The sequence below is a fragment of the Legionella moravica DSM 19234 genome (assembly GCF_000423305.1).
GTDB classification, from domain to species: domain Bacteria; phylum Pseudomonadota; class Gammaproteobacteria; order Legionellales; family Legionellaceae; genus Legionella; species Legionella moravica.
This window is the reverse complement of sequence record NZ_AUHS01000026.1, coordinates 1-51,383: the sequence shown is the minus strand read 5'-3', so window position 1 is coordinate 51,383 and position 51,383 is coordinate 1. Positions and strand designations below refer to the sequence as shown.

Sequence of the window (51,383 nt, the reverse complement as noted above, 5' to 3'; positions counted from 1 at the left end):
ATCCATCTTCGTCCCTTGATCCATCTTCATGTTGGGATCCATCTTCGTCCCTTGATCCATCTTCATGTTGGGATCCATCTTCGTCCCTTGATCCAGGTTTATGTCCTGCTTCATTTTTGACGTAACAGTGTTTAATTTAGAATGTATCGGTTGTTTTTGATGAGAAGAACTTGGTAAATTCCCATTCTGGATTTGTGAGGTTATCCTCATTTGTTTCATTGCCTGGGAGGATCTGACATTATTCATCATCGTTGATGCTTTTGTATTCATGACACCTTGATTCATGCCTGACTTCATCATGTTTTCCATCATGTCTCTCGTGACTGGAAGCGGCTCAGGAAAGGGCATGACTTGCTGATAATTGACGACTTGATTAGGGGAAGTCACTAAGGATCCATAAGCTTTGCCCAGGGTATCAATCGACTCGGCATAAATAATGTAAGGCTTGTCTTTTTGAATGCTCACCAAGATATCATAGGTTTCACCCGGTGCGATCCAAAAATCCTCAATGGGGTAAGGTGTCACATCATTTCCCTGGATGTGCACCATGTCCACTTTGGCATCAGGAATTTTGACACGATAGATGGTGCTTGCTCCCGCGCCAATGAAGCGTAGCCGCACGGTATCCCCTACCTTCACAGGAGCATTCCAAGGATGAGATTTAGAGTGACCATTTAATAAATACGCATCATAAGCCACGTCACTTAAATCATAGATACTCATGCGCGTTTGTTGCATCATTTTATAATCGGCGATTAATTTTTTACGCTCTTCGGGAGGGGCTTTACGATAATCATGAAGAAATTTCATGAGTGAGGGTTGGAGGGGAAATCGAGGACCGTAATAATCGCCGTCTTTTTTTAAATTCGCAAGCACTTGTTCAGCAGGAGTATTGCTCCAATCGGATAACACCACCACATAATCTTTGGTGTAGTGATAGCTAGGAGGATATGGTGGGTCAATAATAAAAGTACCATACAAACCTTCTTGTTCTTGAACCTTGGCGTGGGCGTGATACCAATAGGTTCCCCGTTGATAAAGCTTAAAGCGATAATGAAACACGCCTCCCGGAGGAATTGGTTTTTGACTCACCTCATCTACCCCATCCATTTGCCAAGGGACTAAAAGACCATGCCAATGAATGGACGTTCCCTCATCCAAATGGTTGTATACATTGATGGTGACATCATCCCCCTCTTTAAAATGCAAGGTCGGTGCCGGAATTTGCCCATTGACGGCAATGGCACGCCTGGTTTTTCCTGCAAAATTCACCGTTTTATAAGCAACCACCAAATTAACCGTATGCTTTGCTCCGCCTGTCATGGTGAGAGGCGTCACCGTTTTAACAGGTTGCTTTTTAGCAATAGGTTGTTCCGTTTTGTTTTTCGCAGGTTTAGGCTGAAGCTTTGTTGTCTTGGGAGAAGTCTGCTTTTGCGTTGAAGCACTATGTTGCTCATGCTGGGCAAACAAAGCAGAAGAACTGAACAATAAAAAGGAAAAAATAAAGAAATAGTTCCTTATTGAACAACGCAAGTCCTTTTGTAACATGTTTCCATCCCTCTATAAAAATCGTATTAATGTGGCGATACCGCTTTTTCTGCTTTTGCAGGCAAAAGAACACCGTACCCATAGCGATAGACTAATTCCCCTCCATACCAAGCCGTCGTGAGCAACAGCACTTGGACAAGGAACAACGCCATTAAGAAGGTCACAGTCGGTTTTTGGGATTTAATATAACGCCAAACCGCCCAGAAAGCCATAAGTAAAATGGCACTCGCGGTAGCGAGAGCCCAGTTGCGGTGAATCACTTTTGCGGCATGCGCCATAGCACCATGTTCCACCGTATAAAAGGCATAAAACCCAGCTGACACAGTGGTAATTGTGCTCAATGCGGCCAGCCATAAACACCAACGAGCCACTATGTCACATTCGACAACAAACAAGCTCGTGTTCCATCGGCTGTAGGAGGCCCAAAAGATGACGGTATAAAGAATCACTGAAACAGTGAATAAAGCCACGGTAAAATGAACAAAAATGGGGTGCCAATTGGGGATAATTTCTATCATGGTTGATGTGTTCCTTATTCCAGTTTGGGGAACCAGCATCCCCCTCATCCTTGATTTCCTATAAAAAACAGCCATGCTATGGGCATGCTATGGGCATGCTATGGATGGCTCTTTTATTCCTTACTTTTGTCAATTGATATAGTAATCCGTTATGCTAAATGTCGGCTATGGAAATAGCAACAACAAAGCGGGTTGTTTCTCGTCGTTGGCAAGGACAAGAAAAAATAATCTTGAATGATTTAATGCACATTCATTAATAAGGAATGTATGAACACGAAAGATTGTTTTGTTACGACGGAATACACAGAAAAAACAAGCAAAACTGTTCCCCTCCTTGATGAGAAAGAGCGTCATGAACTCAGTGACTTAGAGCATGAGAAGGACCTTGATGAGGAGTTTTATGCCATACGCTCCATGAATTAACACCCTAAATATTAATCGGGGTCCTTATAGAGCGCGTCAAACCAATTCGTCATGACATCATTACGCATTATTCGAACGAATTCCAATGAATATCTCATCATCTGCGCAAAGTCATGCTCTATTTTTTTAAAACTATTGTTCTCTGTGGCCATGCGGCGATTGGCTTGAATGGGTGGGCCTAATAGTTCGATTGCTTTCATGAGTGGATTTACTTTTTCAGAAAAAACATAGCGACTTAGGCGCATGGGATGGGTTTTCTCAAGCCACCAGGATAAGAAAGGATTGCTTAGGCTTCGCACTAAAGGTTGCGTTGTTTTTTGGTAAATCGAATCATTGGCTTCTGATGTTTGACGGACTTTTTCAAAAGGCTCTGTGGAACTACTTGTGCAAAGTTCAGTGAGCTCGCGCTCTTCAAAACGCACCTGGTATTGCTCTTTGCTGCAATCAGGATCACCAGTTGGATTAATGATCACCATTTCATAGAGTCCTGGCTTTAATTTCTCAATAGCGGCAGTATGTTCTAAAATAGCGCGATGGTGCAAACGAACAACGTTGGCTGAGACAAAGATCCCTAAATGCCCTATGGAGGGATGAAGAAGATAGACAATCCGCTGTTTTGCCTTTTTCAAAGCCTGAGTAGTAGGATAAATAGTCCTTATCCAATGCAAGGCCTGTCTAGGTGGGGTAATTTGATCGCCTTGGGAAGCAAAGACAACGATTGGATTTTGAATGCGTTTTAAATCATAAGTACATCCTTGATGAATCAACATTTCACCGCGTTCCAATTGATTACCAATAAAAAGAGTGTTCACTGTTGCTGTAATCTCTTCCTCGCTAAATTGGTAAAAACCATTCCACCATCGTTCAAACTCTAAAAATCGCTCACTCTTCACATCGATTTCATCAAATAAACCATAATACTTATCCCAAATCGCTGTGGTTGGATTGAGCAACTCAAAATTAGAGACCAACCAGGCTCCATCAAATGTGCCCTCCTTTAAATCAGATAGAAAACGAGCACTCCATACACCACCCAAGAGTCCACCCAATAATTGCATGGGATTGGCTTCTTCTTCACTGTTTGACCAATAAGAAACCGGTGAGCCATTCATGACAGTCAAGCCAACGGATCCCACACAATCAGAAGCCAATAAGGCAAGCATCCAACCCGCCTGGCAATTACCATAAAGAATAGGCGATTTGCCTGCATGCCATGCTTGAACTTTTTCAACAAAATGTCGCATGGTTGCCAAGACATCGGCTAATGTTTGGTGAGGAATGGGATCGGGATAAAAAATGACAAAATACACGGCATGGCCACTATGTAGTGCAATGCCCACTTCAGAATCCCGTTTAAACCCACCGATACCTGGTCCATGACCTGCCCTGGGATCAACGACAATCACAGGAGAGGTAGTGGGATCAAAGCATTTATTAAAGCAAATATCGCCTACTTCAAGAATTTTAACTAAGGCATAATTCGCTTTGGGCTCTAACGTTCTCCCATCCAGGACTAATTCATATTTAAAATTAAGTAATGGTGGCAACCCTTGTTGTTCATGCTCCATCATGTTATTAGCACGCTCACGCAAGGTATCAAAAAACAAAATAGAACGTTGCCAACAATCCAGTTGATACGAAAAAAAATCATGCCCAATTTGATAAGGTAAGTCGATATCTTGCTTATCCATGCTTCACCACTACATTAAATGATTTAGTACTTTCTATTGTGGACCACCGAGGATATTTTTACAAAAATCTTCGATATATTTAATGCCTGTTATTCACAGGATAAATTGGAGATAACAACTTCTCAATGAAGTGGTTAAAATGAAACAATAATAAAAAGAGTCATGCGCAAATAAAAACCAATTCTTCTGATATAATTTAAGGTAAGCAGCCGGTCCGGTTAAAAATCATGGTAATTTCTATTGTTATGATCCTTTTTGGCATTGTCTTTCTTTCACGTGGGGCTTATTTAATCAAAGCTGTATTGCAACAAACCAGTTATTACCGCCCTCAATGGCATGCTTACCTTGCTTTTATTGCATTTTTTATTGCTAGTTATTTAGCTACCATTATTTATGGGGTATTGGTTGATCCCCATTGTCTTAATTATTTTTATGCCACCATTTTTTTAGTGGGCGGGCTCTATGTCTACTTATCCTGTCATCTCACGACAAAAACTATTCGAAAAATTGAGCTAATGGACACTTTAAAAATGAGCTACGAAAAACTGCACTATCATGCCAACCACGACTCACTCACTGGATGTAATAATCGGGAATCTCTTTTTGAAATTCTCAAAAACCGTTTTCAACAAATCAAACTTGATGGCGGACAACTTATTGTTATGTTTATTGATATGGATGGTTTTAAGGCAGTGAACGACCATTATGGTCATGACGTAGGAGATACCACCCTGCAATATTTTGGGCAGCTGTTACGACAGCGATTACGAAAAGACGATATTGTAGCGCGTTATGGCGGCGATGAGTTTGTCATTGTGATGGAACAAATATCCAGCGAGGACGCTCAAAAAATTGCTGAAGACATTGTTCGTACAACACAACAGTCCATCAATGAAGAAACTTTACCCCCACTTAAACTGGGCTGCTCCATTGGCATCACTCAAATGAACAATCAATCCACTTCATTTAATGCCGTTATCAAAGAAGCTGACCGCGCCTGCTATGCTGCCAAACAAAGAAAAATCAATGGCTCAGTATGTATGTACAGTCAGGTTTTATCAAGTGAAAAGGAACACAATGAGTAATCACTGGTTCGATAGCTCGACTTTTTTATCAATACATTTTCTTATTTGTGAGTAATAAGCCCTCCAAAGAGAGCTCAGTCACATAAAATGACACTATTTACAGCGATAAGCCTTGCCTACTAAACCATGTTGATCAACCAGGTGATTTTTTGGATTACCTGTAAATGTTGACTGATGCTGGGTAATCATGAGGGTATTTGCTTCTAAAAGAGCCGCTTTATTTTTTAAAATGTTGAGTTCATCTTGATACAAATGCTCATGGGATTGATACGACTGTGAGACTCCATTCACATCGTAAGCAGAAATCGTGTCTAAATACTGACAACTCCGACTCATCTGACCTGCTTTGACTACCTTGATTTGAGCACCTTCTGAAGTGAGTTCTACATTTTTACTGCAACTTGAAAGCCCGACTAAGAGCGTAATTAATAGATAATGACTCGTCTTTTTGCTCATTTAATGCTCCTTATTATTCTTTGTTCTCTTTTAATTTAAAATGACTCAATGCCCTCATCCGCTGATCATAAATCAGGAATGCATCTCATGCGTCATAGTTAAAGGCGGCATAGCAACTCCTTTATAATGAACCAGGGTCATCATCCCACCCTCTTGATGATACAGCATATGACAATGCATCATCCAATTACCTGGATTATTGGTATCAAATTGCACCTTCACCGTCGAATTAGGCAAAACCAATACGGTATCATGTAAGGCTCCGTCTTTAATGGCTTTACCATCAATTTCAGTCACTTCAAACACGTGGCCGTGTAAATGCATGGGATGCGCCATTGACGTTTGATTGTGAAACACCATTTCCACCCGTTTATTGGAAGTAACCTGTAGGGGTTTTATGTGTGGCCAAACCTGTTTATTAATGGTCCACACATAACTCATCATATCACCCTCTAGATTAACCAATAACGTGTGTCCGGGGCTTTGTGTCTTTAAGGGATTTACTGCCTTGAGCTTGAGTTCTTGACTGTAATTAAGTGCACCTGCTGTTGAATCGGCCTGCTCTTTAATCGAAGGAACAGTTGCTTTTGGTGTAGCGAGAATAAGGCCAGTTTGCATGGACGTGCCCTCACCTTGTGCAAGGATAGGGTATGCCTGTTCACCCGCAGGGATTTTAACCAGTACATCAAGGCGTTGCCCTACTGACAATTGAAATTGATTGGATTTCAAAGGGTTGATCGACTGGCCATCAATGGCAATGGCCTCACCCTGTAATTGTCCGATGTTGATAAAGAAATTGGTCATTGCAGAGCCTGCTATAAAGCGCAAGCGTACGGTATCGCCAGGACGAACAGAGACGATTTCAGGATTTTTAAGGGTGCGATAATTAGTAAGAAAGGCATCATAGGCCACATCATTTAAATCAGGAGTTGCATGCTTGCCATCCACGGAAGCCATTCCTCCGCCATGGTGCATGTGAGCCATTTGGCCGTGTTTTAATTCAGCAAAAATCAGTTCCGGTTTTTTAAAACTAAAATCACCAAGCAATAAAATCACCTCCTTAGTGCTTTTGACTTCATCAGGATCGGATATAATGAGTGGAGCCGACAAGAACTGTTGGACTTGCAAGTCATGATGCGAATGCATCCAATAAGTGCCCGATTGTTTTAGGGGGAAATAGTAGTGGTATTCGCCTCCTGGAGGAATAGGAGCCTGAGTGATATAAGGCACACCATCTTGATCATTAGGGACAACCAAGCCATGCCAGTGAACTGCTGTAGGTTTATCCGTCTGATTTTTTACAATAGCGTCAAACATCTGTCCCTTGACCCCATGAAACCCCCAGGTTCCATCGGGCTGTTCTATTTTAAACAGTTCGCTTGATTTGCCATTGATTGTAGTCGTGTATTTTTTGATAAGGAGAACGGTGGGTTTCGCCGGTTGCGACACAGGCGCATTCGCGCCTGCAATTAGGTTATTTAAAACTAAAACGGTAAACAATAAACCGCGAACAACAGAATACATCATAACAGCTTCCTGGATTAATTAGAGGTTGGGGTATACAACGCGCGTAGCTGCGCTAATATTTTTTGTAATTTTTGCCAATTGGTTTGTGTACCCTCTTTATCCTTACTATCTCCTGTTTTGTCAAGACGAGTGGCCAATTGGTCAACATAGCTTAAATTATTTTGCAGTGTTTTTTTCTGCTCATCCGATAAATCAGTGCTTAAAGGCGGTAACGCGTTGACTAAATCACGAATGGCAAACGCATGTTCGTGGATGGAGGTCAACTGATTGTCGGTTATCGCCTTCTCAATAGACACAGCATGCTTATCTACAGCCTGCCAAATGGCTGGAATAGTTTTGGGAATAGATTGCGTTGGCTCTTTAGTCGGGTTAGCCAATACCTGGGAACATCCCAAAACCATCAAGACACTGGTGATAAGCCCCAGCCAGAACTGTTTTTTTTTCAAAGTACTGTGCATCATGTTTTTTCTCCTTGAGTTGTTTCATTGAATTGCATCCGCTTTTCACGCCACACTTCAATGGCGTTATATACGGTAGGTACCACAAACATATTTAAGACCGTCGATGTCAATAATCCACCTAAAAGCACTTGCGCCAAAGGACGCTCCAACTCCTTACCCGCCGGTGAGCCCCATAATAGAGGGAATAACCCCAGTGCGGCCGTTGCGGCAGTCATTAATACGGGTACTAATCTGTCCATAGTACCATCAATGACCACTTGTTCTCGAGTTTTGCCCTGCAATCGTAATTGATTGTAGTGGCTCACCAAAATGATTCCGTTTCTCGCAGCAATACCAAACAAGGTAATAAAGCCAATCATAGCCGCCACACTCATCTCTCCACTGGCTATAAACAGTGAAATGACCCCGCCAATGAGTGCTAAAGGTAAATTAAACATCACCAATAAAGCCTCTCTAAAGGTGCCAAAGGCTTTATGCAGCAAAATCAACATGATAAAAATCACCAAACCACCAAAGAACAAAATAACTCTGGAGGCTTGTTGCTGGCTTTCAAACTGGCCACCGTATTGAATAAAATAACCGGTGGGGAGTTTGATTTTTTGTTGCACTTCTTGTTGCACCTCAGTAATCACGCTGCCTAAATCACGACCCTGCACATTAAAGGAAATCACTAGCAAACGCTGCACATTCTCTCGATTAATCGCAAAAGGCTGCGGTTCCAATGCCATCTCAGCCACGGCTCGCAGGGGTATTTGCGTTGTGTTGTGTTCACCCACACCATGAGCATCAATTAACATGTTTTGAATGGCTTTGACGTTAGCACGTCCTGGCTTATCCATACGAAGATACAAATCAAACGTTCGTTGCCCTTCTAAAACGCTGGATACACTAATTCCATTCAATAGCACCTGCACGTCTTCAGAAATCTGCCCAACATTAACCCCATAGCGTGCTGCTTTTTCGCGATCAAGTTCAATGACCAGCTGCGGTACTTTAATCTGTTGTTCCTTATTCACATCCACCACTCCTGGTACTGTTTTTAACAGTTCCTCCATCGACTGCCCTAGCTCATTGAGTGTGGCCAAATTATCACCAAAAATCTTAACGGCCACCTGAGCTCGCACACCAGAAAGTACTTCATCCATGCGATGGGCAATGAATTGCCCCACATTAAATACTGCTCCTGGAATATTCGCTAAATCGGCACGAATGCGACGCAGCAATTCATCAGGCGGCATGGATTGGTCTTTATCAAAATTAAGACGCACATCGAACTCACTGATGTTAGGTGGTAAAGCATCTTCATCCAGCTCACTGCGCCCTGCCCTCTGCGCAATAGAAATCACTTGCGGGTAGCGAAGTAACGCTTTTTGTACCTGTTGGCCTAAACGCATGGATTCATCCAGCGAGGTTCCCGGCAATGTACTCATCACGACAATAAAGTTGCCCTCATGAAACTCCGGTAAAAAAGAAGTCCCAAAAAAAGGAAGTAAGGCCAGGGCAAAGACAAAAGCAGATAGGGCCATAATAAGCACCGTTTTACAGTGTGCTACAGACCATTGGAGTGCGGTTAAAAAATAATGTTTAAGCCACAAGACAAAACGAGTTTCGGGCTCGGTCTCATGGTTACTTTCCTTCTCTACTGCATAATGCCGTTCCTTTTGCGATAAAACGTGTAAGCTCACTTCAGCATCGTGCTGTTTTTCTTGGTGACGAACCAGTAACAAGTAACACAAAGCAGGGACCATGGTGATGGAGACCACCAGAGAACCTAATACTGAGGCAATATAAGCAATAGCTAAAGGGCTAAAAATGCGCTCCGCAATGCCTGACAAAAAGAAGATGGGTAAAAATACGAGACTGATGATGATCGTGGCATAAACTACTGAGCTTCGAATTTCAAGTACTGCATCAAAAACCACTTCAATAGTGGGCAAAGGATGGGCTTCCTGACGATTAATCCGTAAGCGATGCACGACGTTTTCAACCGTAATGATGCCATCATCGACCACCTCTCCAATGGCAATCGCCATACCGCCTAAGGTCATGGAATTAATACCAATACCAAAATAATGAAGGACTAAAATACCGATAACAAACGAAACCGGCATGGATAAAAAAGTAATAAAAGAAGCCCGCCAATTCATCAAAAAGACAAAAAGAATCGCAATGACAATCACCGCTCCTTCAAGCAAGGCCCGTGTTAAATTGTGAATCGCAGATTCAATAAAATTGGCCTGGCGAAATACATCGTTAATTAAGGTCACATCAGCAGGCAGTGCCCTTTTAATATCAGCAAGTGCCTTTTCTACTTTAGCCGTGGTCGTGACCGTATCAGCTCCATACGCTTTAGAGACGGTACCAATCACTGCATTTTGTGCATTATAGCTCCCATCACCACGTTTAATTTCACCGCCAAAAGCAACGTGCGCAATATTATTAATGGTAATGGGCACGCCATTACGAACAACAATTAATGTTTTTTTAATATCCTCAAGCGTTTTGATGCGCCCAAGGGTGCTCACCACAAACTCAGTTCCTGCCTGATGAACAAAAGCACCTGGTACATTTTGATTGGCGGAAGTTAGCGCTTGCCGCACTTCTTCGACCGTGATTCGGTACGCCAACATGCGCTCGGGAATAAGGCGTACTTGGTATTGCTTGACCTCACCACCAAGGGATACCACAGAGGCCACGCCACCTAGAGCCAGAATCCGTGGACGAATGGTCCAGTCCGAGATGGTACGCAAGGTTTCAGGGCTTGCAGTATCGCTCACTAACGCGTATTTAACCAGCCATCCCACAGCAGACGTGACCGGTAACATGATGGGTGAATCAACACCAGGTGGCAACCGGTTGGTTACTTGCTGAATGCGTTCATTGACTAATTGACGATTACGGTAAATGTCGGTTTGGTCATCAAACACGACCGTGATGGTGGAAAGACCCACAGACGTTTTAGAACGCACACTAACCACCCCTGGCGTGCCGTTAATCGCACTTTCCAAAGGATAGGTAATTAAGGTTTCCACATCTTGGGTTGCCATGCCGGGCGCTTGAGTTTGCACGACCACTTGAGGCGGGGCAAATTCAGGAAACACATCCACGGGCATTTGTTTTAAAGTATACCCACCCAGCAAGCAAAGAATAAGGGTTAAGGCTAAAATCAAGAGGCGATTATGCAAAGACCAGGCAATTAAGTGCGTAAACATTTAATGATGCTCCTCGTTGCCTTTTTGTGGCTTACTGCCACCACTCAGCCACAACGTATAAAGCTCTCGATGTCCTTGAGTCACAACGAGATCACCTGGGACTAGACCGTCTGTAATTTCTGAGTACTCATCGTCTACCGCTCCTATTTTAACAACGACGCGATCATAAGCATCCCCATTTTGCACAAAAACAAATTGCTGATTATCCGCCTGCAACAAGGCTGCATTGGGTACCGTTAGCGCTGCTTCATTATGACTTAAAATGACATTGGCACGCACAAACATGCCCGGTTTAAGAAGACCGTCTTCATTATCCAGAGTAATTCGCACATTTACAGTGCGAGTTAACGGGTCAAGATTAGGTTCTATTAAAGTGACTTGGCCTGGAAAAGTTCGCTTAGGGTAGCTTAAAGCATGAATAGTAACCTCTTGCCCCACGTTCACCTTACCTAAATCTTCTTCATAAACCTGAGCAATAACTAACAGTTTATCGCGATTGCTGATGTGAAAAAGGACTGTGTTTGGCTCAACGGCTTGACCCAAGTTGATGTTCCTGGCATCAATGATGCCCGCAATAGGTGCTGTGACCGCAACACTTGGTGGAGGATTGCCCACTAATCTTGATTGCACCGTAGCGAGGCGTTGTCCTGCCTTGACCCTGTCCCCTAAATTCACATCAATGGCTGTCACACTCCCACTAATCCGGATACTGACATCGGCTTGTGCATTAGGGAGCAATTGAATTTGACCATTCAAACCCAGAATTTGTGCCATAGGACGATTGGTTGCTTCCACCACCTTGATGCCAAGCATTTTAGTTTGTGCCGGTGTTAAATGAACTGGGCCTTTGGCTCCTCCCTCACTCACTTCAATTTCTTCCCCATGAGCAAAACTCACTTGAATAGGAATGACTAGACTAAGAAAAAAACTAATTAATGCTACCCTTCTAATTTGCTGTCGCACTCTCATTTGCCATCCCCATTCCGTTGATACCCTAGATAAGGGCAAAGTCCTTGCGTTTTACCAGGACCAATCGCCGTACATAAAGCCACATACACTTGCAAATACTTTTCTAAAGTATTGAGATAAGTCATTTGCAAATCATTTTGTTGTTTTTGCACTTGTAACACATTCAAAAGCGAAATTTGTCCGTTTTCATAAGACTCACGCGCTAGTTTTACATTATCAACCCCTAACTTCAGTGAAACCTGTTGCGTTGCCTTAAGGCTCATTCGCAAAGCGTTTAATTGGTCATAGTTACTGGCCACTTCCGTAGCAATACTTAAATTCAAGGCACGCAATGCCATTATTGCCTGTGTTCCAGTGTGACTTGCCTCTAAGATTCGCCCCTGATTACGATTTAAAAGAGGCAGAGGAACGGAAAGTGTAATACCCAAGGTGCGATCGGCTGGTTGACGCGGCCCCTCTTCCACCACAATTTTATCTTGTTGAACCCCAAGCCCTAATGTCCAATCAGCGAAGCGCTCCGCTCTTGCCAAACGGCGATCGGCATTGGCGCGATGAATCGACAACACGATGGCTTGGCGATCGGGACGATTTTTAAGTGCTAGCGCTTTTAAGCATGCTAATTCAGGAAGCTTGTTCCCTGTGATGATATCCGACTTAAGAGATAAGGGAGAATTGGCGGCCCGCCCCATCAATTGATTAAGCGTCGCGTATTGGCTGATGCGAAGACTATGCAACAGGTGCTTTTCTTGCACAATACGCAGATACTCAATACGCGCTGAATTGTCATCGAGTTTTGAAATTTCCGCCGCATGATAACGATTATGGATGACATCGACCAGTTCGTGGTTAATTTGTAATAAATAATTCAATTGGTGCAAGCGACGCTCAGTAATCACTGCCGCATAAAACGCGTTCGCTACTTTGCTACTGAGTTGACGTTCTGCTTCCCTGATTTCTGCAATGGCTTTCAACACATCTAAGCGAGCAACTGTCTTTTGTTTTGCAATACGTCCAGAAATAGGGAATGCTTGGCTAAAACCAGCACTTCGTGAATATTCTCCTTCATCATTAAATAAGCGATCGTCATTGTTTGAAAGATTGAGACTTGGATTAGGCCAAAGCCCTGCTTGTACTAAACGAGCGGTTGCAATAGCAACCGTGTAACGAGCTGCTCTTAAGTCTTTGTTCTGCTCTATGGCACGTTGTGTCAGTTCATTAAGACTTAAAGCGGCTTGGGAACATACAACGACTGGCCATAACCCCAAAAGGAAGATTAAGGTCAGTGAATGAGTTCTATTAAGCCTTGATGGCTGCCCAAAAAAAATTCTTTTTATGAGTACGTAACAGGCCATTGTTAATGGATAAACCCAAGAGTTCTTCATACGTGTAACCACCGTAGGCGAAGCGCGTTCCCAATGACGGATACCGAACTCAATGACATGGCAGCAGCAGCGATAATTGGGCTTAAAAGCATCCCGGTCATCGGATACAAGACCCCTGCTGCAATGGGCACACCCAGTGCATTATAAATAAACGCAAAAAACAGATTTTGGCGGATATTGCGCATGGTCGCCTCCGATAAACGCCGAGCCTTTAAAATGCCATTTAAATCACCACGCAATAAGGTAATCCCAGCACTTTCAATGGCCACATCCGTACCTGTTCCCATGGCAATACCAATGTCAGCTTTGGCAAGTGCTGGCGCATCATTGACCCCGTCTCCTGCCATAGCAACAATACGACCTTCAGCCTTCAATTCACCCACAATACGACTTTTATCTTCAGGCATGACTTCAGCCATCACTTGTTTTATGCCCAATTTAGCGGCAACCGCTTCACCTGTTTTTTTACTGTCCCCAGTTAGCATAAAAATTTCAATTCCATCCTCCTGAAGTTCGCGAATGGCATCGGGTGTTGTGGCTTTAATCGGATCTTCGACAGCCAAAATTGCAGCCGCTTTACCGTCCACTGCCATGAACATCACAGTAGCCCCTTCGGCCCGTAGTTTATCGGCTTTTGCCACTAACAGATTACTGTGAACACCAAGCTCTTGCATCAACTTGGCATTACCGATGCCAATGGAACGCCCCTCGATTATTCCGATCACCCCTTTGCCCGTCGGCGCATTAAACTCTGAAACATGAGATAAGGTCAGCTTTTTCTCTTTTGCTACCGCCACAATGGCATTGGCCAGCGGATGCTCACTGTTGTTTTCTAGTGCCGCAGCCCAAGCCAACACATCATCTTCTTCAAACTCATCGGCTGTGATAATTTGTGTCAGCTTTGGATGTCCTTCAGTTAATGTACCCGTTTTATCAACCACTAAAGTATTCACTTTCTCCATGTGCTCCAGCGCTTCTGCATTTTTTATCAGTACTCCATTTCTCGCACCAAGTCCAACTCCGACCATAATCGACATCGGTGTGGCAAGGCCCAAGGCACAAGGACAAGCAATAATGAGCACCGAAACTGCCGCAATGAGACCGTAGCTGAATGCGGGTTGCGGACCATAGAGTACCCATATACTAAAGGACGCCACAGCGATCAAAATAACAATAGGCACAAACCAGGAAGACACGGTATCTGCCAAACGCTGGATTGGGGCACGACTTCGTTGTGCCTCACTCACCATCTGTACAATGCGTGCCAGCATCGTGTCACTGCCAATATGCAAGGCTTTCATGACAAAACTACCGGTCTGATTTATAGTCGCACCAATGACTTTGCTACCCACTTCCTTGGCTACAGGCATAGGTTCACCAGTAACCATCGATTCATCTACATGACTATGACCTTCGTGTACTTCGCCATCAACAGGTATTTTCTCACCAGGCCGTACGCGCAGCAAATCCCCCTCATGGACTGCCTCAAGTGATATTTCTTCCTCACTACCGTCTTCTTTCAAGCGACGCGCACTCTCAGGGGCTAATTTCAGTAAGGCACGAATCGCGCTTCCCGTCTGTTCACGCGCTTTGAGTTCCAGCACTTGGCCTAACAAAACCAAAGTGGTAATCACCGCTGCTGCTTCAAAATAAATGGCTACCACGCCCTCTTTCCGAAAAGCCGCCGGGAATAATTGTGGGAATAAGGCAGCCACTAAGCTGTAAGCCCAAGCCACACCGATACCCATGGCAATCAAGGTAAACATGTTCAGACGTGTGTTTAGTGAAAGGACAGCACGGACAAAGAAAGGCCAACCACCCCACAGCACAACAGGTGTTGCCAATATCATCTGTATCCAGACGGACTGAGTTGCAGAAATGAGGTGCGTTTTACCATGCCCGCTCATTTCAAGAACCAGAACTGGCAAGGTCAGAATGAGAGAAACCCAAAAGCGACGGCGCATATCCCGATATTCAGGACTTACTTCCTCCATGATTGTCGCAGTAACTGGCTCTAGGGTCATGCCACAAATCGGGCAATTACCTGGATGAGATTGGCGAATTTCTGGGTGCATGGGGCATGTGTACATCATCGCTTCACCTTCTTTGGAAGCAGCAGGCTTTCCTTGATGCGTGTCTTGCTTGGAATGACAACACGTATGCTTCTTTGCGCCTTCAGTGGGTTTTGCATTATCCTGTTCGTGTGGCATAGTTCACCTATTCGTATTTTTTAAGTAGTTCCATAATCTCATGGATGCGTTCCACCCTGAGTGATTCATCCTGACAGCAAGAAGCATCGGCAATGCACCCAATAATATGGGTTTCAAGCACACTAAGCTCTATGGATTTTATGGCGTTGCGAACAGCACGCAACTGAGACAGAATATCAACACAATACTGTTCTTGTTCAATCATGCGCTTAATACCTTGAAGCTGGCCAACAGCACGATTGATGCGAGAAAGCTCTTTTGTATGTGACGAGTGGTCTGACATAGCTTAATATCCTTTAATAATTTCCACCATAACATTCAAGGGAGTATCCAAGCATTAATCGCATGAACGATTGAGCGAATGGATGCACTATTAAGAATTCTAAATAGTCCCATTATGTATCGCCTCACCCATGCTCTGTCAAGCCATACCCTTATGGGTATAATGAATAACCCCTTGTTTCGATAATAGTTTATCCAGCATGAACTCATAACTTGCACTATACTGAATAGAAAAACAGAGATACATCATGATGAAATTAACGTTCTTAGGCGCAACTGAAACTGTAACAGGCTCTAAGTACCTGGTTGAAGCAGACCAGAAAAAAATCTTAGTGGATTGTGGATTATTCCAAGGATATAAAGAGCTTCGCCTTCGCAATTGGGCGCCACTGCCGATTAACCCCACATCCATTGATGCAGTTCTCCTTACCCATGCACACATTGATCACACCGGCTATTTACCCTTATTAGTAAAAAATGGCTTCAGTGGCCCTATTTACTGCACACCAGGCACCAAGGATTTATGTGCTATTCTTTTACCAGACAGTGGCCATCTGCAAGAGGAGGAGGCCAAAAATGCCAACAAGTACGGCTATACCAAACACCATCCTGCCCAACCCCTTTATACAATCGACGATGCACAATTAGCGTTAAAACAAGTTCACCCCAAAGATTATGATGCCGTTTTTGAGCCTTTTAATGACATGAAGGTTCAATTTATCCGTGCGGGTCATATTATTGGCTCATCTTTTGTTCGCATGAAGGACCATAATACGTCCCTTTTATTTACTGGCGACATGGGAAGACCCCATGATTTTGTTATGCAAGCACCAAGCCTCATTGAAGAGATTGATTATTTGGTGATTGAGTCAACCTATGGAAATCGCCTCCACGACAAGACCCCTCCTACAGAGCTCTTAAAAAACATCATTAATAAAACCGTGCAACGAGGTGGCTCCATCATTATTCCAGCCTTTGCCGTAGCACGTGCACAAAGCGTACTCCATTACATCGCTTTATTAAAACAACAAAAATCCATCCCGGATATTCCTGTTTTTCTCGATAGCCCTATGGCCATCAATGCAACCCATATTCTGTGTCATCATAAAGAAGACCACCGCTTGTCGGAACAGGAATGCAAAACCCTGTGTGACACTGCAACCTACATCAGGACTCCTGAGGAATCCAAACAACTCGATAGCAATCATTTTCCTAAAATCATCATTTCTGCCAGCGGCATGGCAACAGGAGGCCGTATTTTATTTCATTTAAAAGCCTATGCCCCTCACCATGAACACACCATCCTTTTTGCCGGCTATCAAGCAGGTGGAACGCGTGGTGCCCGTATGATTCAAGGAGAGACAGAAATTAAAATACACGGGCAGATGGTTCCTGTTAAAGCACAAGTTGAATCTTTAAGTAACCTCTCTGCCCATGCAGATTATGAAGAGCTGCTGAACTGGTTAAGCCATTTTCGTAAACCGCCTAAAAAAGTATTTATTACCCATGGCGAACCAAAAGCTGCAGCTTCATTAAAGGCAAAAATAGAACAGCAATTTGGCTGGACCTGCATGGTCCCTCACTACCAACAAACCGAGACGCTCACGTGACCACTCATACTGCCTTGACGCTCACCTATATTGGGATTAACTCGTCAAAAATGGCGATTATTTACATGCGTGAAGACTGTCACATCTGTCGATCGGAAGGGTTTGTGGCCGAGGCTCGCGTAGAAGTCACTCTCAATAACCGAACCATTATCGCCACCATCAATACAACTGAAGCGACATCCAATTTGCTCAAACCAGGCGAGGCAAGCCTCTCACGCTATGCTTGGGATTTGCTCTCGGCAAAGGTAGGTGATGAGATTTCTATCGCACACCCAAAGCCACTTGACTCATTAGGTTCTATTCGCTCAAAATTGTATGGGAATGAATTAAAAACAAAAGAAATTAACCACATTGTGGCTGATGTCGTGACAGGACAACTCTCTGACGTTCAGATTGCCATGTTTCTTGCAGGAAGTGCGGGGAATCGATTTAGCACCAATGAAATCCTTGATTTGACGAAGGCCATGGTGCACACAGGGAAACGGTTGCACTGGCCCTCTCCCTTTATTGTGGATAAGCACTGTGTTGGTGGCTTACCCGGCAATCGCACTACCTTGATTGTGGTTCCTATTGTTGCAGCCTTTGGTCTCATAATGCCCAAAACTTCATCCAGAGCCATTACCTCACCCGCAGGAACAGCCGACACCATGGAAGTATTTGCACCAGTCAATCTAGACATCAAAACCATGCAAAAAGTAGTGGAGCAAGAACATGGATGCATCACTTGGGGTGGTGCAGTTGCCTTAAGTCCTGCGGATGATTTACTCATTCGCATTGAACGTTCCATCGATTTAGACAGCGAAGGACAAATGGTGGCATCCATTCTCTCTAAAAAAATTGCCGCAGGTTCAACCCACATTGTCATTGACATTCCCATTGGTCCTACAGCGAAAGTAAGGACGATGGAACAAGCAACGGCTTTAAAAAATACCTTAGAGCGTATTGCCAAAGAATTTTCCATCCAACTCAATAGTGTTTTTACGGATGGAGCGCAACCCGTTGGTCGTGGTATCGGACCTGCTCTTGAGGCAAGAGATATATTTTCTGTGCTTTCTTGTCACCCCTCAGCACCTCAAGATTTGCGGGATCGTGCCTTAACCCTGGCAGGACACCTACTCGAATTTTCTCCTAATGTAGCACCAGGTTCTGGTAAACAACTGGCACAATCTCTGTTGAATAGCGGGAAAGCATTAACCAAATTTGAGGCAATCTGCCAAGCACAAGGTGGATTTTTTGATATTCCTTCTGCACCGTACACCAAAACCCTTGAATCTACACGAGCGGGCAAGGTCACAAGTATTGATAATCGCTTAATCGCCCGCCTGGCAAAACTAGCAGGGGCACCCAAATCAAAAGCAGCGGGGGTTGAACTCTTAGCGCCTTTAAACACGGATGTAGAAAAGGGCCAACCCTTACTCATTGTTCATGCAGAAACTAAAGGTGAGCTTGATTATGCCTTGGCGTTTCATCGACAAGGGCATCCTGTTATCCTTATTGAGGAATCCACATGAAGCCAAGTCCGATACTCTTTTCTCTGTTTGGCAGCGACTATTTTGCCAAGGAAATGCATCAGCAATTGGGTTATGACATGGGCAGTATCACACTGCATCAGTTTCCCGACGATGAAACCGTTGTCAACATCAAATCGTTAGTGAACGACAAAGACGTCATCATGATTGCTGATTTAACCCATCCTAATGGCAAAATATTGCCTCTTCTCTTTGCTGCTGAAACGGCCAGAGAATTAGGAGCAAAAAAAATAGGTCTCATCGCACCCTATCTTGTTTACATGCGCCAGGATAAACGGTTTCAACCTGGAGACAGTATTACTTCTCACTATTTTGCCAAACTGATTTCAACCTATTTTGATGGGTTGATGACCATTGACCCACATCTCCATCGTTGGCACGCTTTAAATGACATTTATTCCATTCCGGCAATTGCACTGCATGCAACTAAGCCCATTGCCACTTGGATTAAAGTTAATGTACCTGACGCATTGCTTATTGGGCCCGATGCTGAAAGCTCCCAATGGGTTTCAGACATTGCTCAAAGGATTAATGCACCCTTTTTAATTCTGGAAAAACAAAGAAAAGGCGATAATCTCGTTGAAATAACCATTCCGCAAATTGACTTATATCAAAACCATACACCCATCTTAGTCGATGATATTATTTCAACAGCAGCTACTATGATTAAAACAGCTACCCATTTAAAATCACTCCATATGAAACCTGCTATTTGTATTGGAGTACATGCCCTCTTTGCAGGAAGCGCCTATGAGGACTTACAACAAGCAGGAGTCAAGCAAATCATCACCTGCAATACCATTACGCATGACTCGAACGTAATTGATGTAACGGATTTGATGGTTCAAGCAATGGATGATTTATTTAAGACTTAAGGAGATAAGATGGAGCACGCCATTGAATCCATAAAACAGTTTATGCGAGCAGCCAATTACCTCTCTGCCGCGCAAATTTATTTAATGAACAATTGCTTACTGGAACAACCACTTACCTTTGCTGACATCAAACCACGCTTATTGGGTCATTGGGGCACTTGTCCTGGAATAAATTTTATTTATGCCCATCTCAACTACCTGATTAAAAAACATCAATCGCCCATGCTTTTTATACTGGGTCCAGGACATGGTTATGCCGCCTTGCAAGCCAACCTATTTATTGAGGGAACCCTCAATAAATATTATCCTAAAGCGTCCCATACCGAACAAGGAATAAGCTATCTCATTAAAAACTTCAGCTGGCCGTATGGCTTTCCAAGTCACAGCAATCCTGGAACGCCAGGTGTAATTTTAGAAGGTGGTGAATTAGGTTATTCTCTTTCTACGGCCTTCGGAGCGGTACTGGATAATCCCGACCTGATTGTAGCTTGTGTTATTGGCGATGGCGAAGCTGAAACAGGACCGACAGCCACAGCCTGGCATCTGAATAAATTCATAGATCCGGCGACTAATGGCGCAGTTCTTCCTATCCTTCACTTAAACGGATACAAAATCTCTGGCCCAACTCTTTTTGGCCGAATGAGCAATAAAGAATTAAAATCACTCTTTTATGGATACGGCTATCAGCCTTTTATTGTTGAAGGTCGAGCCATTCATCAAAAAATGATGGATGCGCTTGAGCAGTGTTATCAAACCATTCGAGCCATCCAAGAATCAGCTCGCAAGGGCAACACAAAAACACTGCCACGACTTCCAATGATGATTTTAAAAACCTTAAAAGGCTGGACGGGCATTAAAACCTTACATGGCCAAAAAATTGAGGGCAATTGCCTTTCTCATCAGGTAGTCGTCACACAAGCCAAAACAGATCGCCTAGAGCTACGCCTTCTAGAGAAATGGCTTCTTTCTTATCATTTTGAAACCCTCTTTAATAAAGAAGATGGATTTAACGAACACATTCGCGCTCTCGTTCCTGATAGTAAATTATGCATGGGTAATAGCAGACATGCCTTTGGAGGCAAACCGCAAGTCAAAGCGCTTAAGCTTCCTACCATCGAACACATTGCAGAAGACTCAACCACTCCAGGAACAATAGGTTCAAGCAGTATGCGATGTACGGGCATTTATTTAAATGAGCTGTGTCAGCTCAATTCAACCCTTCGTAATTTTCGTCTCTTCTCGCCCGATGAAACCTACTCTAATAAACTCGATAAAATTTTTGAAACAACCCAGCGCGCCAATGTTCAATTGAAAAAAGCATGGGATAAAGATATAAGCTCAGATGGACGAGTCATTGAAATGTTAAGTGAGCATGCTCTTCAGGGACTCATGCAAGGGTATGTGTTAACCGGTCGTCATGCGATTTTTGCCTCTTACGAAGCTTTTATTCAAATCGTCTCCAGCATGACGGATCAATACATGAAGTTTTTACAAATTGCCCGCAACATTCCCTGGCGAGGAGACATTCCCTCTTTGAATTATATTTTAACTTCATCCGGATGGCGTCAAGAACATAACGGCTTTTCACATCAAAATCCTGGTTTTATATCAAATCTTCTACAAAAACATGGGTGTTTTACGCGTGCATTTTTTCCACCGGATGCCACTACTATGCTGGTGGTTTTAGAACGTTGCCTTACTTCCTGTAATGCAGTTAACGTAATTGTTGCAGGTAAAACCCTGGAACCCCGCTGGCTAACGCCAGAATTAGCAAGAAAAGAACTTGAGCAGGGTCTGATGATTTGGGATTTCGCAAGCGACCTTAACCCAGATATTGTCCTTGCAGCAGCAGGGGATTATTTAACCAAAGAAGCCCTTGCAGCCATTACTTTGGTTAAAGAGGATATGCCATCTATTAAGATTCGTTTTGTAAATATTCTTGAGCTTTCAGCTTTGGGCTTTGGAAATTCTGATTGCTCTTTTTCGAAAGACAATTTTAATGACTATTTCACAGAAAATAAGCCCGTCATTTTTAATTTTCACGGTTACCCGTCTGTCCTGCAACAGTTATTATTTACGATGGGCGACACCAGTAGATTTTACATTCACGGTTACGTTGAAAATGGCTCTACAACGACTCCTTTTGATATGCATATTAGAAATAAAACCAGTCGATGGCATCTAGTCAAAGAAGTATTCACCCTCATGGCAGAGCACGAAGTAATTGAACAACACGATAGTGTACTACTTAATCAAAAATACGATAATAAGCTACTCGAGCACCATACCTATATTCAAAAATATGGTGTTGACCCTGATGAAATCGAACAATGGCAATTTAAAATAAAGAAATAAAATCAATTAATTATCTATGATCCGTTCATTACATTTATTCAAAATTAATTTAATATCATTAAATGCTAGATTATTGTTCAATGGCATTGGAATCCGAATTTTATATAGCTCCCCTCCATTGACTAAAACAAAAGCTTGCCCTTTAGGCAAAGATATAACGTCACTCACATCAATCATGGCCACAGAAGATGTTTGGACACGATCTTCATTGGTCGTATTAAAATAAACACCGTCTTCCCCATGCGGAGTATCATTTACCATAGAAACTTGCGTGTGATCAATTACACCTACTTGAGGTAGCATTTTAACTAACAAATTGGCTGTTTCTTCATTTTTAACCCTAAGCATAATCAGAGTATTAAAATTTCCCTCTGTAACTTCCGCTCTGGCTTTTGAGCCAAGTGCTACTTCCATGTCCTGTATAGTTTGAGCATAAGCCGTAACCTGAAAACCTGCACCACCAGCTTTATTGAGGATTTTTACAAATGAATCCTGAATAATTTCGGATAGCTCATCACAGTGCAGATTCAAACGGTAATGGGTGTTGCTTTCCTTGTATATTTTTCCTGCAGTTGATACCAAGTCTGATAAAAAGGCCTTTCCTACTGCTTGAGCAATGTTGGGGTTGGTCAAGCTATCAAGGCCAATGTAAATGACCTTCTTTTCCTTGATTGCTGCCATTAATTCAATTTCATTCTGGCTTTGTTTAAATGAGAAAATATTGGTTGCGTTACTTTTATTGATTTCAGATAGAACCGGACCGACACTGGCGGTTATTTTGTCATAGTAGTGCTTGTCCATAATGGCTGCATCATAAAGATCAATCAGAATCTGATCATGCAGGCTTTCAACATTGCCGGCTGTGATAGTCTTGCTGATATGCTCTTTTATGTACTCAATGACTGCTTTGGTTCTATCCATTGGAGCAGCACTTTTATTTTTGCGACTCTGACGTTCTTCATGATGTGTCAATATTGCATCAATCTGTTCGTGATAATCCTGATAATGAGCAGGCATAATGGTATCTGCATAAGCCATTAAAAGTTGATCAAGGCGACTGATATAAAAAGCTATAGATTTATAGGTAATGGGTTGTTTCATTTCTTCCAGACAGATTGCAACTATATTGACGTACTTCCATGCGAAAGCTGCGAATTGTTTGCCTTCACCTTCTGCAGCAATAGCATCGGTAATACGGGTGGCAACTTCGCTTACCTGATCATAGTTTTTTAATGGGTTGTAGTGAGCTGACAGATCGGGGAAACCAAGATGTACTATACGAAAGTGATTCAATCGGCCCGATGCTTCACAGGCTGAATACATATCGCGAACCAAATCCAGATCGCCTTTGGGGTCAACAACAATGACTGCATCACCATTTCTGATGTCTTGATTGATGAGAATACTGGCTAATCGTGTCTTACCTACACGAGTAGTACCTACTACAAAAGTATGGCCAACTCTTACGTCTTGTGGAATGTAAACTGGATCGTCTTTTTCACCTAAACCATGCAGGTAAGGACTGCCTCCCACTGGTGGATCAGGTCTAAATGGATTCAATTTAGAAGGGCTGCCGAATAGTTTTGCCAAATACGAAGCTGCGTGATTTTGACAAAATTTCCTTATGGTTTGGTAACATTTTCCACGCTGCATAAAGGTTTCATTCTTTATTTGCTTGATTTGATGTAATCGCTGGGTATGGTGTGGCAGCCAACGAAAACCTTTACCAAGAAACAACCACTGTTGAGAAACAGGTACTTGAGTCGTAGATAAAGCATAGTAAGGCATAGCGATTAAACGCCGGCGATAGCGTTTAATCTTAAATGCTTGATATCCCCGGACCAGACTCAAAGTCATTAAACTTAGACCTGCGTAATAGCCCATCCCTTTCGTCAACAAAAATAAATGAGGCTGAGTTATGGCAAGCAGTGCCAGCGCTGTACAGGTTATGCTGGTATAAATTTCGGTTGGTTCACGAAGCAGGTTCTCAACGGGATAATGACTCATGATTATCTCCACCAAACCAGGACTTCAAAAAAGACTAAAGCTGCAAGTAAATACCATTTTGCTTTTAAGGCAGAATTGATTTGTTCTTGTGTTATGTCATGAGAGCTGCGATTCACAAGCACATGAATAATTCGAGGCCATAACCAATAGAGAGCCAGATAAAAGAGACTGTGCACAAGAAGAAAGGCAATCTGATGTAACTGAAAGAACTGATTGGTTTGGGTTAGCTGTGAACTAAACTGCACAAATTGGGGAGCTAACAACAAAAGCAGGACTACTGGCAGAATATACTTTGTTATAGCTATAATGGTTGTACGAACGTATTTATTTAACATGGACAATTCCTCATGATTGGGAAAATCAAAAATCGTAAATCCATGGCCTTTATGGCATTGAGAGTCCTTGGGAAAGTATCTGTTGTTACTTTACAAGTGATTGCCTCCCTTGCTTCGGATGAGGGAACCCAGCCCCGTTATACCGCTGGAAAAGCCCAGCAACTTCACGAGGATGGGGTTATTACCGGCAATGAATTTGCTCAGCATATTCACGGCGATTAAAATTGACTGGTTCATATTTTTCCTGCACTGGCGATTTTAGCACCTTGCCTTATTGTGTCAGATGCAGAATTGGCAACCTTGTCACTCTGTTGACCGGCTTCATTGACTAAAGACCCTAACGCAACGCCAGCTTCACCACCAAAATGACTTGATAGCTTCAGCAACAACATCGGTGCAATAAAATAAAACAATACTGCCATATTTCTCATTGCTGAAACTGCATCATTTTGACCCAGCGGATCAAGTACGCTGCGTTCGACAAAACCAACCAGATGCCAGAGGTATTGCAGAAAAATCGCCATGATGAACAATCCGCAGATACTGCCAAGTGCCTTGGGGTTGTAGCCACTTAAAGCTAAAACAACAGGTGTCATGATAATGAGGAAGAAATACAAAAAGGCTTGCATGACGGGTAGTGTTTGCATGATGGCTTCACGCTTTAAAGGTGTTGAACTCCATGATTTTGTCCATTGACCGATGTTGACCAGTCCATGAGAAATAGCACCACCAAAAGCCCCATTAGTATTATCCATCATGTTTTTAACACTGTTAGCCTGCATGTCACGGCTATCATTTAAAAGCATCTTGGCAATATAATCTTCTGAACTTAATTGTGACCCCCACGCTTTAGGGTGGGTATTTTTGAAAGTACGCACTCTGTCCAATACTGCGTAGTAGTTAAGATGATTATCAAAGACACTGGCATTATTAGCGACCTGAACCAAATCGGTTTTTAATTTAGCCCACCATTGATTACAGCTTGGATAACCTTGTTCTGGAAGATGTTTGGCATCAATATCGCCACGTTCGGCTGCCTTTTCCAGATTCTTGTTAGGCGCTTCATTGAAACTGAATCCGGGTACGGGTTGACGAGCATGGATTTTATTGTAATACAGGGTTTGAAACACTTTTGAGCCGACCCATTTCAAATCTTCCTCCCCACCATATTTCTTTAAAATCTCATCTACTTTGGCTTTGTCATGTTTCTCATTGTAATAACTGCTTCGTGCTTCAAGGAAACACTGACGGTGGAATTTAAGCGCCTGCTCTCGTACATCTGCAGGCAAATAAGTGGAAATCAAATCACCTTCAATGGATTGCAGGCTATCAGTACAGCCAGTCACTTTCATCAAACCATACGTTAAACCGGACATATAGTTTTGTAAAATGGCAAAACCTATTGGCATTTTGACGTTAGGAGTTAAAACATCGGCAAAGGCTTCATCATAAGTCGTACCAGTATCTTTTAATGTGGATGATTTGGCATCTGAATCTTTCTTAATGCCACACATGGGTTTAAAGCTCATGGCTTTTTCTTCCAGCGGTACGCAAGGATAGACAAAGATGCCGCAAATTAAAAAAGTCACTGCCAGTTCATAAAGAAAGCTATTCAAAGCATGTTCTGCTGCATGATGGGTAGAGCCACTAGGTGCCAGTACGTTTTTTAAAAAGCGGTACCCCACCATTAGAAAACCAAGATATAGAAGCCCTGTTTGCCACAGGGCGTTGAATAAAACCTCATACTGCTGCCAGCCTAAATAAGTGGTGTAAAGCGATAAAGGACTAAAAACTATCATATCAGGCTCCTCTGGAAGCAGGTTTTACATAGACGGCACCATTTTTCACTTGTGATTGCTCATGGTCATCACCAGGTAAACCTTTGGCGATTTCATTACTGCGTATGTCCATCAGAAGACTTAAAGTTTCGGTCATCATCTTTTTACGTACGTCATTTTCAAATGCCAGTGAATGAATATCATCATCCAGTTTTTTCAAGGCAAATTTCACCATATCCAAAGCGGGTTTCAAATTTTGTACTTCTTGTACCTGTAAGCCTGATTGCAAAATTCGACGCATCATCATGGCCTTATCCAGCATATTTTGTACGGCGATTTCTTCTGCCAATTTGGATACTGTCAGTATTTGTTCCTCACGTGGCATTCTTTGAATGGTGATAATGATTTCATCGGTGATCATTAAATTAGAAGCACTAACCAGTTTAAGTTTTTCCTCGGTTAACGGCCATTGTTTATCTACCAGTTGCCACAACGCTTTGGATACATTGGATGTGCAAGTGTTCGAGCTGTCACAGCTTTGCAGTAGTGCTGATAAACCGATACCTGCCTTGGCATCATGCTTAGTTTTATCCGCTGTATCTTCTGAACTACTGACATGGATATCGCCTAGCACTTTTACTGCCCAATTAGCAGCTTCAATTGGCGTTTTCCAGTTTTGAGTCATAGGAGTAACGATACTTGGTTTTTGCTCATTGTTGAGAGGTTTGCGGTTTAGCAGAATGTTATATCCGGCAATAACCACATCATTAATGACTTTAATAGGTCGTTGGAACTTTCCACCGGCATTACCGCTTTCCTTGCCTATCCACGGTAATCCATATTCATCCCGCTTTTTGGCAATATTTTTGGCCGTTGCAGTCACATCTACATTTTCAGTTTTGGCACGTTTGGCTGCATCAAGCCAACCTTGGCTATCAGAAACAGACAACATACTTTCCATAGGCGATTGGCCTTCTTCAAGCGTCTTTTTAACATCCTGACAGTCTTTCACTTTGACGGAAAATTCATTCATGGCATTTGCCGCGGTATTCTGTAATACGTTGTATAAGGCCGGCATGGATTGCTGGAGTTTATACATCGGGAAGCCGGCGACAGAACCTTTCAGGTTATCAATAACACCTCCCGGAATATTCATGGCTGAGGATTTCATATCCTGAAAGGTATTTGTAATGGAAACTACAGGGTTAAATCCGTTACAGGTAAATCCCAAACGGGTATCAACATTGCCGCCAATAGTAATGGTTTGATCATTATTCACAGGTGGTACATAGAGATTCGATGAACCGCCCAGCTTGTAGTAATAATCCGATTCATTAGGTAGCAACGAGCTGGCGAGTACCGCTTGCGAGAGTATCAAGGTTAATAAAGTCACTGATAATTTAATCATAATAGTTCCTATCGTTTTTGAGGTTGACCCACTTTGGGGAAAGACAAAGCACGCACTAGCTTTCCTTCATGCTGAATGCAGCCACGGTATTTACGCCAGACGACAAAGACATAATTGCCATTCCCTGCTTTTTCATCCTCGATGCCCATATCACTGGAATCGTTGAAATTGATATTGCGGTTTTTGGGGTACACTTCCTGCCAAATGACATTTTTGTTATTGGCATCAAATATGACATTGGAAACCACACAATTAGGGCCACAGGTATTGCTGGTACTTTGGGTAATATGCAAACTGTTTTTGTTAGTCACAATGTCAGCAGCATGAAGTGCTGCAACCATTGATGCCCTGAAACGTGAAGGATGAGTTACCCGCATGAGCCGTGGGATTTCATGCCCCCATACTTGGATTGAGCTTCCAATATCATGGTTAAATAATAATTGCGGATGCGTAACCATATAGGTTATTTCAGCAATTTCAGTTCGGTCAGTTACGGCATCGGCTTCACTCAGGTAATAAGGATAACCAAAGCGTGTTTCACTCCGGTGTGACAGATAAGGAAATTGATATAAGCCTGCCGGGCTTCCTATTACATTGACTACACGAGTACGTTCTTCATTGATGTGCATAGTACTGGTTTGCCCGGCATCATCACCAAATCCGAGTTCAGTACCAGTCGCAAGTTTGTAGGTTTGCTGATATAACGCCTGACTCGCCGGATTTTCATAAAGGGTTTGGGCCTCAATCCATGGATTGGTTTCTGGACGATTGGCTACTGTCACAATCAAATCAGGAAGAAATTGCTCGACAGATGGTACTGCAACCAGCTTAGGCGGTAATTTCCCCACCGCCCAGGTGCAATTGCCTATGATTTTATAATGGCTATTGATAAAGAGTTTACTTAATACTTTCGTTGCAATACCAATACTGCTTATAGGATGAGGTGGTTCAATGCTTTCAGCAGCGTATAACGAACCTGCACTAATCATCGTAAAAGCAATCATCATGACGTTGCGTTTGTGTTTTGTTTTCCAATCTTTGAGCAATAAGTTCAGCGGCTTTAAGGACATCATGTTCTTTCTCCAGAGTGAATCGTTCTGCTTTTTCTGATTTTTCAGTCATTAAAAGAGCCAGCAGATAACGGGGTGGAATCACACGAAATAATCCTTGATAACGTGAACCTAACAAAACGGCTTCTGCATACAATCCTTTTTGTGAATCAATATCCCTGATTAAGGCTTCCTGTTGCGGGGTTAAATGTTTGAATTGCTTTACATCATTGATTTCTTTTTCATCAAGACCCAACAAAATCCATGTTTCTATCAGTGACAGAATTTTGGTGGCTTTTTCCGAATTCATATCGGTGACGTTTTGGGTAATTGCTACCAGCCACAATCCGAGTTTTCTTGCTACCTTGGCCACCAGCAAGCAACTGGTGACAACGCTTGGGATTTGAAATTGAAGATGAGACTCATCAATAAACATAAAGGTAGGTCGGTTATCATTTTGAGTCGCTTCTGCCATAGCAAGGATACGTGGCAACAAAGACACCATAACCAGGGCAAGTTTACCGGTATCATCCTTAATGGCTGAGATATCAATATGGAAAATATCAAAATCACCCAATGGTTCGGTAGGTACGTTAAAAAAGCGAGATTTGGCGCTGTTAATAACATAGCTTTTCAAACGGTCGTGCATATCAAGTATCCGGTCTTTTTTGCGAGCAACCGTTTCCTTGTTCATACGCCGTTCAAAAGCTGCTACCACATGCTCAGTAAGCATTTGTGGCACATCGTTTTTAAACGAGGTTAAAATAGCATCGCTTAATACTTCAATTAACAGGGTTTCATCAGCCAGGGTAAATTGTTCTTCTTCAATGGAATTGGCTTCGGTAATCATGGTGCGAAGGGCAAGCGACAGTTCTGCAAGATAGCTGCGCGAACCTTCATCACAGGCTTGCTCTAAAGGGTTGGCTTGTTCTGCTAAACCTGATTTGATATCCATAATCTTTTGAGCGAGCTGGGTTGCCTGTTCTTCACTTAAACTTTCACTGATTTCGGATAAGGCTTTATAGGCTTCACAAAAAGGATTTAAAGGAACGGCTTCTCCTTTTTTATTGCTCAATAACAATTGCTTGGTCTTTTTGCCATGGGCTTTGGCATGAATCAGCATCCTGTCGAATGAGTTTCCCATTTCAAAAAGGACAATACGGGCATTTTTCGTGGCCATCAGAGAGTTAATCATCCAGCCAGTTGCTACTGATTTTCCACCACCGGAATTGGCGAAAAGCGCTAAATGAGAGTTTTGGCTAATAAAATCATGATGCAACACATCAAACAGAACCGGCTCGCCCAAACGATTAAAAAAGGTAAAACAAGGTAAATGCCGGGCACCCTGATTGCGCCCATAGACAGGCAACAGAGCTGCGAGTTCGGAAGCATACATCAATCTGTCAAAACGCAAATACTGACGTGCATACTGAGGTATGAAGTTAAAAGGCAGCGCATTAAGGTAACTGTTTAGTGGATGTAAGTCATAGCAGGAGGGGATGAGTGGCATTTTGGCTTCAATAAATAGCTCTTTTAAATCCTTTTCAATTTGAATGGCTTCTGCATTAGTCTTTGCACGGTAGAATATAGATTGATTAACCCAGAACAAGCGATTTCCCATAGATAATTCATCACGCGCTGTTTTAATATCATCTCGTACCTGTTGTGGTTTCAAACTGGTACCCACTATGCCTTTTTCCAGTCGCATCAAATGGGCATCAAGTGCTTCATCGTTACTGAACGTCACCTGTATGCTGTAAGTTGCACCTTCTGGCAATTTGTCTAAAAGCGCATAACGATGTTTGGGATTGGCTTGTGGCTTTTCACGTGACAATAGCCCAATTTCCGGGGCTTCTCTTAATCCGTCAACATACAGAACTCGTTGCTGATAGCCATCAAATACAAACCCCTGTGCACTACTCTGAGGTTCGTTAAAAAGAATTGCCTGACTTAGGGAAAAGCCTGCCGGTTTTTGACTTGGATAAGAAAATCGTGCCAGTAGCTCTTCAATGTTACCTTCGGTTATTTCAGGATTGGGATTAAACCAGCGAATCCACCATTGATAGTAATCCTTTCCTGTCAGTTGTTTCAGTTGCAGACCGGGTGACTTTAGTTTGCTTTCAATTTGTGCCATCACTTCCTGATGTTCAATGATCGCTTGCTCACGGGTGATTTGTACCTGTTGATACAGCCGGTAAAACAATACCCGCACGCGCCTTCTTCTGCCGCGATAAGGCGCATCCGTTTTAGGATCAACAAATAGTCCTTCCGGTCTTGTCATCTTGGTAAACAAATCATCGAGACGTGAAAGATAGTCCTGTGTAAATGGCGTATTGGCTATGGCAGGTTGTATGCTCTTTTCGATATGGCGCAACACAGGTTTCAGGCTGTAATCATCATTCACATACATTTGCATTACCCAAGCGTCTTCCTTATGTAATGGAACAACTGCTGCAAAGGTATCCCTGATTTTGTTAAAGATGGATTCCAGATGAGAAGGAGAAGCAGCCTCGGCAGGAATACTTGCCAGTTCAAAGCCGGAACCAATGCTTACTCCGTCATTCAACAGGAAGATATTGCGCTCATCACAAAAATCAACAACTGCCAGTTGATCTGAAAATGAAGGCTTCTGATTTTCAAATCTTTTTTGAATGGCTTTTTCAGTAATCGCGTTATTACTTTGTTCACTCACCAGCCAATTACTTATTTGATTCAATAGTTGTTTCATAAGCTCCCCTTAATACTGCTCGGATGCCAGGGCAAACTGGTTTTGTTTATAGAGGAAGAAACCGGTGGTATAACCCGGTTTTAATAATTGCTCATCACCAATCAAAGCCACATGTGGAAACACGTAAATAGGAATTTGCGGGTTGTCCAACGGTTTAAACAGATTTTGAATCTCGTTAGATGCATCACGTGTGTAACCGGCATAATTAACTGGCTTGGTTTGTGTTCGTTTTACTGACCAGCTTTGCATGGGTTCGCCAAGGCTTTGCTGATAAATCTGGCTTACCGTCAGACCTCCTTCGGGAATGGCAGTAGAACTGATTGAATTGGAAGCGCAGGCATATAAAGCCATCGTGCTACCTAAGACTAAAATCGTGTGCAGTTTGTTGTAAATGGCCATAATCTAATACTCTCCCGTTGGTTTCTTTATCAAGGTTGATGGTTTGTGTGATATGAAATGAAAGTCTGGTTGGTCTGTACCCAACAGATGCGGGAACAAAAACCATATCGAAGCTGCCCTGAATTCTTTTTTCCAGCCAGTCAGCAGCTTTTACCGTGCCTTGGGATAATGCGCCTCCCAAAGCGTAATTACCCATAGAGCCGGTTGGCGTACCAGTAGCGCCATTGGCATTAGCGCTGTAGGTCATTTGCCATTGAGACAGCGCATTACCAAACCCTTTGATTCCATCTGAGGCCATTAGTGCTGTAAGGACTCTGGGAGCATTGGTAAAATACTGGCCTTTAATGCAAGGATTACCAAAAGCCGTGGTTAGGTAGCCTAAACTTTCGTTATTCACCATCTCGGCAGTTCCGGTCATCTGCTCTTTGCCAACGGTGACAAAATGTCCATCATCAAAAACGAACAAGGCAGAGGTAACATAAGCTCGGACACAACTGATGTTATCGAGAAATGACCCCACACCTATGGCATAACCGTTAACTTTCATGCCGGAAATATCAGGTGGTAAGGGGATGCCATTGGCAGCCATTAAATCTCCGCGATTAATAATGGCGGAAAAGGGAAAAAGCGGTTGCATTAATTTTCCCTCGACCGGTACTTCTCCAATCAGGGCAGATAACAAGGTAGTGCGGCCAAGATCAGAACCTGCTGGAATGGTGTAATAGGGGATGGATTTTTTGCTTTCACTTTTGGCTGCATCAGATTTGGTAAGTCGCGTGAGCGCATTACTTTTTTCTTTCAGCCGTTCCCAATAAGCCAGTTCCGTCTGATTGTTTTCGTGCTTCATTAATAAGAGATCAATGTCTTTGATATTCTTCTCTTTTTCAGGAGCAGTCGCAGTTTCACCATTAACGAGATAAGGTCTATCTTCTTGTGGTGTTTCATTGGCTGATTTGAGTGAGGCAATTTCCTCTTTCAGTTTTTCCAAATCTTTGATGAGATCAGGATTACTGTTTTCTGTTGCCTCCGAATTGGGTAATTTAAGTCTATTGTTTTCAGACTCAAGGCTTGCCAGTTTCTTTTCGGTTTCTTGTAACCTAGCAGCAACATCACGGATGTTGTCGTTAAACTGGCTGGCAATAGCTTCGTTCAGATTATTGGGATCATTTTGTTGTTTGGCTGGTTCATTTGAATGATGGTTGCTGTTCATTAAAATGAGTGCAGCTACACCAATCACAACACCTGTTAACACTTTTAATCCGGCATTTTTTTTCATCGTACATACTCCCGGCTATTAGCTAATGCGGTATTAAATGGTCTGTCAGAAACAAGAAAGACAGTGGTGGTATCATCTTTGCCACGTGGTGCTAAAGTATTGCTGGGATAAAAGGTAGCGGTTTGCCAATTGCCAACCATCCGGCGGGGATCAACAATGACTTCCTTGTTTAGCAGATTTTTAAGCTCCACTGCGGTGACGTAAAAAGTACCGCCATGCCATGAAATCAATGGTCGCGCTTCAATGCTCGCGCCATAAAACAGATTGATTTGCCGTCTGGTTTGCATAGGCGTTCTGCCTATACCTTCCGGGATAACCAACAATCTTTGTGGTGCATACAATGACTGAATAGCAAAACGGGTAAGCGTGATGGCATTTACATCAAAGGTATTAGCCGATTCTTGTGTGGTATTGGTTGTTTCTTCCTTGCTCTCAAGCAGAATTTCAACGGGTTTTCCTGCAACGATTTTTTCTTTGGCGCTGAGATTGAAGATAATGACTTCACCCTGGGGCATGAGTTGTACCAGCAAGCGTTTGTTTTCAAAAGCATCTTTACCTTTGAGGTATAAAGTATCCTGAACCTTGAGTACTGCAATTTTATCGCCTGCTTCATTGTCCACAATGCTGATAGCTTGTGGGAAATGAACCAGCCGTTCTTCGTTTAAAGATAAATCCAGTGGAATAGGGGTTTTATCCCACAGCACATGCTCTGCATCGAGCGCGAAGGACTGGATGCTGCAAGTCATGCTCATCAAGGCTAATAGCCATTTAAACTTTTTCATGTTGTTTTTCCTCCACGTGAGTAGCTAACAAATCTTTAACCAGTGTTTCTGGCTGGGTGTATCCATCAAGGGCTAACTGAAAGGGATTTTGCAGACGAGACAGAGTTACTTTGACCACACGGATATGGTAATCAACCACCTTGTCAGCAATGACCATGGGGCTATCATCTTTTAATCTTTGAGTAATACGCAAAACCAGATGGACTTCCCATGTATTATCATCCAGTGGTTTTACATCCCCGTCCTCCATGAAGCGATAAAGGCTTGCTACTTGGGTACGGTTAAAGAGTTGAGCATCCTTGTAAGCTGCCAATGTTTTTTCCATTAATTGCTGATGGCGCGGGGTAAAGTAATAATGAAAGCTGGCAAGGTTATTAGTGAATTCTGCTTTTCCAGTGTTTGACCAGGTATTCAATGCAGGTATCAATGTGGCAACAAAACCTTGCACATATTCTTTGGGAACCTGATTTTCTTTAATTAAACCCCCATTGATTGTCATGGCAGGCGTGAGCCAAAACTCAAAGCGATTGGGTAGCTTGGCAAGCGTAATAATTAATCCTGCAACAATCAAAATGAGTACAGTCACAAATGCCAGCAACAAACGATTGATATGATTTAAACTGTCTACTTTTTTCCAGTAATTAAACATGGGATTTCCTCACGATTTTGGATTTTTGCCATGTACCGACATGGTGAAGATAGGGAGAGCGCTTTAAGCCCAAACGTGTCAAAGTCAGCATGGTTTTTTTCATTAAATAACCATGGGGCTTTCCTGATTTCAGGCGAGCGACACGTTTAGGGCATACGGTAATTGAGACAATAAAACCCACTAGAAAACCGACACAGCCACAAGCCAAGGGGTACCCTGTAAAGGAACCAGCCAAGCTAAACAGAAGGCTCATAGATGGAGTGGTGGTAACCACTATCCAGAATAGCTCTCTTAGACTTAGCCCTTTGTATGCCTCATAATCATGAGACAAATGACGTGATGACGGTTGGTTCATGGGGGCACCTTAAATCTTGAACTTGGTTATCATGCTGTAGCCCACATAGCCTGCAACAATACTGATGGCAAGATATGTAATCCCCATGACAGCGAAGGTGCCGAAAGCCACCATAGAGCCATCATTTTTCTTGGATTCCTCGATACCATGCTGTACCGTAGTAATGAATTTGATAAAACTCATAACGGCTGCAATAAACAACAACAGGCCCAAGCCTTGTCGGACGTAGTTTCCAGTAACGGTCATCATGCTTTTATTACCGTCACTGATATCATCGGCGTTGGAAATCTTTGGAAACCAGTTGTCAGCAAATAAGGCTGGCGCATAATTTAGGGTCATAAGCCCTAAACCAAGCCTTTGCCCCCATTGCTTTACTGTGGCGATGGTATTGTTCATAGTTAACTCCCCTTGACGATTAAAATAAGAATAAATAAACAAAATCCCAAAACGATGCGGATTAAGCGTGAGCCAAGAAGAACAAGAAAACCTTCCTGCTCTTTTTCTGTATGACCCATGAAGTGGTTGATGCACCACATCACAGCAATAATGACCAACATGATGGCGATAAAACGGATACAACCAGAGTAGCTACTTGCCGCAGTGTCTCCCGCGGCTTGTTTGAAACTTGCTGCGAATGTTTTAGCGATATCAACTTTGCTCATGGCTACTTCCCGATAAAATCAAGCGACAGTGGCCTAATTGTTTTAGGTTCAATAGCTGGCTTGTTGATGTAGTCAATCAAGGCATTTCTGATAGCCAGTAAGTCGTTGCGAAGACCTGCGTGAGTTTTGCCATCGGCTCCTTCAAAAGATTCGATATGCAATTGAATACGGGTGTTAGGTTCAATTTCACTTTGTGCTTCATCCAGTAAAGGCATGACTGCATTGATTTGGTTAATGACTCTGACCAGTGTTTGATTCAAGGCTTCTTCACTGGCATGAGAGACTAAGGGCAGGCTTAACATCAGTATTAACAGCAATCGTTTCATTTTTTCTCCTTACAAATATTTCTTAAAGCGGCTTGCGGTGACGGAAACCACAACACTCAACAAGACGCTGACAGGTACAAATACAAAAGCAGGTGTAATACTCACAGGGATTGCCAGCCATAAAGCCAGCAACATCAATAAACCACTTTTGAAGTAATAATTGAGTCGATGGAAGACATAAGAAGATTCACGCCCTAAAGAGGCTGTGCGAATGGCGCGTTGATTAAGCCCGTCAATAAGACCCGCAGTCATGGCCAGCATGAATAAAGGAATAGCTGCCAAAAGGATAAGCAGCTTTATCAACATGACCTGTATCGTCAGACTAATCAGCAACCAGACTTGTTTGCAGATGTGAATCAAATCTTCTGCAATATCGCTTAATTCAGAAGTTGGTTCAGGCAGTACATTGTTCAGTTCGTTTTTAATTAACAGTTGTGCTTGAGTTACCTTGTGCGTTACTTCCTGGGTAGGTATGATTCCTAACCATGATTTAACTTTCTCTGCTATTGCAATATCATTAAAATCTGCAACAGCCGTTGTTTGTTTTTGGGATAGTTCAGTCACTGAACTAAATGCTGTCTCAAAGCCTGAGAAGCACCAAAGACTTAAAACCCAACCCAATAAAATCAACCAGCCCAATAGAACAAGTAATAACAGGCTCATGATGAATCTTTTGGATTTTTTTTGAGTTTGAGTCTTTATTGCCATAATTCCCCCTCAATAAATGCCAATGGGTAATGGCTTTCTTGAAATATGGCCATCAAGTCATCGACATTGGCGGGTAACAAGGGGGCTTTGGTCAGTTGTTGAAGCGCTTGTAATTGCTCGCTTTCTGTTATGTTGGCAACAAATCCCAGTGCGTTTGCTGCTTCCAGTTCTGCTGAATGGTCTTTAAGCCATTGGTGTGAAACAGCATCATCACCGATGATAAAAACAGGATTGCTGAAGTTGGTTAGTTCGAGTTTTCGTCTTTCCACTTTGCCGGTAGTTGCCTGGCTTGATACGGGTAATCTTGCATCAAGTTTTTCCTGAAGCCTTAAAGATTCCTCGGTCAATTGGGATTGTGCCTCTCTGATATATTGTTCTGTATTGATGATTTGCCATGCGTAGCAAGAAGTAATCATCAATACACCTGCAATAATAGATAGCTTTCTCATGCTAAAACCTCCCCAAATCAACAATGCTTGAATGGCCGTTTTTGGACAGTAACAATAAGGGGGATGTTTTTTTTGTAACCTTGAGTGCCTGGTAACTAAGTTCACCATGGTTCAAGCTGATTCGACCACTATTCACAAGATGTTGTGGTATTTGGTGTTGATTAGCCCATATCTGGATAGACGCATCATCAAAGCCTAACAACATCAAATGTAATCGTGTATCAGGTGTTTGTTCTATTGCGTCTGCGAGTAGTAATAAAATGGTCTTAGCGGCATCCGTTTCTTTCACAAAGAAATAGAGTGTGTCGCCTTGAGTTAACTGCACAGGCTTCTGGGCATAGGGCGAATAAGGAGAAGGATCAAAATCACCAACCACAGGTACATTGGCAAACAGTTTGTTATACGCTTTGTAAAAAGCATTGTTCCATGCAATATTCTTGCTGACCTTCTGTGCTTCCTGCATTGCTGCAAGCTCTGCAAAATGGTTACGTTCCGTTTCGCTTTTGGCATTAAGCCCCAGAATATCAATGGGTGTTTGTCTTAATCCTTCGTAATAGAATTTGCTTTTGTTTTGCATGAGCAAGACATAGCGCTTTTCTTCATCAATCGTTAAACCCCATACCTTGGCTTCATGAAGTTGGTTTTCATTGAGCTTGATTTTATTAATATCTTGTTCTGAGGTCAGATCATCTTCATTAATAGTTAAGCCCGTTTTCGCCAATGTTTGATCCTGCATGGCCAGAGCATTTAATGGTTGTTGATTTAAACCCGGAATATTCAAGTCGGCATGTGCGACTTCACACGCTAACAAGGCAAGCATTAATACTGAATATTTAAGCATTTTGATCACCAAGGTCGGCTTCCATAGATACAACAACACGCTCTTTATTACTGTTTTCAAGCTCGATACGTTGTTGACCAAAATCAATCTGCAAGACTGTCCAATTTACCAGTTTGTCGCTTTTTTCCAGCGGAATGGTTTTAAAGTCATAAGTAACTGTAGCGACACTGACTTGCTGGATGCTGTCTATGCTTATGACCTTAAAAGGCAATGCCGTTACAGGCAGGTATTTAACGGGATGTTGCTTTTTATCGAGCGAATTAATTACCTCGTAAAGTGCATCCAGTTTGTGAGATAGTTCAGCACGATTTTCAGAGATAAGCTGGTTTATTGTGTTGTCATCTTTGGATTTGAGTTGTTCAATCAATAGAGTCAGTTTATTGAAATCCTGATTGATGGCACTTAAATCTACTTTTTCATCCGGTTTTCTTGCTGCCTGCTGCAAGTTACCGAGCTGCGCCTGAATATCATTTAAACGGGTAGCTATGATCTCGGTATCTTTTGTTTTCCCTTGATAATGGCATTTGACCAGAACAGCACAGCCAATGAGTGCCAGACTCAAGCCCGCAATACTGAATTTTGTGATTAATTGACGAGTAATCATTCTTTACTCCTTGGTTTAACAGTTGGTTTTAATTGAAAATTCACCTGACGTAGCAATGAGTCTTCAACCAGGGTAAAGACTTGTTGTCCAACAAGGATTTCCAGACCATCCCTGACGGTTAATGGACCGAGATTTCGGTCAATCTGAGGTAAAGGTTGGTGCATAACTGCTTGCAGGCTTAAAGGTTGTTTCTCTTTAGCAACCAGTGTGAATCCTGAATATCTAAGCCACCACTCAATAGCTTGACCTATGGTTTTAACTTCTTGAGGAAAATGAACTTGTTGTACCGCTAATAAAGGATTTATCTGAGCAGCCAGTGGTTTATTAGCAACAGTGGCATAGCGATTAACTTGTGTGACATTAGCTGCATGAGTAGTTAAGGCAACTAAGCCAAGAGAGGTAACAAATAATAATTTCAACATAACAAGCTCCAGCCGGGCTTCATGCCCGGTTCTGATGGTTAATTGGATTGGGGGGTTATTTCTTGACTGGTTTCATTCTGCGGTTTCGCCAACTTCCTTAAATAAATTTCCTTGCGATCTACCTCTATATTTGATGGTGCTTTGATTCCTACAGCGATATGGCCTTTGCGAACATATAAGATTTTTATTTCAATTTGACCTTTGTTTATGAAGATTTGCTCTCCAACACGGCGGGTAAGTACTAACATAACAAGACTCCTGTTTTAATTATTTTTTTAAGATGGTCAACATAGCTTTGAGATTTATTTCTGCTACCTCCATATTTCTTGGTTTGCTCGGTTCGTCCTTTAATCCACATGGGGTTTTACGATTTTTAATCGCTTTACAAGATTCAAAAAATTGCGGTAGTGTTGGTGGGTAAGGCTTATGAACACGAATTTTTAATAAAGCCTCTTTCAATACTTGGTTATCAAAACACTGCAATGTTTCAGACCATTCCTTTTTAGCAAATGCCAAAGCACGTTCGTTTTGATAAGCACTTGCCCAAATATGTCCATAAATTCCTCCAAGTCGACTAAACAACGTGTCAATACGCTTGTCATAATCAAGATTTGGCAAACTGGACGACATTGCTTGTTCCTGATTGGGCGATTGTGTCGTTTTCAAAGTCGAAGCTGGCTTCCCCACATGAACCCCAGAAAATTGCATTGCCTGATTTTGGTGCATTATTTGCTGTATACTTCGCATTACACTTCTCCTTTGCATTGCTTGTAGTAAGTTCGTCATTCCAACATTTCTGCGCTAGCCAATTGGCAGGATATTTCCAAGGTGGTAACCACTCCCCGGCAAGTTGTTGTGCTTCTCTGTTTTGGATTTGTGCCTTAAGGGCGGTGATAATTTGTTCCAGTTGAATATCATCCGGGTTGAGCCGTTCAAACTCATCCCATGCTTTTTGTCTGGATTTTTTACTTGGGTAAACTGACCAAAATTTTTCAAATTGCTTAAATAAATATAAATAATTATTGTTTATATGAGGTGTGTCGGCTTTCTGGTTTTCAGCTATGATGGCTTTCGCAGTGTTTAATTGAAAATATTCATTATTTTCAACAGGTTCTGAATCTGAAAAAGTGATGCTTTGGTGTGACGGATTTGTGACTGCTTTTTTTGAAACATAATAATCCCGTGTTGCTAACAAGCATTTTAAAATTAATTTGTATTCATCAGAATGAAACTGAATGAGCCCTACTCGTTCCAAGCTGGCAATAGCACGTCTTGTTTGTGCTCTTGAGTAACTAGCACTCTTAATGCCCTGATGGGGTTCAATATAAAGTTGTTCTGCAATGGACTGATAACTTATACCCCGTTCAATTCCAACCATACCCGTTTTCACATTCATGTATGGCCTAATCCCTCTAAGGTACGCTAATTGCTGGGCATGAGGTAAACCACACAAGGCAGACAACTCATTCTCATTAATAACAAAATCCATCTCTTTCTCTAATTCCCGTTAAACACCTTGGGCATCAATTTTCTACATGTTTACAAAACTGACGGCCATATATTATGCTCTAACTGAGCATTAATGCACGAAACGTGCATTAATAATTAGAACTTAACACATTTTGAGAACGAGTCAATATCTGATATTATATTTTCTGAGTATTTTTTTAGTGTGAATCAGGATGAGCATAAAAGAAAAAATTGGACAAAGAATTAGGCTGGAGCGCACCGCGAAAGGCCTAACGAGGAAGGCATTAGCCGAATTAACAGACACCTTAAAGGTTTCGCGTATAAATAATTATGAGCGCGGGGAAAGAACACCCGGCCCGGAAGAAATTAAACAGTTAGCAACTGCGCTTGAAGTCTCCCCTGCTTTTTTAATGTGTTTATCCGATGATAAACACGGTAAGTTAAAAAAAATGCCTGGATTAGGAGTATTAATCCCAATCTTAAACTACGAACAAGCCATTGAGCCTGAGGTCTACATACAGCAAGTCAAGAAAGAAGAATATTCTGAAAAAGTAAATTTAATTCCAGTAAGTTCCAGCTTGTCTGAGCGTTTAAGTGAAAATGCTTTTGCTTTAGAAGTTAAAGACGAGAGCATGGCTCCTGAATTCAAAATAAACGATATATTAATCATTGAGCCTACAATCTCACCTAGTCCAGGGGACTTTGTTGTTGTAAAATCCAATTCTTATGATGAAGTAATTATCCGTAAATATAAACAATTATCAGTTTCTAAAATAAATCATAAATTTGAATTGATTGCTCATAACAGTGATTGGCCTAACATACAAATTGATGAAGATTTTGAAGTAAAATTAATCGGTATTGTAATGAGTTTGAATAGGTCTATTAAGTATTAACTTCAATAAAAAATTTAGGTATTAAATGAAAAGAGCAAAAAAATGAATCTTGGTTTAACTATCATTTTACAATGCTTGAAGACCAAACTCATGGTTTAGAATTAGCTGTTTTAGCTTTCCATTTTTCCTAAACAAACTAATTTATAACTTATGCATTAATAAAAAGAAAAAACCAATTAAATAGTTCAATTGCTGTTTTTTCATCCAGATAATCTTTGCCACTAAGTACTAAACTTAATAATGAACATTTGCAGTTCAAAATTTCAGCAAGTGATTTTAGATCATAGCAACTATATGTTAACAAAAACTCTATAATATATTTCTGAGCCTCTTTTCCATATTTATATCTTACATCATTACTTGATGCCAAAACTTCGGCTAAACATCCCATGTAAAAATCTCCAATTAAAGCCACAACACAGATAATTTCTTACCTTATAACTTGAGTTAATCACAAAGGAGATGATGATAAAATTAGTTTTTTTACCTCGAAAAAGTAAATGATAAAATGCACGAATGTTCTATATTAGAACACAATATAATGGGTATTAGGCCGTAGTCCCTTTAATTTTTGTTTGTCGCTCGTCTATATCATCAATAAGCCTTCTAATTTTTCCTGAGAAGAAATACAAAAAAGCGGCGCCCAATAAAGCCCAAATACCTAATTCGTTAAAGACATTTAAAAAATCTATATTTGTAATTAGAGGATCTGTCACTTCGGTTTTTACCATTGCATTGGAAAAATAATGCGATAAAGATGCTGATACCCCTGAAACCATCATCCAGGTACCCATTAATACTCCTTGCAAATTAACTGGAGAAATTTTTCCGATCATTGCATAACCTACTGGACCAATTAATAACTCCGCCACTGATTGAGCTATTAAATGCAGTATTACCCAACTTAAGCTACTGAATCCATTACTATCTGCAAACTTCACTCCAAGAGTAAGAAAGAAGAACGACAGAGCCAAAATCAGAAAAGCCCATACAAATTGAATTGATATGGAAAGGTTAAATCCTTTTGATCTCAATTTATTAATCACTATAGATACTATAGGTGCACCAACAATAATGACAATAGCGTTAATGTTCATAATCCACTGGGTTGCTAGCTCATATCCCCCAAAATGTTTATCCACATTATTCTTTATAAACAGAGTAATCCCCATTGGCCCCGTATAATAAATCATCCAAAAAATAATAGAGGTGATGGTTAAAATCAAAAATGCTTTAATCTTTTGGAAGTCTGCTTTGTCCTTTTGCTTTTTACCCAAAAATAAAATAACCAGAAGCATGATGCTACTTAGTATAACAACAACTGTATTGCTAAAATGGGAAAAATGAAAAAATCCAATCATTAACGGTACCAGAATTATAGTGCTGGCAATGCCAATTAACTCTCGTTTCCTCCTGCTAATTGGACTCGTAATTGACCTTAAAGGCGTATCAGTGTCCTCAAAATCAGACCAGAAAAACATCATAATAACGGCAGTGATAATACTGGTAATAATGCTAATACAAAACAATTCCTGATATTCATTTGAATAATCATAAAAACCACTAAGAATATATCCAGCAAAAAAACCAACATTCATTGCTGCATAGCTTAAGAAAAATGCTTTATCACGTTGTTCCTCATCTTCTGCTTTGAAGCGTTGAGTTAAAATACTATTATAACAAGTCGTATTAAGTCCGCATCCAACTAAAAACAAACTTAATCCAATATAAAGCATGGAATGCCCTGATAAGACTAAAACTAAAATTCCAGCACCTTGCATTATATTCGTGATAAAAAACAGCAATCGATTGCTCAGGTAGCGTCCCCCTAATACTCCACCCCATAAATGTAATACATAATTGAAGGCTAAGAATAACCCCACTATATTATTGGAAATCGTACTGGAAAAACCTAATTGTTGCGTAATATAAAGAGATAAAGAAGAATAGAGTATCGCAAAAGAAAACGTTGAAAATGCCTGTATAAAATACAGCGCTGTTACTCCCTTCGGCATTTTCTGTATAGCATGAATCATTTTTTGTCCATTCATTCCTTTTGTTGGTGACTCTATCATTAAAATTGGCTAATATTAAGTTTTTTTATCAGATAATGATGTAGCTAGTTAAGCTGTTTTGTAGGGATGCAAGGATGAATAGGGTTAATAAAGTTTCATGGAAGAAAGTAAAACATAAGGTTCTTGCAATCAACCCAGCAGTTTATGCTGTAATCGAACAGATTATACCTGACAATGAAAATATCCCGTTTTTTCTAGCACAATATAGTTATGGTGAACACTTCGGCATTAAAAACCAAGCATATTTACCTACTTCAAGCGGTATCGTTGCCCCCATTGACAGTAAACACACCGATTCTGAATTATTTAAGCATCTGGGGTATGGAAAAGATAGTTTACCCTTGGGAATGATCCTGGATAAATTCTGTGAATGGCATTATATAGGTGAAAACAACCGCGTCTTTCCAGATTGTGTACAGGGTCCAGGTGCTATTTTTAATATGCAAGTGGTTTTTGACGAAGATAAAACAGTTGAGAATAATGTATTATCAGTATCAGCTGGTACTCTATCTGCATTTTTACTACCTAATATAGGATGTAAAAGGAAGCACTCTAAAATACAAAAACATTTTAATGTTTCTGCGCAAGCACCTAAATCACCTTATGAACATTATCAAATATTTAAGGAAATATTTCACAACAGAAACATTCATTCAAATTGGAAAAGCGAGATACTGTATTTTTCAGAGCAATTTGTTAATGAAGTTAAAAACAATGAAAAGTGGCTTAAACTAAAGTTATTTTTCTCCGAAGCACTCAGAAAAAAACTGACTCAAAACACCTATGATGCTTCATGTTATGAATTGTTTTTAAGCGCTAAAAAAATTAATCGATTTCGTCCCACACCTTTTATAATGGATACAGCTAAATATATTTTCAATATATGTATGGGATCGGGTATAGGGGTAAAGCCCGCTATAGATGAACAATACTTTCCAAGCAGAGATATTCAGAATATTTATCATGAGTTTTATGGATTGGAATATACCCCTACGATAATGGTACCTTCCGCACTCAATGAAGAAGATGATAGTGTATATTTCCCCTTGCAATGTCCATTTGCAAAAATTAATACGTTTAAAACGAACCAAAGCAATAGCACATTAACTGAGCTGGAAACTTTAAAAAATGTATTGTTAGCTTACCAGGAAGAGTTTACGGATGAATATGGAGATGCTTTTGGCAGTCCATTATACCATGTAAGCAAAAATACAGATTTTTCCTTTTATCATTACCAATCAATTAATAATAATGGAATTAAACATCCCCAGGCTTTATTAGAATTGGATAAAGGTTTCTCCTTTTCTTATTGTCAGGAACCTACAAATTTTTCCAGTGATGCTAAGTTATTTCGTGGGTGTGTCCGCCTCAGTAGATAACTTAAAATTCTGGACATCTATTTCCAAAAGATCCAGATATTTCTTACTAACACTTTTTGGAGTTACGGGGGGAATATAGAGGGTTGAAATTGGTGTAACTTCTACTTGATATAACTCACGCAGTATAAACCACTCAATCCTTGGTTTTTTCAGTGGTAAAATAGCTGCTTCATAAATACATACCTGGTGTTCTTCATGATAAAAATTAAGTAAATAATCACATAAAACATTTAATTTTTGAGTTTGTTTTGTATCGTGCATACCCAAGTTTGAAATTTGCCAAAGAATGCCATGAGCATATATATCAATTTGTCTTTCATATACTAATAGCTCAGTTGCGTCTATTACAAAACAACCTTGGTTGCCTGGATCAATTTGTAAATCGGAGAATAAACAATCCATAGATGATATTGCTGGTAATATTACTGCTTTTCCATGCTCTGCTCTGATTATTTTTACAGCACTCAAAGCTGATTCAGCAAAAACTGCAGGATGCCCATAAAAAACCACACACAGATTTTTAATTTTTCGAGATTCGTTCACAATATAAGTGGTTATATTATGATAAGCATCCGCTCTTTTATGGAAATTAAAATAAATAAGTTCCATGGACTCAGCCTCTTTTGATTCACGATCAATCCAGACCTTCAGATTCTCTTCATTAACTAAATAAAGAACCTTGTCAGCATTTTGAATAACTCTCTTAGTTTCCTCAGTTAAGTGAGCAATCGATTTTATTCCGGAACCTACAACAATAAGTGTGTGCATTGAAATTACTTTATAAGTACAATTTTATTAGCATGAGGTTGTTGAAGTTGATTTGAAGAATACCCTATATTGGCATCTGCTTTCTGCAGGGCTATATACAATTCTGAATCACCATTTTCAAAATACTCACTACCTACTGCCTTTTCTATTACATCAAGTAAATTCATCCCTATTTCCTTTGTAATATAGATCCTGGAGCTAATTGTATAAACAAAACGAGCAAAGGTATAGCGTCTTTTGAAAAATTTGAAAGATAAAAATCGCACAAAGATGCTCGATATGATTCAATAAATGCGCGAATCGTGTATTTTGATAAATAGATGCTAACAGAACAATTTTGGAAAAAGAAACAAAGTAGGAGTTTATTATACAAAATACCGAATTCAAAACAACAAATCTTATTCATCAGTGACATCGAACAAACCATAAGTCGTGATCGCCTTACACTTCAGCGTTGGTGGTTAACTGGTAAACTCCTCATGCCAGTTAGATTAATCGATTGCGTTCTACCCCAGCACTATGAGTCTATTGAGCAGTAGATTAACCAAAAGATGAGAGTCAATGAAAAAGAAACCGCTTAATAAAAAGAGCCTAAACTGAAATCTATCGTGCATAGCAGTTTATAGTCAGCATGCACTTCCTTAAAATGCGCCACTTATAGGGCTGCTCAATTTAAAGTAACTCTTACTCTCGTGGTGAATTCCTACTTTCATTAAAAGTCAATAATCGCAATCCATTAGCAACAACAATGAGGCTAGCACCCATATCTGCAAATACAGCCATCCACAATGTTGCTAAACCCGCCAACGCCAAGCCGAAGAAAATAATTTTGATCACAATAGATAAACCAATATTCTGGAACAGCACGCGTGCAGTTTTACGGCTTAAATCAATAAATAGAGACAGCTTAATCAAATTATCATTCATGATAGCTACATCAGCGGTTTCAAGTGCAATATCCGTACCTTTTCCCATAGCAAAGCCTATAGTCGCTTTGGCAAGCGCGGGCGCATCATTAATGCCATCACCTACCATCCCTACTGCACCATAACGTGTAATTAAATCATCAATAACGTTGAGTTTATCAGTGGGTAAAACATTTGCCTGCACTTCATCTATACCCACCAGATGAGCAATAGCTTTTGCAGTAGTAGCATTATCACCTGTTAGTATGAAAGTTTTAATTCCTTGCTGATGTAATGCTTTAATAGCCAATTGACTAGTAGAGCGCAAAGTATCGGCCACGGCAAAAATTGCCAATACCTGATCCGAATCGCTTAAAATGATAGTAGTTTGCCCTGTTCGCTCAAGCTCTTTAAGCTGAGTTTCAATCGTTGGATTACATACTTGATTATCTTCAGCCAATTGATGGTTACCAACAAAATACCGTACGTTATCTATCAAACCCGTCACTCCGCGACCTGGCAGGGCTTTAAAATCGGTTACTAGCAATAATGATTCCTCGGGTTGTTTTGTTTTCCAATGTTTAACAATGGCCTGTGCAATAGGATGCTCAGAATGATCATCAAGACTGGCAGCTAATTGCAGTACGTTATAATTTCCCTGTTCGGCTAATTCAATTAATTCTGTAACAATTGGCCGACCTTCAGTAAGAGTGCCTGTCTTATCCAAAGCGATGGCTTTTAACCGATGTCCTTGTTCTAAATAAGTTCCGCCTTTGATAAGAAGGCCGTTTTTGGCGGCAGCGGCAAGACCACTGACAACAGTTACAGGAGTTGAAATAACCAAGGCACAAGGACAAGCAATAACAAGCAAGGTTAAAGCTTTATAAAGCCATAATGACCATACCCCTCCCCCAAAAAAGGGTGGAATAACAGCAACTAAAACAGCAATAATAACCATCAGTGGCGTATAATATTTAGCAAATTGATCGACAAAACGTTGAGTTGGCGCACGCTCTGCCTGCGCTTGCGCAATTGTTTTTCCAATCTTTGCAAGAACCGTATCGCCCGCTGCTACATTCACTTTAAACTGGAAGGATCCATGTTCATTAAGGGTTCCGGCATACACCTTATCTCCTACACCTTTATCTAATGGCATGGATTCACCGGTAATCGGCGCTTGGTTGATACTACTTTTTCCTATGATTATTTCACCGTCTAAAGGGATGCGTTCACCTGGTTTTACCCAGATGACATCACCTAAAACAACTTGATTGACTGATATATTCTGCCAGCTGCCATCAGCTGCTTTAACAGTAGCCACATCGGGAGCAATTTCCATAAGTTTTCGAATTGCTTCTCGTGCCTTATCCAATGAATACACTTCGATTCGTTCAGCAAGTGCAAATAAGACAGTCACCATGGCAGCTTCTGGCCATTCACCAATTAATACAGCACCTGTAATGGCTATCAGCATTAGACTACTAATATTCAGTGTTTTGGTACGAAGTCCTAACCATCCTTTTTTAAGTGTGATTTTACCACTTAAGGTCATGGCTATAAGCGAAAGTAATGCAACCCATGGTGAGTGCTCATTAGATAAGCTGTAAGCAATAACTTCAGCTGTGATCGCCAAAAAACCAGAGAGACCTAATGTCCACCATGAGGGATGTGGATTTTCTTCTAAATGTTCTTTCTCCCTTTCAGTTTTCAATGTCGCCTTCATTCCCAGCCCTTGAATCTTCTCCAAGAAAGGCTCAGGTGTGTTTAAATGATGGTAAATGGTTACTTCTTGGGTGATAAAGTTAAAAATTAATTGCTCCACTTCGGGGATAGATTCCAATTGTCCCCGAATCAGTTTTTCTTCTGACGGACAATCTAACCCAGAAACATATAAGGTAGTTATTAATGATTTCATATCGATTTTCCACATAGACTAATAAATTTGTTCAAGCTGAGTTCACCACATTTAATTTTTTAAATCTTAGCCAACGACTTTTCTAGGAAAATAATTTGAGTAACTAAATATATTATTCATAGTTCCATCTTAATTTTTGTTTCTAGAAACCAGCATCGTTGCAACTTAAAGGCAACACTCACGAGTAAAATAAGAACTGGTACTTCAACCAGTGGACCAATGACTGTTGTAAAAGAGATGGCAGAATTTAATCCGAACGTGCCAATTGCTACAGCAATAGCCAATTCAAAATTATTGCTTGCTGCGGTGAATGAAGCAGCTGTTGTTTTTTCGTAATTCGCACCTATAATTTTCCCCATTGCAAAACTGATAAAAAACATAATTACAAAATAAATCGCCAGTGGAATAGCTATACGAATTACATCAAATGGAAGTTTTAAAACCATAGCTCCTTTCAAAGCAAACATCGCCAGAATTGTAAACAGCAGAGCAAATAGGGTAACAGGAGAAATTTTTGGTAAAAATTTGGTTTCATACCAGTACGATCCTTTTTGCTTTATCAATACAAAGCGAGTTAGAAATCCTGCAAAAAAGGGAATCCCAAGATAAATAAAGACACTTTCTGCAATGGTCATGAAATTTATGTGAACTATTTGCCCAGCCAAGCCCAGCATAGGGGGTAAAACTGCGAGAAAGAACCATGCATAGATGCTAAAAAACAACAGTTGAAAAATGCTGTTAAAGGCTACTAAAGCTGCAACATACTGATTATCTCCCTCAGCAAGCTGATTCCAGACAATCACCATGGCAATGCATCGCGCCAAACCAATGAGAATGAGTCCGGTCATATATTCGGGATAACCATGCAAGAATAAAGCAGCAAGACCAAACATGAGGAATGGTCCAATAAGCCAATTTTGAATTAAAGACAACAACAAGATGCGCCAATCTTTAAATACCAGCGGTAACTCTTCATATTTTACCCGCGCCAAGGGAGGATACATCATTAAAATCAGTCCGAGTGCAATTGGAATATTGGTGGAGCCAATAGATAAGGAATTGATAAATTGTGGTGTTCTGGTAAATAACGAGCCGATCCCCACGCCTGTTGCCATGGTCAGGAAAATCCAAAAGGTTAGATATCTATCTAAAAAAGAAAGACGTCTGGTGCTGCATGTGCTCATGACAGCAACTCCTTTTCTATACGTTGTTTAAGTTGGCTAAATACTTCTTCAAATCCATTATTGATTTGCATTTCAGAACCTTTTACTTTAGCAGGATCCGGGATACTCCAATGAAGTATCTTCGGATGCCCCAGAAAAATGGGGCAACTTTCACGAGCCACCTGGTCACAGACCGTAATCACTAAATCAATGGACTCTGACTTAAATTCGTTCCAGGATTTACTACGAGGTGCATTTGGTTTTATATCATGATTGGCAAGCGTTTTTAGTGCTTTGGGATGTACTTTCCCTGTCGGAACGCTACCTGCGCTAAAAGACAGATAACGCCCATTGGAGTAATGATTGGTTATAGCTTCAGCCATAATAGACCGACAGGAATTACGAGTACAAAGAAATAATATCCTCATCGATTTAGCATTCATTAGCCACAACATCCAGTTGTTTTTGTATTACAACAAGAGGACTTTGTTCTTTTTTCTGGCATACAACAAGAACCTTCTATTGCTTTTTCACCAGAAAAAAATTGTGCATCTTCCATGGTATGATAGGCTTCCCATGCAATTCCACTTGGGTCATTGACCCATGATTTCTCCGATTTAGCATAACAACAGGTAGTTTCACCATCGCCATGAGTAGAAATATTGGCTTGAGAAAATTGTTTTCTTAATTCCTCTAGCTCAGTAGCATCATCTACTTGAATACCCAAATGTTCAACCCCATGCTTACCAGCACGTGTTGAAATTGCAAAATTGATGCGAGGATCTTCCAACATCCATTTTGCATAATCCGATTTTACTTTGACCGGTTCAGCTCCAAACAGAGCATTATAGAAACTGATGCTATTAGCTAGGTTATCAACGCCAATATGAATATGGAAACGTTTCATAATTTACTCCTTAGTAGAAGGACAACAATTCTTTAACTCAATAACCAGACAATTTTTTTTAGTTGATTGTTGAATTTTGACTTGTTGTTTACTGCAGCAATCCTGAACCATAAAGGATATAAAATCGCGCATTAGTTCAAAATTAGCTGAATAATAAACATAACGACCTTTACGACAAGAGGTTACAATTCCAGCATTGGACAAATGGCTTAGATGAAATGACAAGGTATTGTGTAAAATACCTAATTCATCGCCCATTGCACTTGCAGATAACCCCTCAGGCCCCACCTGAACAAGTAATCGAAATACTTGCAAGCGAGTTTCTTGCGAAAGGGTATCAAATATTTTTAAAGATTCTTTTATGTCCATATTTCTAGAATAGTAGAATTAATGTGTTTGATCAAGCTATTTTGATGGAGTAGCTCTGGCTGGCTTTACCCTGGTCAAATGGATATGTACGTGCGAATGCTTGATGGATTAAAACGCGGACAAGATGATAATCCAACAATAAGTAATATTCTTTGCACAGACAAAGACGAGACAATGGTTAAATATTCGGTACTCAAAGAGATTAAGTAAATTGTAGCCTCTAAATATAAAATCGTATTACCAACAGTTGGCCAGCTTTATTAAAGCTGGCCAACTACAAAAATTTACTGTAGCAGATTTGTAACAAAGTGTAGTATAACAATAGTTGTTTCAGGCAGTTCTAGGCAGTAATTGCTAAATTTGTTACATCGCAAGTAACTGATTTTATTAATATTTATACTCGATCAAATTGGCTTCGAACCAAGGTGTCGGGGGTTCGAGTCCCTCCGAGCGCGCCATTTAAATTCTTTGAATATCAATAAGATAGGCCTAATATTGCTTCCTCGAATCACGGCTCATCCCCATTTCCGGGGGCATTAATCAAGAACACAAAACTTTAACCCTTAATCTGTAATTTTCAAAATTTCTAAATCCATAAGCACGACGTTGAATCAGCTTCATCTTG

Annotated in this window: 53 protein-coding genes; 10 read left to right on the top strand and 43 right to left on the bottom strand. The window is 41.1% G+C overall.

Features of this window, described 5'->3' with window-relative positions; translation table 11 throughout:
- Both G543_RS17400 and G543_RS0107610 read right to left on the bottom strand, forming a co-directional pair.
- Window positions 1-1,548, bottom strand: a 1,548-nt coding sequence (locus G543_RS17400; protein ID WP_155824924.1) for a multicopper oxidase domain-containing protein, incomplete at its 3' end; no start/stop codon positions are given.
- A 26-nt stretch (window positions 1,549-1,574) separates the two neighbouring features.
- Window positions 1,575-2,105, bottom strand: a complete 531-nt coding sequence (locus tag G543_RS0107610; RefSeq protein WP_028383996.1) for a DUF2231 domain-containing protein — start codon at window positions 2,103-2,105, stop codon at window positions 1,575-1,577.
- A gap of 228 nt (window positions 2,106-2,333) precedes the next feature.
- Here G543_RS0107610 and G543_RS19185 point away from each other — a divergent pair, with 228 nt between their 5' ends.
- Complete coding sequence (locus tag G543_RS19185; protein ID WP_095197460.1) at window positions 2,334-2,489, top strand: hypothetical protein; 156 nt, start codon at window positions 2,334-2,336, stop codon at window positions 2,487-2,489.
- An 11-nt stretch (window positions 2,490-2,500) separates the two neighbouring features.
- On the opposite strand, the gene G543_RS0107600 is transcribed toward G543_RS19185, so the two are convergent.
- Window positions 2,501-4,180 (bottom strand): DUF3141 domain-containing protein, encoded by a 1,680-nt coding sequence (locus tag G543_RS0107600; protein ID WP_028383995.1) that lies wholly within the window; start codon window positions 4,178-4,180, stop codon window positions 2,501-2,503.
- A 227-nt stretch (window positions 4,181-4,407) separates the two neighbouring features.
- Between G543_RS0107600 and G543_RS0107595 the strand changes: the two genes are divergently transcribed.
- Window positions 4,408-5,265: a GGDEF domain-containing protein gene (locus G543_RS0107595; protein ID WP_028383994.1), complete on the top strand. Its 858-nt coding sequence runs from the start codon at window positions 4,408-4,410 to the stop codon at window positions 5,263-5,265.
- 93 nt (window positions 5,266-5,358) lie between these two features.
- Here the strand turns inward: G543_RS0107595 and G543_RS0107590 are convergent, their stop codons facing one another.
- The 8 genes from G543_RS0107590 to G543_RS0107555 form a co-directional block, all read right to left on the bottom strand.
- Complete coding sequence (locus tag G543_RS0107590; RefSeq protein ID WP_028383993.1) at window positions 5,359-5,721, bottom strand: DUF4156 domain-containing protein; 363 nt, start codon at window positions 5,719-5,721, stop codon at window positions 5,359-5,361.
- Between the two features lie 72 nt (window positions 5,722-5,793).
- Window positions 5,794-7,248 (bottom strand): multicopper oxidase family protein, encoded by a 1,455-nt coding sequence (locus G543_RS0107585; RefSeq protein ID WP_238584709.1) that lies wholly within the window; start codon window positions 7,246-7,248, stop codon window positions 5,794-5,796.
- A 14-nt stretch (window positions 7,249-7,262) separates the two neighbouring features.
- Window positions 7,263-7,709, bottom strand: coding sequence for a hypothetical protein (locus G543_RS0107580; protein WP_028383991.1), 447 nt, complete (start codon window positions 7,707-7,709; stop codon window positions 7,263-7,265).
- A complete protein-coding gene (locus G543_RS0107575) occupies window positions 7,706-10,921 on the bottom strand; it encodes an efflux RND transporter permease subunit (protein WP_028383990.1) in 3,216 nt (1,071 codons plus the stop codon). Before G543_RS0107575 ends, G543_RS0107580 begins: the two co-directional genes overlap by 4 nt.
- The gene (locus G543_RS0107570; RefSeq protein WP_028383989.1) at window positions 10,922-11,890 is read right to left on the bottom strand and encodes an efflux RND transporter periplasmic adaptor subunit; all 969 of its coding nucleotides are present in this window, start codon (window positions 11,888-11,890) and stop codon (window positions 10,922-10,924) included. It lies immediately after the preceding gene.
- On the bottom strand, window positions 11,887-13,272 hold the full coding sequence (locus tag G543_RS0107565; RefSeq protein ID WP_238584708.1) for a TolC family protein: 1,386 nt from the start codon (window positions 13,270-13,272) through the stop codon (window positions 11,887-11,889). Before G543_RS0107565 ends, G543_RS0107570 begins: the two co-directional genes overlap by 4 nt.
- Complete coding sequence (gene copA, locus G543_RS0107560; protein WP_028383987.1) at window positions 13,269-15,482, bottom strand: copper-transporting P-type ATPase; 2,214 nt, start codon at window positions 15,480-15,482, stop codon at window positions 13,269-13,271. The genes G543_RS0107565 and copA overlap by 4 nt, the downstream gene beginning before the upstream one ends.
- Window positions 15,483-15,489: 7 nt before the next feature.
- Window positions 15,490-15,765 carry a metal-sensitive transcriptional regulator gene (locus tag G543_RS0107555; RefSeq protein ID WP_028383986.1) on the bottom strand — a complete coding sequence of 92 codons (276 nt, stop codon included), beginning with the start codon at window positions 15,763-15,765 and terminating at the stop codon, window positions 15,490-15,492.
- A gap of 250 nt (window positions 15,766-16,015) precedes the next feature.
- Here G543_RS0107555 and G543_RS0107550 point away from each other — a divergent pair, with 250 nt between their 5' ends.
- Genes G543_RS0107550 through G543_RS0107535 form a run of 4 tightly spaced genes read left to right on the top strand, consistent with a single transcriptional unit; the run spans window position 16,016 to window position 22,133 of the window.
- Entirely contained in the window at window positions 16,016-17,374 is a 1,359-nt protein-coding gene (locus tag G543_RS0107550; protein ID WP_028383985.1) for an MBL fold metallo-hydrolase RNA specificity domain-containing protein, read from the top strand.
- Window positions 17,371-18,885 (top strand): thymidine phosphorylase family protein, encoded by a 1,515-nt coding sequence (locus G543_RS0107545; protein WP_035921727.1) that lies wholly within the window; start codon window positions 17,371-17,373, stop codon window positions 18,883-18,885. The genes G543_RS0107550 and G543_RS0107545 overlap by 4 nt, the downstream gene beginning before the upstream one ends.
- Entirely contained in the window at window positions 18,882-19,778 is an 897-nt protein-coding gene (locus G543_RS0107540) for a ribose-phosphate pyrophosphokinase (protein ID WP_028383983.1), read from the top strand. The genes G543_RS0107545 and G543_RS0107540 overlap by 4 nt, the downstream gene beginning before the upstream one ends.
- A gap of 9 nt (window positions 19,779-19,787) precedes the next feature.
- A complete protein-coding gene (locus G543_RS0107535) occupies window positions 19,788-22,133 on the top strand; it encodes a phosphoketolase family protein (protein ID WP_028383982.1) in 2,346 nt (781 codons plus the stop codon).
- 6 nt (window positions 22,134-22,139) lie between these two features.
- Here the strand turns inward: G543_RS0107535 and traD are convergent, their stop codons facing one another.
- Both traD and G543_RS0107525 read right to left on the bottom strand, forming a co-directional pair.
- Complete coding sequence (gene traD, locus G543_RS0107530) at window positions 22,140-24,140, bottom strand: type IV conjugative transfer system coupling protein TraD (protein WP_028383981.1); 2,001 nt, start codon at window positions 24,138-24,140, stop codon at window positions 22,140-22,142.
- Window positions 24,141-24,142: 2 nt separating this feature from the next.
- Window positions 24,143-24,475: a hypothetical protein gene (locus G543_RS0107525; RefSeq protein ID WP_028383980.1), complete on the bottom strand. Its 333-nt coding sequence runs from the start codon at window positions 24,473-24,475 to the stop codon at window positions 24,143-24,145.
- A 12-nt stretch (window positions 24,476-24,487) separates the two neighbouring features.
- Here G543_RS0107525 and G543_RS0107520 point away from each other — a divergent pair, with 12 nt between their 5' ends.
- Window positions 24,488-24,697: a hypothetical protein gene (locus tag G543_RS0107520; RefSeq protein WP_028383979.1), complete on the top strand. Its 210-nt coding sequence runs from the start codon at window positions 24,488-24,490 to the stop codon at window positions 24,695-24,697.
- Window positions 24,698-24,708: 11 nt separating this feature from the next.
- Here G543_RS0107520 and G543_RS0107515 read toward each other — a convergent pair whose 3' ends face one another.
- From G543_RS0107515 to G543_RS0107420, 20 genes are read right to left on the bottom strand one after another with little or no spacing between them, the layout of a single operon-like run.
- Complete coding sequence (locus tag G543_RS0107515) at window positions 24,709-26,274, bottom strand: conjugal transfer protein TraG N-terminal domain-containing protein (RefSeq protein WP_028383978.1); 1,566 nt, start codon at window positions 26,272-26,274, stop codon at window positions 24,709-24,711.
- Window position 26,275: 1 nt separating this feature from the next.
- Window positions 26,276-27,661, bottom strand: coding sequence for an integrating conjugative element protein (locus tag G543_RS0107510; RefSeq protein ID WP_115343478.1), 1,386 nt, complete (start codon window positions 27,659-27,661; stop codon window positions 26,276-26,278).
- Window positions 27,662-27,669: 8 nt separating this feature from the next.
- On the bottom strand, window positions 27,670-28,650 hold the full coding sequence (locus G543_RS0107505) for a TIGR03756 family integrating conjugative element protein (protein WP_028383976.1): 981 nt from the start codon (window positions 28,648-28,650) through the stop codon (window positions 27,670-27,672).
- Window positions 28,643-31,438, bottom strand: a complete 2,796-nt coding sequence (locus tag G543_RS0107500; protein ID WP_035921725.1) for a conjugative transfer ATPase — start codon at window positions 31,436-31,438, stop codon at window positions 28,643-28,645. Before G543_RS0107500 ends, G543_RS0107505 begins: the two co-directional genes overlap by 8 nt.
- Before the next feature lie 9 nt (window positions 31,439-31,447).
- Window positions 31,448-31,837 carry a TIGR03751 family conjugal transfer lipoprotein gene (locus tag G543_RS0107495; protein WP_028383974.1) on the bottom strand — a complete coding sequence of 130 codons (390 nt, stop codon included), beginning with the start codon at window positions 31,835-31,837 and terminating at the stop codon, window positions 31,448-31,450.
- Window positions 31,794-33,113: a TIGR03752 family integrating conjugative element protein gene (locus G543_RS0107490; RefSeq protein WP_028383973.1), complete on the bottom strand. Its 1,320-nt coding sequence runs from the start codon at window positions 33,111-33,113 to the stop codon at window positions 31,794-31,796. The genes G543_RS0107495 and G543_RS0107490 overlap by 44 nt, the downstream gene beginning before the upstream one ends.
- A complete protein-coding gene (locus tag G543_RS0107485) occupies window positions 33,110-33,895 on the bottom strand; it encodes a TIGR03749 family integrating conjugative element protein (RefSeq protein ID WP_028383972.1) in 786 nt (261 codons plus the stop codon). Before G543_RS0107485 ends, G543_RS0107490 begins: the two co-directional genes overlap by 4 nt.
- A complete protein-coding gene (locus G543_RS0107480) occupies window positions 33,882-34,544 on the bottom strand; it encodes a DUF2895 family protein (RefSeq protein ID WP_028383971.1) in 663 nt (220 codons plus the stop codon). Before G543_RS0107480 ends, G543_RS0107485 begins: the two co-directional genes overlap by 14 nt.
- Window positions 34,537-34,899, bottom strand: coding sequence for a TIGR03750 family conjugal transfer protein (locus tag G543_RS0107475; RefSeq protein ID WP_028383970.1), 363 nt, complete (start codon window positions 34,897-34,899; stop codon window positions 34,537-34,539). Before G543_RS0107475 ends, G543_RS0107480 begins: the two co-directional genes overlap by 8 nt.
- Window positions 34,900-34,908: 9 nt before the next feature.
- Complete coding sequence (locus tag G543_RS0107470) at window positions 34,909-35,295, bottom strand: hypothetical protein (protein WP_028383969.1); 387 nt, start codon at window positions 35,293-35,295, stop codon at window positions 34,909-34,911.
- A gap of 2 nt (window positions 35,296-35,297) precedes the next feature.
- Entirely contained in the window at window positions 35,298-35,561 is a 264-nt protein-coding gene (locus tag G543_RS0107465; RefSeq protein WP_028383968.1) for a hypothetical protein, read from the bottom strand.
- A gap of 2 nt (window positions 35,562-35,563) precedes the next feature.
- Entirely contained in the window at window positions 35,564-35,887 is a 324-nt protein-coding gene (locus tag G543_RS0107460; RefSeq protein ID WP_028383967.1) for a hypothetical protein, read from the bottom strand.
- A gap of 9 nt (window positions 35,888-35,896) precedes the next feature.
- Entirely contained in the window at window positions 35,897-36,595 is a 699-nt protein-coding gene (locus G543_RS0107455; RefSeq protein WP_028383966.1) for a TIGR03747 family integrating conjugative element membrane protein, read from the bottom strand.
- Window positions 36,586-37,044 (bottom strand): integrating conjugative element protein, encoded by a 459-nt coding sequence (locus G543_RS0107450; RefSeq protein WP_028383965.1) that lies wholly within the window; start codon window positions 37,042-37,044, stop codon window positions 36,586-36,588. Before G543_RS0107450 ends, G543_RS0107455 begins: the two co-directional genes overlap by 10 nt.
- 1 nt (window position 37,045) lies before the next feature.
- Window positions 37,046-37,885: a TIGR03759 family integrating conjugative element protein gene (locus G543_RS0107445; protein ID WP_028383964.1), complete on the bottom strand. Its 840-nt coding sequence runs from the start codon at window positions 37,883-37,885 to the stop codon at window positions 37,046-37,048.
- Window positions 37,878-38,489 carry a hypothetical protein gene (locus G543_RS0107440; RefSeq protein ID WP_028383963.1) on the bottom strand — a complete coding sequence of 204 codons (612 nt, stop codon included), beginning with the start codon at window positions 38,487-38,489 and terminating at the stop codon, window positions 37,878-37,880. Before G543_RS0107440 ends, G543_RS0107445 begins: the two co-directional genes overlap by 8 nt.
- On the bottom strand, window positions 38,486-38,911 hold the full coding sequence (pilL2, locus tag G543_RS0107435) for a PFGI-1 class ICE element type IV pilus protein PilL2 (protein ID WP_028383962.1): 426 nt from the start codon (window positions 38,909-38,911) through the stop codon (window positions 38,486-38,488). Before pilL2 ends, G543_RS0107440 begins: the two co-directional genes overlap by 4 nt.
- A 38-nt stretch (window positions 38,912-38,949) precedes the next feature.
- Complete coding sequence (locus G543_RS0107430; RefSeq protein WP_028383961.1) at window positions 38,950-39,159, bottom strand: carbon storage regulator; 210 nt, start codon at window positions 39,157-39,159, stop codon at window positions 38,950-38,952.
- A gap of 19 nt (window positions 39,160-39,178) precedes the next feature.
- Window positions 39,179-39,541, bottom strand: coding sequence for a hypothetical protein (locus tag G543_RS0107425; RefSeq protein WP_028383960.1), 363 nt, complete (start codon window positions 39,539-39,541; stop codon window positions 39,179-39,181).
- Window positions 39,516-40,289 (bottom strand): hypothetical protein, encoded by a 774-nt coding sequence (locus tag G543_RS0107420; protein WP_238584707.1) that lies wholly within the window; start codon window positions 40,287-40,289, stop codon window positions 39,516-39,518. Before G543_RS0107420 ends, G543_RS0107425 begins: the two co-directional genes overlap by 26 nt.
- Window positions 40,290-40,593: 304 nt before the next feature.
- On the opposite strand from G543_RS0107420, the gene G543_RS0107415 reads away from it, so the two are divergent.
- On the top strand, window positions 40,594-41,277 hold the full coding sequence (locus G543_RS0107415) for a helix-turn-helix domain-containing protein (protein WP_028383958.1): 684 nt from the start codon (window positions 40,594-40,596) through the stop codon (window positions 41,275-41,277).
- A gap of 148 nt (window positions 41,278-41,425) precedes the next feature.
- On the opposite strand, the gene G543_RS0107410 is transcribed toward G543_RS0107415, so the two are convergent.
- On the bottom strand, window positions 41,426-41,668 hold the full coding sequence (locus tag G543_RS0107410; RefSeq protein ID WP_028383957.1) for a hypothetical protein: 243 nt from the start codon (window positions 41,666-41,668) through the stop codon (window positions 41,426-41,428).
- 157 nt (window positions 41,669-41,825) lie between these two features.
- A complete protein-coding gene (locus G543_RS0107405; protein WP_028383956.1) occupies window positions 41,826-43,313 on the bottom strand; it encodes a peptide MFS transporter in 1,488 nt (495 codons plus the stop codon).
- Between the two features lie 113 nt (window positions 43,314-43,426).
- On the opposite strand from G543_RS0107405, the gene G543_RS0107400 reads away from it, so the two are divergent.
- The gene (locus G543_RS0107400; protein WP_028383955.1) at window positions 43,427-44,731 is read left to right on the top strand and encodes a hypothetical protein; all 1,305 of its coding nucleotides are present in this window, start codon (window positions 43,427-43,429) and stop codon (window positions 44,729-44,731) included.
- On the opposite strand, the gene G543_RS0107395 is transcribed toward G543_RS0107400, so the two are convergent.
- The 7 genes from G543_RS0107395 to G543_RS0107360 all read right to left on the bottom strand — a co-directional run bounded on the left by G543_RS0107395 (window position 44,699) and on the right by G543_RS0107360 (window position 50,758).
- Window positions 44,699-45,499 carry an SAM-dependent methyltransferase gene (locus G543_RS0107395; RefSeq protein WP_028383954.1) on the bottom strand — a complete coding sequence of 267 codons (801 nt, stop codon included), beginning with the start codon at window positions 45,497-45,499 and terminating at the stop codon, window positions 44,699-44,701. The genes G543_RS0107400 and G543_RS0107395 overlap by 33 nt on opposite strands.
- Before the next feature lie 5 nt (window positions 45,500-45,504).
- On the bottom strand, window positions 45,505-45,666 hold the full coding sequence (locus tag G543_RS18975) for a hypothetical protein (protein ID WP_155824921.1): 162 nt from the start codon (window positions 45,664-45,666) through the stop codon (window positions 45,505-45,507).
- Window positions 45,667-46,183: 517 nt separating this feature from the next.
- Window positions 46,184-48,319, bottom strand: coding sequence for a heavy metal translocating P-type ATPase (locus G543_RS0107380; protein WP_035921717.1), 2,136 nt, complete (start codon window positions 48,317-48,319; stop codon window positions 46,184-46,186).
- Between the two features lie 116 nt (window positions 48,320-48,435).
- Window positions 48,436-49,503, bottom strand: coding sequence for an ACR3 family arsenite efflux transporter (arsB, locus tag G543_RS0107375; RefSeq protein ID WP_028383952.1), 1,068 nt, complete (start codon window positions 49,501-49,503; stop codon window positions 48,436-48,438).
- The gene (locus G543_RS0107370; protein ID WP_028383951.1) at window positions 49,500-49,925 is read right to left on the bottom strand and encodes an arsenate reductase ArsC; all 426 of its coding nucleotides are present in this window, start codon (window positions 49,923-49,925) and stop codon (window positions 49,500-49,502) included. Before G543_RS0107370 ends, arsB begins: the two co-directional genes overlap by 4 nt.
- A complete protein-coding gene (locus G543_RS0107365) occupies window positions 49,925-50,389 on the bottom strand; it encodes an ArsI/CadI family heavy metal resistance metalloenzyme (protein WP_028383950.1) in 465 nt (154 codons plus the stop codon). The genes G543_RS0107370 and G543_RS0107365 overlap by 1 nt, the downstream gene beginning before the upstream one ends.
- A 3-nt stretch (window positions 50,390-50,392) precedes the next feature.
- Window positions 50,393-50,758 carry an ArsR/SmtB family transcription factor gene (locus G543_RS0107360; RefSeq protein WP_028383949.1) on the bottom strand — a complete coding sequence of 122 codons (366 nt, stop codon included), beginning with the start codon at window positions 50,756-50,758 and terminating at the stop codon, window positions 50,393-50,395.
- Between the two features lie 78 nt (window positions 50,759-50,836).
- Here G543_RS0107360 and G543_RS19545 point away from each other — a divergent pair, with 78 nt between their 5' ends.
- Window positions 50,837-50,968, top strand: a complete 132-nt coding sequence (locus G543_RS19545) for a PDDEXK nuclease domain-containing protein (protein WP_202972366.1) — start codon at window positions 50,837-50,839, stop codon at window positions 50,966-50,968.
- Window positions 50,969-51,298: 330 nt separating this feature from the next.
- Here G543_RS19545 and G543_RS18970 read toward each other — a convergent pair.
- On the bottom strand, window positions 51,299-51,383 hold an 85-nt coding region (locus G543_RS18970; protein ID WP_154698833.1), incomplete at its 5' end, for a transposase.

What these genes read in the sequence shown, in the direction of transcription:
- G543_RS0107395 (WP_028383954.1), bottom strand. Translation starts at nt 45,499, where the DNA reads ATGCACACACTTATTGTTGTAGGTTCCGGAATAAAATCGATTGCTCAC.
- G543_RS0107495 (WP_028383974.1), bottom strand. Translation starts at nt 31,837, where the DNA reads ATGGCCATTTACAACAAACTGCACACGATTTTAGTCTTAGGTAGCACG.
- traD (WP_028383981.1), bottom strand. Translation starts at nt 24,140, where the DNA reads ATGAGTCATTATCCCGTTGAGAACCTGCTTCGTGAACCAACCGAAATT.
- G543_RS0107475 (WP_028383970.1), bottom strand. Translation starts at nt 34,899, where the DNA reads ATGAACCAACCGTCATCACGTCATTTGTCTCATGATTATGAGGCATAC.
- G543_RS0107570 (WP_028383989.1), bottom strand. Translation starts at nt 11,890, where the DNA reads ATGAGAGTGCGACAGCAAATTAGAAGGGTAGCATTAATTAGTTTTTTT.
- G543_RS0107595 (WP_028383994.1), top strand. Translation starts at nt 4,408, where the DNA reads ATGGTAATTTCTATTGTTATGATCCTTTTTGGCATTGTCTTTCTTTCA.
- G543_RS0107440 (WP_028383963.1), bottom strand. Translation starts at nt 38,489, where the DNA reads ATGATTACTCGTCAATTAATCACAAAATTCAGTATTGCGGGCTTGAGT.
- G543_RS0107360 (WP_028383949.1), bottom strand. Translation starts at nt 50,758, where the DNA reads ATGGACATAAAAGAATCTTTAAAAATATTTGATACCCTTTCGCAAGAA.
- G543_RS0107540 (WP_028383983.1), top strand. Translation starts at nt 18,882, where the DNA reads ATGAAGCCAAGTCCGATACTCTTTTCTCTGTTTGGCAGCGACTATTTT.
- G543_RS0107610 (WP_028383996.1), bottom strand. Translation starts at nt 2,105, where the DNA reads ATGCTGGTTCCCCAAACTGGAATAAGGAACACATCAACCATGATAGAA.
- G543_RS0107430 (WP_028383961.1), bottom strand. Translation starts at nt 39,159, where the DNA reads ATGTTAGTACTTACCCGCCGTGTTGGAGAGCAAATCTTCATAAACAAA.
- G543_RS0107465 (WP_028383968.1), bottom strand. Translation starts at nt 35,561, where the DNA reads ATGAGCAAAGTTGATATCGCTAAAACATTCGCAGCAAGTTTCAAACAA.
- G543_RS0107575 (WP_028383990.1), bottom strand. Translation starts at nt 10,921, where the DNA reads ATGTTTACGCACTTAATTGCCTGGTCTTTGCATAATCGCCTCTTGATT.
- G543_RS0107470 (WP_028383969.1), bottom strand. Translation starts at nt 35,295, where the DNA reads ATGAACAATACCATCGCCACAGTAAAGCAATGGGGGCAAAGGCTTGGT.
- G543_RS18975 (WP_155824921.1), bottom strand. Translation starts at nt 45,666, where the DNA reads ATGAATTTACTTGATGTAATAGAAAAGGCAGTAGGTAGTGAGTATTTT.
- G543_RS0107505 (WP_028383976.1), bottom strand. Translation starts at nt 28,650, where the DNA reads ATGATTAGTGCAGGTTCGTTATACGCTGCTGAAAGCATTGAACCACCT.
- G543_RS0107600 (WP_028383995.1), bottom strand. Translation starts at nt 4,180, where the DNA reads ATGGATAAGCAAGATATCGACTTACCTTATCAAATTGGGCATGATTTT.
- G543_RS0107590 (WP_028383993.1), bottom strand. Translation starts at nt 5,721, where the DNA reads ATGAGCAAAAAGACGAGTCATTATCTATTAATTACGCTCTTAGTCGGG.
- G543_RS0107490 (WP_028383973.1), bottom strand. Translation starts at nt 33,113, where the DNA reads ATGAAAAAAAATGCCGGATTAAAAGTGTTAACAGGTGTTGTGATTGGT.
- G543_RS0107480 (WP_028383971.1), bottom strand. Translation starts at nt 34,544, where the DNA reads ATGTTTAATTACTGGAAAAAAGTAGACAGTTTAAATCATATCAATCGT.
- G543_RS0107445 (WP_028383964.1), bottom strand. Translation starts at nt 37,885, where the DNA reads ATGCTTAAATATTCAGTATTAATGCTTGCCTTGTTAGCGTGTGAAGTC.
- G543_RS0107520 (WP_028383979.1), top strand. Translation starts at nt 24,488, where the DNA reads ATGATTGGGAAAATCAAAAATCGTAAATCCATGGCCTTTATGGCATTG.
- G543_RS0107380 (WP_035921717.1), bottom strand. Translation starts at nt 48,319, where the DNA reads ATGAAATCATTAATAACTACCTTATATGTTTCTGGGTTAGATTGTCCG.
- G543_RS0107525 (WP_028383980.1), bottom strand. Translation starts at nt 24,475, where the DNA reads ATGTTAAATAAATACGTTCGTACAACCATTATAGCTATAACAAAGTAT.
- G543_RS0107585 (WP_238584709.1), bottom strand. Translation starts at nt 7,248, where the DNA reads ATGATGTATTCTGTTGTTCGCGGTTTATTGTTTACCGTTTTAGTTTTA.
- G543_RS0107400 (WP_028383955.1), top strand. Translation starts at nt 43,427, where the DNA reads ATGAATAGGGTTAATAAAGTTTCATGGAAGAAAGTAAAACATAAGGTT.
- G543_RS0107415 (WP_028383958.1), top strand. Translation starts at nt 40,594, where the DNA reads ATGAGCATAAAAGAAAAAATTGGACAAAGAATTAGGCTGGAGCGCACC.
- G543_RS19545 (WP_202972366.1), top strand. Translation starts at nt 50,837, where the DNA reads ATGGATATGTACGTGCGAATGCTTGATGGATTAAAACGCGGACAAGAT.
- pilL2 (WP_028383962.1), bottom strand. Translation starts at nt 38,911, where the DNA reads ATGTTGAAATTATTATTTGTTACCTCTCTTGGCTTAGTTGCCTTAACT.
- G543_RS0107420 (WP_238584707.1), bottom strand. Translation starts at nt 40,289, where the DNA reads ATGGTTGGAATTGAACGGGGTATAAGTTATCAGTCCATTGCAGAACAA.
- copA (WP_028383987.1), bottom strand. Translation starts at nt 15,482, where the DNA reads ATGCCACACGAACAGGATAATGCAAAACCCACTGAAGGCGCAAAGAAG.
- G543_RS0107555 (WP_028383986.1), bottom strand. Translation starts at nt 15,765, where the DNA reads ATGTCAGACCACTCGTCACATACAAAAGAGCTTTCTCGCATCAATCGT.
- G543_RS0107565 (WP_238584708.1), bottom strand. Translation starts at nt 13,272, where the DNA reads ATGAAGAACTCTTGGGTTTATCCATTAACAATGGCCTGTTACGTACTC.
- G543_RS0107365 (WP_028383950.1), bottom strand. Translation starts at nt 50,389, where the DNA reads ATGAAACGTTTCCATATTCATATTGGCGTTGATAACCTAGCTAATAGC.
- G543_RS0107405 (WP_028383956.1), bottom strand. Translation starts at nt 43,313, where the DNA reads ATGATTCATGCTATACAGAAAATGCCGAAGGGAGTAACAGCGCTGTAT.
- G543_RS0107515 (WP_028383978.1), bottom strand. Translation starts at nt 26,274, where the DNA reads ATGATAGTTTTTAGTCCTTTATCGCTTTACACCACTTATTTAGGCTGG.
- G543_RS0107410 (WP_028383957.1), bottom strand. Translation starts at nt 41,668, where the DNA reads ATGGGATGTTTAGCCGAAGTTTTGGCATCAAGTAATGATGTAAGATAT.
- G543_RS0107370 (WP_028383951.1), bottom strand. Translation starts at nt 49,925, where the DNA reads ATGAATGCTAAATCGATGAGGATATTATTTCTTTGTACTCGTAATTCC.
- G543_RS0107460 (WP_028383967.1), bottom strand. Translation starts at nt 35,887, where the DNA reads ATGAAACGATTGCTGTTAATACTGATGTTAAGCCTGCCCTTAGTCTCT.
- arsB (WP_028383952.1), bottom strand. Translation starts at nt 49,503, where the DNA reads ATGAGCACATGCAGCACCAGACGTCTTTCTTTTTTAGATAGATATCTA.
- G543_RS0107550 (WP_028383985.1), top strand. Translation starts at nt 16,016, where the DNA reads ATGAAATTAACGTTCTTAGGCGCAACTGAAACTGTAACAGGCTCTAAG.
- G543_RS0107535 (WP_028383982.1), top strand. Translation starts at nt 19,788, where the DNA reads ATGGAGCACGCCATTGAATCCATAAAACAGTTTATGCGAGCAGCCAAT.
- G543_RS19185 (WP_095197460.1), top strand. Translation starts at nt 2,334, where the DNA reads ATGAACACGAAAGATTGTTTTGTTACGACGGAATACACAGAAAAAACA.
- G543_RS0107580 (WP_028383991.1), bottom strand. Translation starts at nt 7,709, where the DNA reads ATGATGCACAGTACTTTGAAAAAAAAACAGTTCTGGCTGGGGCTTATC.
- G543_RS0107510 (WP_115343478.1), bottom strand. Translation starts at nt 27,661, where the DNA reads ATGATTAAATTATCAGTGACTTTATTAACCTTGATACTCTCGCAAGCG.
- G543_RS0107425 (WP_028383960.1), bottom strand. Translation starts at nt 39,541, where the DNA reads ATGTCGTCCAGTTTGCCAAATCTTGATTATGACAAGCGTATTGACACG.
- G543_RS0107455 (WP_028383966.1), bottom strand. Translation starts at nt 36,595, where the DNA reads ATGGCAATAAAGACTCAAACTCAAAAAAAATCCAAAAGATTCATCATG.
- G543_RS0107450 (WP_028383965.1), bottom strand. Translation starts at nt 37,044, where the DNA reads ATGAGAAAGCTATCTATTATTGCAGGTGTATTGATGATTACTTCTTGC.
- G543_RS0107500 (WP_035921725.1), bottom strand. Translation starts at nt 31,438, where the DNA reads ATGAAACAACTATTGAATCAAATAAGTAATTGGCTGGTGAGTGAACAA.
- G543_RS0107485 (WP_028383972.1), bottom strand. Translation starts at nt 33,895, where the DNA reads ATGAAAAAGTTTAAATGGCTATTAGCCTTGATGAGCATGACTTGCAGC.